48 protein-coding genes, 1 pseudogene and 1 riboswitch (1 of these 50 cut by a window edge) are annotated in these 56,705 nt (G+C 62.6%); of the genes and pseudogenes, 31 read left to right on the top strand and 18 right to left on the bottom strand.

Annotated features, from left to right (window positions below; translation table 11 throughout):
* Both J3P86_RS19565 and J3P86_RS19560 read right to left on the bottom strand, forming a co-directional pair.
* On the bottom strand, window positions 1-894 hold the 5' portion of the coding sequence (locus J3P86_RS19565; RefSeq protein ID WP_434629041.1) for a 2-hydroxyacid dehydrogenase. 96 nt of this gene lie to the left of the window's left edge; the window shows 894 of its 990 coding nt (coding positions 1-894); the start codon lies at window positions 892-894; the stop codon falls past the left edge of the window.
* A 66-nt stretch (window positions 895-960) separates the two neighbouring features.
* Window positions 961-3,711, bottom strand: coding sequence for a response regulator (locus J3P86_RS19560; protein ID WP_434697074.1), 2,751 nt, complete (start codon window positions 3,709-3,711; stop codon window positions 961-963).
* Between the two features lie 215 nt (window positions 3,712-3,926).
* On the opposite strand from J3P86_RS19560, the gene J3P86_RS19555 reads away from it, so the two are divergent.
* From J3P86_RS19555 to J3P86_RS19525, 7 genes are all read left to right on the top strand, one after another.
* Complete coding sequence (locus J3P86_RS19555) at window positions 3,927-4,649, top strand: response regulator transcription factor (RefSeq protein ID WP_434697075.1); 723 nt, start codon at window positions 3,927-3,929, stop codon at window positions 4,647-4,649.
* On the top strand, window positions 4,636-6,057 hold the full coding sequence (locus J3P86_RS19550; RefSeq protein ID WP_434698663.1) for a histidine kinase sensor domain-containing protein: 1,422 nt from the start codon (window positions 4,636-4,638) through the stop codon (window positions 6,055-6,057). The genes J3P86_RS19555 and J3P86_RS19550 overlap by 14 nt, the downstream gene beginning before the upstream one ends.
* A gap of 186 nt (window positions 6,058-6,243) precedes the next feature.
* Window positions 6,244-7,146, top strand: a complete 903-nt coding sequence (gene cysM / locus J3P86_RS19545; protein ID WP_305499413.1) for a cysteine synthase CysM — start codon at window positions 6,244-6,246, stop codon at window positions 7,144-7,146.
* Window positions 7,146-8,516, top strand: coding sequence for a 23S rRNA (uracil(1939)-C(5))-methyltransferase RlmD (gene rlmD / locus J3P86_RS19540; protein WP_434698662.1), 1,371 nt, complete (start codon window positions 7,146-7,148; stop codon window positions 8,514-8,516). Before cysM ends, rlmD begins: the two co-directional genes overlap by 1 nt.
* Before the next feature lie 101 nt (window positions 8,517-8,617).
* Complete coding sequence (relA, locus tag J3P86_RS19535; protein ID WP_434601575.1) at window positions 8,618-10,864, top strand: GTP diphosphokinase; 2,247 nt, start codon at window positions 8,618-8,620, stop codon at window positions 10,862-10,864.
* Between the two features lie 134 nt (window positions 10,865-10,998).
* Window positions 10,999-11,832, top strand: coding sequence for a nucleoside triphosphate pyrophosphohydrolase (gene mazG, locus J3P86_RS19530; RefSeq protein WP_434698661.1), 834 nt, complete (start codon window positions 10,999-11,001; stop codon window positions 11,830-11,832).
* 26 nt (window positions 11,833-11,858) lie between these two features.
* Window positions 11,859-12,398: a DUF2058 domain-containing protein gene (locus J3P86_RS19525; RefSeq protein ID WP_305499418.1), complete on the top strand. Its 540-nt coding sequence runs from the start codon at window positions 11,859-11,861 to the stop codon at window positions 12,396-12,398.
* A 137-nt stretch (window positions 12,399-12,535) separates the two neighbouring features.
* Here J3P86_RS19525 and J3P86_RS19520 read toward each other — a convergent pair whose 3' ends face one another.
* The 4 genes from J3P86_RS19520 to purM all read right to left on the bottom strand — a co-directional run bounded on the left by J3P86_RS19520 (window position 12,536) and on the right by purM (window position 15,639).
* A complete protein-coding gene (locus J3P86_RS19520; RefSeq protein ID WP_434698660.1) occupies window positions 12,536-12,730 on the bottom strand; it encodes a hypothetical protein in 195 nt (64 codons plus the stop codon).
* Between the two features lie 478 nt (window positions 12,731-13,208).
* Window positions 13,209-13,922, bottom strand: coding sequence for a DUF3108 domain-containing protein (locus J3P86_RS19515; RefSeq protein ID WP_305499421.1), 714 nt, complete (start codon window positions 13,920-13,922; stop codon window positions 13,209-13,211).
* Window positions 13,923-13,930: 8 nt separating this feature from the next.
* Window positions 13,931-14,581: a phosphoribosylglycinamide formyltransferase gene (purN, locus tag J3P86_RS19510; protein ID WP_434629055.1), complete on the bottom strand. Its 651-nt coding sequence runs from the start codon at window positions 14,579-14,581 to the stop codon at window positions 13,931-13,933.
* Window positions 14,581-15,639 carry a phosphoribosylformylglycinamidine cyclo-ligase gene (purM, locus tag J3P86_RS19505; RefSeq protein ID WP_434572426.1) on the bottom strand — a complete coding sequence of 353 codons (1,059 nt, stop codon included), beginning with the start codon at window positions 15,637-15,639 and terminating at the stop codon, window positions 14,581-14,583. The genes purN and purM overlap by 1 nt, the downstream gene beginning before the upstream one ends.
* 365 nt (window positions 15,640-16,004) lie before the next feature.
* Between purM and J3P86_RS19500 the strand changes: the two genes are divergently transcribed.
* The 5 genes from J3P86_RS19500 (at window position 16,005) to J3P86_RS19480 (ending at window position 20,584) form a co-directional block, all read left to right on the top strand.
* Window positions 16,005-17,063, top strand: a complete 1,059-nt coding sequence (locus J3P86_RS19500) for a DUF2066 domain-containing protein (RefSeq protein WP_434631186.1) — start codon at window positions 16,005-16,007, stop codon at window positions 17,061-17,063.
* A 32-nt stretch (window positions 17,064-17,095) separates the two neighbouring features.
* Window positions 17,096-18,169, top strand: a complete 1,074-nt coding sequence (locus J3P86_RS19495; RefSeq protein ID WP_305499429.1) for an AI-2E family transporter — start codon at window positions 17,096-17,098, stop codon at window positions 18,167-18,169.
* 169 nt (window positions 18,170-18,338) lie between these two features.
* On the top strand, window positions 18,339-19,043 hold the full coding sequence (gene hda, locus J3P86_RS19490; RefSeq protein WP_003178999.1) for a DnaA regulatory inactivator Hda: 705 nt from the start codon (window positions 18,339-18,341) through the stop codon (window positions 19,041-19,043).
* A gap of 214 nt (window positions 19,044-19,257) precedes the next feature.
* Entirely contained in the window at window positions 19,258-19,884 is a 627-nt protein-coding gene (locus J3P86_RS19485; protein ID WP_434572429.1) for a C40 family peptidase, read from the top strand.
* A 166-nt stretch (window positions 19,885-20,050) separates the two neighbouring features.
* Window positions 20,051-20,584 (top strand): C40 family peptidase, encoded by a 534-nt coding sequence (locus tag J3P86_RS19480; protein WP_434629060.1) that lies wholly within the window; start codon window positions 20,051-20,053, stop codon window positions 20,582-20,584.
* A gap of 165 nt (window positions 20,585-20,749) precedes the next feature.
* Here J3P86_RS19480 and J3P86_RS19475 read toward each other — a convergent pair whose 3' ends face one another.
* Window positions 20,750-22,060: a PQQ-dependent sugar dehydrogenase gene (locus J3P86_RS19475; RefSeq protein WP_434698658.1), complete on the bottom strand. Its 1,311-nt coding sequence runs from the start codon at window positions 22,058-22,060 to the stop codon at window positions 20,750-20,752.
* A gap of 209 nt (window positions 22,061-22,269) precedes the next feature.
* Complete coding sequence (locus tag J3P86_RS19470; RefSeq protein WP_434629064.1) at window positions 22,270-22,854, bottom strand: hypothetical protein; 585 nt, start codon at window positions 22,852-22,854, stop codon at window positions 22,270-22,272.
* A gap of 159 nt (window positions 22,855-23,013) precedes the next feature.
* Window positions 23,014-23,228, top strand: a riboswitch (cobalamin riboswitch).
* A gap of 82 nt (window positions 23,229-23,310) precedes the next feature.
* On the opposite strand from J3P86_RS19470, the gene cobO reads away from it, so the two are divergent.
* The 10 genes from cobO (at window position 23,311) to J3P86_RS19420 (ending at window position 32,310) form a co-directional block, all read left to right on the top strand.
* Entirely contained in the window at window positions 23,311-23,922 is a 612-nt protein-coding gene (cobO, locus tag J3P86_RS19465; RefSeq protein ID WP_305499435.1) for a cob(I)yrinic acid a,c-diamide adenosyltransferase, read from the top strand.
* An 11-nt stretch (window positions 23,923-23,933) separates the two neighbouring features.
* Window positions 23,934-25,313: a cobyrinate a,c-diamide synthase gene (locus tag J3P86_RS19460; RefSeq protein ID WP_434698657.1), complete on the top strand. Its 1,380-nt coding sequence runs from the start codon at window positions 23,934-23,936 to the stop codon at window positions 25,311-25,313.
* Complete coding sequence (bluB, locus tag J3P86_RS19455; RefSeq protein ID WP_434697085.1) at window positions 25,310-25,960, top strand: 5,6-dimethylbenzimidazole synthase; 651 nt, start codon at window positions 25,310-25,312, stop codon at window positions 25,958-25,960. The genes J3P86_RS19460 and bluB overlap by 4 nt, the downstream gene beginning before the upstream one ends.
* A complete protein-coding gene (cbiB, locus tag J3P86_RS19450) occupies window positions 25,957-26,865 on the top strand; it encodes an adenosylcobinamide-phosphate synthase CbiB (protein WP_434697086.1) in 909 nt (302 codons plus the stop codon). Before bluB ends, cbiB begins: the two co-directional genes overlap by 4 nt.
* Window positions 26,858-27,850, top strand: a complete 993-nt coding sequence (cobD, locus tag J3P86_RS19445; RefSeq protein WP_434698656.1) for a threonine-phosphate decarboxylase CobD — start codon at window positions 26,858-26,860, stop codon at window positions 27,848-27,850. The genes cbiB and cobD overlap by 8 nt, the downstream gene beginning before the upstream one ends.
* A complete protein-coding gene (locus J3P86_RS19440) occupies window positions 27,847-29,298 on the top strand; it encodes a cobyric acid synthase (RefSeq protein ID WP_434698655.1) in 1,452 nt (483 codons plus the stop codon). Before cobD ends, J3P86_RS19440 begins: the two co-directional genes overlap by 4 nt.
* 132 nt (window positions 29,299-29,430) lie before the next feature.
* Window positions 29,431-29,952: a bifunctional adenosylcobinamide kinase/adenosylcobinamide-phosphate guanylyltransferase gene (gene cobU / locus J3P86_RS19435; RefSeq protein ID WP_434629076.1), complete on the top strand. Its 522-nt coding sequence runs from the start codon at window positions 29,431-29,433 to the stop codon at window positions 29,950-29,952.
* The gene (gene cobT / locus J3P86_RS19430; protein WP_434629078.1) at window positions 29,949-31,004 is read left to right on the top strand and encodes a nicotinate-nucleotide--dimethylbenzimidazole phosphoribosyltransferase; all 1,056 of its coding nucleotides are present in this window, start codon (window positions 29,949-29,951) and stop codon (window positions 31,002-31,004) included. The genes cobU and cobT overlap by 4 nt, the downstream gene beginning before the upstream one ends.
* Window positions 31,001-31,576: an alpha-ribazole phosphatase family protein gene (gene cobC / locus J3P86_RS19425; RefSeq protein ID WP_434629080.1), complete on the top strand. Its 576-nt coding sequence runs from the start codon at window positions 31,001-31,003 to the stop codon at window positions 31,574-31,576. Before cobT ends, cobC begins: the two co-directional genes overlap by 4 nt.
* A 2-nt stretch (window positions 31,577-31,578) precedes the next feature.
* Window positions 31,579-32,310: an adenosylcobinamide-GDP ribazoletransferase gene (locus J3P86_RS19420; RefSeq protein WP_434698654.1), complete on the top strand. Its 732-nt coding sequence runs from the start codon at window positions 31,579-31,581 to the stop codon at window positions 32,308-32,310.
* Window positions 32,311-32,329: 19 nt separating this feature from the next.
* Here the strand turns inward: J3P86_RS19420 and J3P86_RS19415 are convergent.
* Window positions 32,330-33,025 (bottom strand): annotated as a pseudogene (locus tag J3P86_RS19415) (SDR family oxidoreductase); the annotation flags it as partial.
* 140 nt (window positions 33,026-33,165) lie between these two features.
* On the opposite strand from J3P86_RS19415, the gene J3P86_RS19410 reads away from it, so the two are divergent.
* Complete coding sequence (locus tag J3P86_RS19410) at window positions 33,166-34,005, top strand: NEL-type E3 ubiquitin ligase domain-containing protein (RefSeq protein ID WP_434631189.1); 840 nt, start codon at window positions 33,166-33,168, stop codon at window positions 34,003-34,005.
* A gap of 409 nt (window positions 34,006-34,414) precedes the next feature.
* On the opposite strand, the gene J3P86_RS19405 is transcribed toward J3P86_RS19410, so the two are convergent.
* A complete protein-coding gene (locus J3P86_RS19405) occupies window positions 34,415-36,640 on the bottom strand; it encodes an autotransporter outer membrane beta-barrel domain-containing protein (protein ID WP_434698653.1) in 2,226 nt (741 codons plus the stop codon).
* Window positions 36,641-37,405: 765 nt separating this feature from the next.
* On the opposite strand from J3P86_RS19405, the gene J3P86_RS19400 reads away from it, so the two are divergent.
* From J3P86_RS19400 to J3P86_RS19390, 3 genes are all read left to right on the top strand, one after another.
* A complete protein-coding gene (locus J3P86_RS19400) occupies window positions 37,406-37,810 on the top strand; it encodes a MarR family winged helix-turn-helix transcriptional regulator (protein ID WP_434601539.1) in 405 nt (134 codons plus the stop codon).
* Between the two features lie 61 nt (window positions 37,811-37,871).
* Window positions 37,872-39,071: an MFS transporter gene (locus J3P86_RS19395; RefSeq protein WP_434658117.1), complete on the top strand. Its 1,200-nt coding sequence runs from the start codon at window positions 37,872-37,874 to the stop codon at window positions 39,069-39,071.
* Window positions 39,072-39,253: 182 nt separating this feature from the next.
* On the top strand, window positions 39,254-39,805 hold the full coding sequence (locus tag J3P86_RS19390) for a glutathione peroxidase (protein WP_434572462.1): 552 nt from the start codon (window positions 39,254-39,256) through the stop codon (window positions 39,803-39,805).
* 90 nt (window positions 39,806-39,895) lie between these two features.
* Here J3P86_RS19390 and J3P86_RS19385 read toward each other — a convergent pair whose 3' ends face one another.
* From J3P86_RS19385 to J3P86_RS19375, 3 genes are all read right to left on the bottom strand, one after another.
* Window positions 39,896-41,170: an OmpP1/FadL family transporter gene (locus J3P86_RS19385; protein ID WP_305499461.1), complete on the bottom strand. Its 1,275-nt coding sequence runs from the start codon at window positions 41,168-41,170 to the stop codon at window positions 39,896-39,898.
* 144 nt (window positions 41,171-41,314) lie between these two features.
* On the bottom strand, window positions 41,315-41,797 hold the full coding sequence (locus J3P86_RS19380; RefSeq protein WP_434698652.1) for a hypothetical protein: 483 nt from the start codon (window positions 41,795-41,797) through the stop codon (window positions 41,315-41,317).
* Window positions 41,798-42,072: 275 nt separating this feature from the next.
* Window positions 42,073-42,297, bottom strand: coding sequence for a hypothetical protein (locus J3P86_RS19375; RefSeq protein WP_007898912.1), 225 nt, complete (start codon window positions 42,295-42,297; stop codon window positions 42,073-42,075).
* Window positions 42,298-43,230: 933 nt separating this feature from the next.
* Here J3P86_RS19375 and J3P86_RS19370 point away from each other — a divergent pair.
* The gene (locus J3P86_RS19370; RefSeq protein WP_434572466.1) at window positions 43,231-43,554 is read left to right on the top strand and encodes a sel1 repeat family protein; all 324 of its coding nucleotides are present in this window, start codon (window positions 43,231-43,233) and stop codon (window positions 43,552-43,554) included.
* Window positions 43,555-43,729: 175 nt separating this feature from the next.
* A complete protein-coding gene (gene rmuC / locus J3P86_RS19365) occupies window positions 43,730-45,118 on the top strand; it encodes a DNA recombination protein RmuC (RefSeq protein ID WP_434700663.1) in 1,389 nt (462 codons plus the stop codon).
* 177 nt (window positions 45,119-45,295) lie between these two features.
* Here the strand turns inward: rmuC and J3P86_RS19360 are convergent, their stop codons facing one another.
* Together J3P86_RS19360 and J3P86_RS19355 are read right to left on the bottom strand one after the other, a co-directional pair.
* On the bottom strand, window positions 45,296-48,766 hold the full coding sequence (locus J3P86_RS19360; RefSeq protein ID WP_434601537.1) for a hybrid sensor histidine kinase/response regulator: 3,471 nt from the start codon (window positions 48,764-48,766) through the stop codon (window positions 45,296-45,298).
* A 252-nt stretch (window positions 48,767-49,018) separates the two neighbouring features.
* On the bottom strand, window positions 49,019-49,558 hold the full coding sequence (locus J3P86_RS19355) for a TetR/AcrR family transcriptional regulator (RefSeq protein WP_305499468.1): 540 nt from the start codon (window positions 49,556-49,558) through the stop codon (window positions 49,019-49,021).
* A 102-nt stretch (window positions 49,559-49,660) separates the two neighbouring features.
* Here J3P86_RS19355 and J3P86_RS19350 point away from each other — a divergent pair, with 102 nt between their 5' ends.
* The 3 genes from J3P86_RS19350 to J3P86_RS19340 all read left to right on the top strand — a co-directional run bounded on the left by J3P86_RS19350 (window position 49,661) and on the right by J3P86_RS19340 (window position 54,063).
* The gene (locus tag J3P86_RS19350; protein ID WP_434629094.1) at window positions 49,661-50,854 is read left to right on the top strand and encodes an MFS transporter; all 1,194 of its coding nucleotides are present in this window, start codon (window positions 49,661-49,663) and stop codon (window positions 50,852-50,854) included.
* A 104-nt stretch (window positions 50,855-50,958) separates the two neighbouring features.
* Entirely contained in the window at window positions 50,959-52,107 is a 1,149-nt protein-coding gene (locus J3P86_RS19345) for a TDT family transporter (protein WP_434698650.1), read from the top strand.
* 81 nt (window positions 52,108-52,188) lie between these two features.
* Entirely contained in the window at window positions 52,189-54,063 is a 1,875-nt protein-coding gene (locus J3P86_RS19340) for an MFS transporter (RefSeq protein WP_434572475.1), read from the top strand.
* 103 nt (window positions 54,064-54,166) lie between these two features.
* Here the strand turns inward: J3P86_RS19340 and sugE are convergent, their stop codons facing one another.
* From sugE to rdgC, 3 genes are all read right to left on the bottom strand, one after another.
* The gene (sugE, locus tag J3P86_RS19335) at window positions 54,167-54,481 is read right to left on the bottom strand and encodes a quaternary ammonium compound efflux SMR transporter SugE (RefSeq protein WP_305499474.1); all 315 of its coding nucleotides are present in this window, start codon (window positions 54,479-54,481) and stop codon (window positions 54,167-54,169) included.
* 117 nt (window positions 54,482-54,598) lie between these two features.
* Window positions 54,599-55,564 (bottom strand): bile acid:sodium symporter family protein, encoded by a 966-nt coding sequence (locus tag J3P86_RS19330; RefSeq protein WP_434601534.1) that lies wholly within the window; start codon window positions 55,562-55,564, stop codon window positions 54,599-54,601.
* A 145-nt stretch (window positions 55,565-55,709) separates the two neighbouring features.
* On the bottom strand, window positions 55,710-56,630 hold the full coding sequence (gene rdgC, locus J3P86_RS19325) for a recombination-associated protein RdgC (protein ID WP_305499478.1): 921 nt from the start codon (window positions 56,628-56,630) through the stop codon (window positions 55,710-55,712).
* Window positions 56,631-56,705 lie beyond the last annotated feature (75 nt).

The following is a 56,705-nucleotide window of genomic DNA, read 5'->3' as shown; positions in this document are numbered from 1 at the left end:
GAACGCCTGGTGTGCGGTCACCACGACATTGGGAAAGGTCAGCAGCCGCGCGAGCACGTCGTCCTGCAACGGCAGGTCGGAGCGGTCCTCGAAGAACAATTCGGCCTCTTCCTCGTAGACATCCAGCCCCAGGTAACCCAGCTGGCCGCTTTTCAGCGCTTCGATCAGTGCCGGCGTATCCACCAGGCCGCCGCGTCCGGTGTTGATCAGCATGGCGCCGCGTTGCAGGGTTGCCAGGGAATGAGCATTGATCAGGTGTCGGCTCTGGTCGTTGAGCGGGCAGTGCAGGCTGATGATCTGCGCCTGCGCCAGCAGATCGGCCAGAGGCAGGTAGCGGGCCCCCAAGGCTTCGACCTGAGGGTTGGGGAACGGGTCGTAGGCCAGCAACTGGCAACCGAAACCGGCCATGATCCGGGCGAAGGTCGCGCCGATCTGTCCTGTGCCGACCACGCCCACGGTCTTGCCCACCAGGTCGAAGCCAGTCAACCCATTCAGGCTGAAATTGCCGTCCCGGGTGCGGTTGCAGGCGCGGTGCAGGCAGCGGTTCAAGGCCATGATCAATGCCACCGCATGTTCAGCCACCGCATGGGGCGAGTAGGCCGGCACCCGGGCGATGCTCAGCCCCAGACGCTTGGCGGCGGGCAGGTCGACATGGTTGAAGCCGGCCGAGCGCAGGGCAATCAGCCGGGTGCCGCCGGCCGCGAGTCGTTCCAGCACTGGCGCGCTCAGGTCGTCGTTGATGAAGGCGCACACCACCTCGCACCGTTCGGCCAGGGCCACGGTGTCGAGGCTCAGGCGTGCCGGCTGGAATTGCAATTCAAGGCCGGCGGGTACGGCGGCCTTGCTGAAACTGTCACGATCGTAGGTCTGGCTGCTGAATAGAATTGCACGCATGGCGGCCTCCTGGCGCTGGGATGAACCGAGCTTAACAACCATTGTGCCGGTGACCATTGCGCTGGGTCAGGCGCTGATGCGCGCCTCGCTGGCCAGCCTGTGGATGGCACGGTCCAGGTCTTCCAGAGCCGCGGCAGCCCGCGGGTCTTGCTGCTTGAGCAAGGTTTCGCTGCGCTGGCAGGCCGCGCGCAGTTGCGGTACGCCGCAATAGCGCGTGGCCCCGTGCAGGCGGTGGACCCGTTCGATCAGGGCGTTGTGGTCGTTGGCCTCGCTGGCCTGGCGGATCGCTTCGCGGTCGGCTTCAAGGGACGCGAGCAACATCGCCAGCATGTCCGCCGCCAGGTCGGCCTTGCCGGCGGCCAGGCGCAGGCCTTCCTCGTGGTCGAGCACCAGCAGCTCGCTGCTGCCTTGGGCATCAGCGCCCCGATCCGGGGTCTGGTTGCGCAGCGCCAGGCCGGTCCACTTGAGTACGACCTGGGCCAATTGCCGCTCGCTGATAGGCTTGGTCAGGTAGTCGTCCATGCCGCTTTGCAACAGGGCGCGCTTCTCGTTGGCCATGGCGTGGGCGGTGAGGGCGACGATCGGCAGTGGCGTGCAATGCCGCTCGCTTTCCCATTGGCGGATCGCTTCGGTGCTCTGGCGGCCATCCATGCCGGGCATTTGTACGTCCATCAGGACCAGGTCGAAGGTTTCCTTCTGCACGGCCTTGACCGCCGCGTAACCACTTTCCACCGCCAGCACCCGGGCGCCCATGTCTTCGAGCAGGGTCTGCACCAGCAGCAGGTTGGCCGGGTTGTCGTCCACGCACAACACTTTTGGCGCGCGGCTGGCCACCGGTTCATTGGGTTCGTTGCGGGTCGGGCGCGGGTTGACCAGGTCGGAAAGCGACCGGCGCAGCTTGCGGGTGCAGGCCGGCTTGGCCTGCAATTGACTGTGGGGGTTGGGCACCGAGAGATGAAACAGCGTCTGTTCGGTAGTGGGGCACAGCACCAGCACCTTGCAGCCCAAGTGCTCGAGGTCCCAGATGTGTTGGTTGAGACGCTCCGGCGGCATGTCGTTGCTGGTGATGCCGAGTACGGCCAGGTTAATCGCCTGATCCGTCTGGTGGGCGACGGTGACGCCGTTGGTCAGGTTTTCCAGGGTATTGAACGCCGTCACCTGCAAACCGCAGTCCTCCAACTGGTGCTGCAAGGCCTGGCGGGCCAGCTCGTGATTTTCCAGAACCGCCACGCGGCGCCCCAGCAGCGGCGGGCCGGGCAGGTCTTCGGCGTCGTCACGGGTCTTGGGCAGGCGCAGGCTGATCCAGAACTCCGAGCCTTCGCCCGGCGTGCTGTCGACGCCGATCTCACCGCCCATCTGTTCCACCAGTCGCTTGGAAATCACCAGGCCCAGACCGGTCCCGCCGGGCTGCCGGGACAAGGAGTTGTCGGCCTGGCTGAAGGCCTGGAACAGCGCCCGCACGTCCTGGCTGGACAGGCCGATGCCGGTGTCCTGGATGCTGATGCGCAACTGCACGCTGTCTTCGTGCTCATCTTCGAGCATGGCGCGGGCGACGATGGTGCCTTCACGGGTGAACTTGATGGCGTTGCTCACCAGGTTGGTGAGGATCTGCTTGAGCCGCAGCGGGTCACCCACCAGCGACAACGGCGTGTCGCGGTAGACCAGGCTCACCAGCTCCAGCTGTTTGGCGTGGGCGGCGGGGGCGAGGATGGTCAGGGTGTCCTGCAGCAGGTCCCGCAAGTTGAAGGGGATGCTGTCGAGCACCAGCTTGCCGGCCTCGATCTTCGAGAAGTCGAGAATCTCGTTGATGATGCCGAGCAGGCTGTCGGCGGATTTTTCAATGGTGCCCAGGTAGTCGAGCTGGCGCGGGGTCAGCTCGCTTTTCTGCAATAAATGGGTGAAACCGAGGATGCCGTTGAGCGGCGTGCGGATTTCATGGCTCATGTTCGCGAGGAATTCGGACTTGATCCGGCTCGCTTCGAGCGCTTCCTTGCGGGCCAGGTCCAGTTCGATGTTCTGGATCTCGATGGTTTCCAGGTTCTGGCGCACGTCTTCGGTGGCCTGGTCGATGCTGTGCTGCAATTCTTCCTGGGCATTCTGCAAGGTGCCGGCCATGCGATTGATACCCGACGCCAGCTCATCCAGCTCCTGGCTGCCCAACGGTGGCAGGCGGGTTTCCAGATGCCCGTCCTTGAGCTGCGCCACGGCCTGCTTGATCTGGCTCAGCGGTCGATTGATGGTGCGGCCCATGCGCAGGGCCAGCAGCGCGGTGCAACCCAGGCCGGCGGCGATCAGCAACAGGCTGGCGAACAGGCTGCGGTAACCGCGCAGCAACATGCCGCTGTGGGACAGCTCCAGCTCGACCCAGCCCAGCAGGCGATCGGCTTCTTCGGGAATCAGTTCGCCAGCCAGGTTGCGATGCTTGCCGAACACCGGCAGCAGATAGCGTGTGGCATCGTTGCCGGTGCGTTGCAGCAGTTGGCTGCTGTTGCCCTCCGGCGCCCGGTTGAGCATGGTCGGGCCGGCATGGGCGAGCGGTGTGCGGTCGGGTGCGAGGAAGGTCACCGCGCGAACGTCGGCTTGCTCGAGGGACTGGGTGGCGACGCGTTCCAGCAGCTCGATGTCCTGGCGGCTCATGGCCGGAGCGACCAGCGGGGCCAGTTGTTCGGCGATCATTTCACCGCGTTGCAGCAACTGGGCGTGCAGGTCCGATTGCTGCATCCAGGTGAAATAACCGCCCAGGACCAGCGCCATCAAGGTGGTCGGCAGTAGGGTGAGCAGCAGCACACGGCCTTTGATTCCCAGTTTCTTGAGCACACCTGTCTCCTGCATCCAGCGGTCCGATTGAGCTTTGCGCGCATCCGGCGCGCAACATCTGCGCAGTGTAGCGATTTGCAGGCGAGCCTTCTTCGTAAAATTCATGTCCTCGCGCATCCCGACCGACTGGCCATCTGCCGTGGCGATACACGGCGGTTGCCTGTCGGGAGCCGATCTTGAATAATCGTTCAACTGAGAATTGTTTGCAGATACTGATGAATCCCATCCCCGCTGTACCGCCGCGCATCCTTGCCATCGAAGACGACCCCGTGCTGGGTGCTTATGTCCATGAGCACCTGGCCCGCAACGGCTTCGAAGTGACCTGGTGCCAGAACGGCCAGGATGGCCTGGACATCGCCTGCCGGCAGGCTTTCGACGTGGTGCTGATGGACATCCTGCTGCCCGGGCTGGATGGCCTCGCGGTGCTGACCCGTTTGCGCCTGAGTCATTCGACCCCGGTGTTGCTGATGTCTGCCCTCGGCGCGGAAGCGGATCGCATCAGCGGCTTTCGCCTCGGCGCCGACGATTACCTGCCCAAACCGTTCAGCATGGCGGAGTTGCGTGTGCGCATCGAGGCCATCCTGCGCCGAGTGGCGCTGGATCGGCGCCCGGCTCAAATGATGACTCTGCCCCAGGCGCAGGACCTGGACTTTGATGAGCAGCGCAGTGATGTACAGGTCCAGGGCCAATGGGCAGGGCTGACGCGCAGCGAATACCGTTTGCTCGACGTCCTGCACCGCAGTGACAGTGAAGTCCTGAGCAAAGCCTTCCTCTATCAGCATGTTTTGCAGCGCGGCTATGCACCACATGATCGCAGCCTGGACATGCATGTCAGCCAGATCCGCCGCAAGCTCAAGTCTATCGGCTACACCGCGCGGGAGCTGCGCACGGTGTGGGGCAAGGGCTACGTGTTGAGTGCCGTCGATGAAGTGGTCTGATCTGCCTGGGCGGAACTCGTTGTTCTGGAAACTGGCATGCCTGCTGGTGGCGTTCTGTCTGCTGATGATTTGGCTGAGCTGGTCCTGGGGCCGTTATATGGAGGAGCGCAACCAGTTTCTCTCGGACCAGGCCCGCGGCACCCTCACGCGTTACGCCGCCGAGGCCGAGCACGCCTGGCGTTCCGGCCGACAGGCGGGGGTGGACCGCTGGTTGCAAGGCATGCAGCCGCGCGAGGCAAGCTGGGTGGGGGTGATCGGCCCCGACCTGCAATCGTTGAGCGGGCAGCCGTTGACCGAGAAAGAGGTCGAGCGGCTGACCTTCCTCCGTGGTCTGGATTGGCCGATCCACAAGAAGGGCCGACCGTGGCTGCGGGTGCCGTTCCCCGGCGACCCGTCCGTCGGCAGCCTGGTGATCGAACTGCCCGAGCGTTTCCTGCCGGGGCAGTACCAGTTGTTCTGGCGCGTGATGACCAACGGCGTGATCCCCGGACTGTTCACCCTGTTGCTCTGTGTCGGGCTGTATCGCCTGCTGGTGGTGCCGCTCAATCAACTGCGCGAACAGGCCAATGCCTGGCGGGCCGATCAGTTGGGCGTGCGCCTGTCCAGCCGCACCACCGAACGTGCCGATGAACTGGGCGAGCTGGGACGGGCGTTCGATCACATGTCCGAGCGGTTGCAATCGACCGTCGCGCTGCAACAACAGCTGCTCCGCGACCTGTCCCATGAGCTGCGCACACCGCTGAGTCGCCTGCAAGTCGCCAGCGACAGCGAGCAGGACCTGGACCAACTGCGCGAGCGCGTCGCCCGGGAAGTCGAAGGCATGCAGCGATTAATCGAGGACACCCTGCAACTGGCCTGGCTCGACACCGAACGCGCGCCATTGCCGGTCGAGGCGATCCAGGTCCAGGCCTTGTGGGAAATGCTCACGGAAAATGCCTGTTACGAAAGCGGCTGGCCCAGCGCTCAACTGCAATGCGCGGTCGATGCCGATTGCTGGGTCCAAGGCAACCTCAATACCTTGGCGCAAGCTTTGGAAAACATCCTGCGCAACGCCATCCGGCACTCGCCGCCCGGCGGCGTGGTGCGGCTGGACGGTCGACGTGAGGGCGGTTTCTGGCTGCTGTGGCTTGAAGACGAAGGCGGTGGGGTGGCCGAGCAGGATCTTGAGCGTATCTTCGATCCGTTCACCCGTCTCGATGGCTCTCGCCCGGGAGACGGCGGTTTCGGGCTGGGGCTGAGCATTGCCCGTAATGCGCTGGCGCGCCAGGGTGGGCGGCTGTGGGCGCAGAACGGCAGGAAGGGCTTGCGGTTGAACCTGCGTCTGGTCGCCACTCAAGCAGCCACCGCCCCCGTGGCGAGGGAGCTTGCTCCCGCTGGCGCGCGCAGCGGCCCCCTGCAACCTGCCTGACACACCACAAAACCCGAATTGGGGCGACTTCGTCACCCGGCGGGAGCAAGCTCCCTCGCCACGTGAGTGCGTTTGGGCTGGAGCTGCTTATTCCCATAAGCCATAACCACCACACTTTGCGTGATATGGCCTCGCCGGGTTTGCCGGTATGATAGGCGCCCCCGCAGCCCGGATTGCGAATACGCCATGACTTTGCAGTACCCAACCATCGCCGATTGCGTCGGCAACACCCCGCTGGTTCGCTTGCAGCGCCTGCCTGGCGCGACCAGCAATACGCTTTTGCTCAAGCTCGAAGGCAACAACCCGGCGGGTTCGGTCAAGGACCGGCCGGCGCTGTCGATGATCACCCGTGGCGAATTGCGCGGGCAGATCCGCCCGGGCGACACGCTGATCGAGGCGACCTCCGGGAACACCGGCATCGCCCTGGCGATGGCGGCGGCGATCAAGGGCTACAAGATGATCCTGATCATGCCCGACAACTCCAGCGCCGAGCGCAAGGCGGCGATGACGGCCTATGGCGCCGAGCTGATCCTGGTGACCCAGGAAGAGGGCATGGAAGGCGCCCGTGACCTGGCCGAGCGCATGCAGGCCGAAGGCCGGGGCAAGGTGCTCGATCAGTTCGCCAACGGCGACAATCCAGAAGCCCACTACACCACCACCGGCCCGGAGATCTGGCGCCAGACCGATGGCACGATCAGCCATTTCGTCAGCTCGATGGGCACCACCGGCACCATCATGGGTACTTCTCGCTACCTGAAAGAACAGAACCCGAACGTGCAGATCATCGGCCTGCAACCGATGGAAGGCTCGGCCATCCCCGGCATTCGCCGCTGGCCCGAGGAATATCTGCCGAAGATCTACCAGGCCGATCGCGTGGATCGCATCATCGACATGGCCCAGAGCGAAGCCGAAGACGTGACCCGTCGCCTGGCCCGTGAAGAAGGTATTTTCTGCGGCGTGTCGTCGGGCGGTGCCGTGGCGGGCATGCTGCGTTTGTCGAAGGAAGTGGAAAATGCAGTGATCGTCGCGATCATCTGCGACCGTGGCGACCGTTACCTGTCGACCGGCATCTTCGACGCGCCCAACTGATGGCCAAACAAGAAAGAGGCTTGCGCTTCCAGCCCAGCGGCGGAAGCCGGGCCCCGCAAGTGCCCACCGGCAAGAAGCAGCGCCTGACCATTGAACGCCTGGCCAACGATGGCCGGGGCATTGCGTTTGTCGACGGGCGGACCTGGTTTGTCATCGGCGCCCTGGCTGGTGAAGAGGTCGAGGCGCGGGTGCTCGGTACCCACGGCAAAGTGGTCGAGGCCCGCACCGAACGGGTGTTTTCCTCCAGCGAACTGCGTCGTGCAGCGCCCTGCGTGCATGCCGGTCGCTGCGGCGGTTGCAGCGTCCAGCATTTGCCCCATGGCGAACAGCTTGCCCTGAAACAGCGCATGCTCGCCGAGCAACTGTCGCGGGTGGCCGGTGTCGAGCCGGATGAGTGGGCCGCGCCGTTGAGCGGACCGGAGTTCGGCTACCGACGTCGCGCTCGGGTGGCGGTGCGTTGGGATCAGAAAGCAAAATATCTTGAAGTGGGTTTCCGTGCCGTCGGCACCCAGGACATCGTAGCCATCGACGCATGTCCGGTGCTGGTACAGCCCTTGCAGCCGATCATGAGTCGCCTGCCGGAAATGCTCCGTCGCTTGGGCAAACCCCAGGCGCTCGGCCATGTCGAGTTGTTCGCCGGCTCGTCCCTGGCGTTATTGCTGCGGCATATGGCGCCGTTGTCGGAAGCCGACCTGACGATCCTCAAGGATTTCTGCGCGTTCCATGAAGCCCAGTTGTGGCTGCATGGCGAAGGCGAGCCGCAACCGGTCGATCCGGGCCAGGCCCTGGGTTATCGCCTGGAAAGCTGGGACCTGGAACTGGCTTACCGGCCGGGGGATTTCATTCAGGTGAACGCCGCCGTCAACGAGGCGATGGTCGCCCAGGCGCTGCAATGGCTGGCGCCTCGACCCGATGAGCGCGTGCTTGACCTGTTCTGTGGCCTGGGCAACTTTGCCTTGCCGCTGGCCAGGCAGGTGCGCGAGGTCGTGGCGGTGGAGGGCGTGCAGACCATGGTCGAGCGCGCGGCGGCGAACGCCCTCAGCAACAATTTGCATAACACTGCTTTTTTTCAGGCCGATTTATCCCAGCCTTTGGCGGGTGCCGAGTGGATCGGCGAAGGCTTTTCTGCGGTACTCTTGGACCCACCCCGTGATGGTGCTTTCGAGGTGGTGCGCAAGCTGGCCTCGCTGGGTGCCAGGCGGCTGGTTTATGTGTCGTGCAACCCGGCAACTTTGGCCCGGGACACGGTCGAATTGATCAAGCAGGGCTACCGGTTAAAACGTGCCGGGATTCTCGATATGTTTCCTCAGACGGCGCATGTCGAGGCCATGGCGTTATTTGAAGCGAGCCAGGATGGCTTGTCCGACTGACCCGTTCGTGCCGACCCGCCACAGCCCTGGGCGGAAACACGGGCAACGAAGGTCAGCGATGTGGACGCATTGAATCTGCGTCATAGGGAAGGTAAGTAAAGATGGTACAGGTGAGAGCACACCAGCCGATCAACACCGACGGCAGTATCAATCTCGAGGCTTGGCTCGATCACGCGGTCAGTATCGATCCGGCACTGGATCGCGAAGCCTTGAAGCAAGCCTGCGAGTTCGCTCGCGAGGCAGAACAGCAACACAACGCGGCGAAGAACCTGTGGTCCGAAGGCACCTCGAGTTTCCAGACGGGCCTTGAGATCGCCGAAATCCTCGCCGACCTCAAGCTCGACCAGGACTCGCTGGTCGCCGCGGTGCTGTACCGCGGCGTGCGTGAAGGGCAGATCCAGCTGCCGATGGTCAACCAGCGTTTCGGCACCGTGGTCGCCAAGCTGATCGACGGCGTGTTGCGCATGGCGGCCATCAGCGCCAGCCTCAGCCCGCGCCAGTCCATGGTTCTGGGCACCCAGGGCCAGGTGGAAAACCTGCGCAAGATGCTTGTGGCCATGGTCGACGACGTGCGTGTCGCGCTGATCAAGCTGGCCGAGCGCACCTGCGCGATCCGCGCCGTGAAATCCGCCGACGATGAAAAACGCAACCGTGTCGCCCGTGAGGTGTTCGACATCTACGCGCCGCTGGCCCACCGTCTCGGTATCGGTCACATCAAGTGGGAGCTGGAGGACTTGTCCTTCCGCTACCTGGAGCCTGACCAATACAAGCAGATCGCCAAGCTGTTGCATGAACGACGGCTGGATCGCGAGCGCTTCATCACCGATGTCATGACTCAGTTGCGTGAGGAATTGCAGGCCACCGGCGTGGAAGCCGATATCAGTGGCCGGGCCAAGCACATCTATTCGATCTGGCGCAAAATGCAGCGCAAAGGCCTCGAATTCAGCCAGATCTACGACGTTCGCGCCGTGCGCGTGCTGGTTCCGGAAATGCGCGATTGCTACACCGCGCTGGGGATCGTCCATACCTTGTGGCGGCACATTCCCAAGGAATTCGACGACTACATCGCCAACCCGAAGGAAAACGGCTACCGCTCGCTGCACACCGCGGTCATCGGCCCGGAAGGCAAGGTGCTGGAGGTGCAGATCCGCACCCATGCCATGCACGAAGAAGCCGAGCTGGGGGTTTGTGCCCACTGGAAATACAAGGGCACCGACGTCAAGTCCGGGTCCAACCATTACGAAGAGAAAATCTCCTGGCTGCGCCAGGTGCTGGAATGGCACGAGGAACTGGGTGACATCGGCGGCCTGGCGGAACAGCTGCGGGTCGACATCGAGCCGGACCGGGTCTACATCTTCACTCCCGACGGCCACGCCATCGACTTGCCCAAGGGCTCGACGCCGCTGGACTTCGCCTACCGGGTGCACACCGAGATCGGTCACAACTGCCGTGGCGCCAAGATCAACGGGCGGATCGTGCCGCTCAACTACAGCCTGCAGACCGGCGAGCAGGTGGAGATCATCACTAGCAAGCACGGCACGCCGAGCCGCGACTGGCTGAACCCGAACCTGGGCTACATCACCACTTCGCGCGCGCGGGCGAAAATCGTCCATTGGTTCAAGTTGCAGGCCCGTGACCAGAACGTCGCCGCCGGCAAGACCCTGCTCGAGCGCGAGCTGAGTCGCCTGGGCCTGCCGCAGGTGGATTTCGACAAGCTGGCTGAAAAAGCCAATATGAAGACCGCCGAGGACATGTTCGCCGCCCTTGGCGCCGGCGACCTGCGCCTGGCGCAACTGGTCAACCTCGCCCAGCAACTGGTTGAGCCGGAACGCGGCAACGAGCAACTGGAACTGATCCCGCGCAAGGCCACCGGCTACAAGCCCGGCAAGCGCGGCGATATCCAGATCCAGGGCGTGGGCAACCTGATGACCCAGATGGCGGGCTGCTGCCAGCCGCTGCCGGGGGATGCGATCGTTGGCTACATCACCCAGGGCCGTGGCGTGAGCATTCACCGCCAGGATTGCGCCTCGGTGCTGCAACTGGCCGGTCGCGAACCGGAGCGGATCATCCAGGTCAGTTGGGGCCCGGTGCCGGTGCTCACCTACCCGGTGGACATCATCATCCGCGCCTACGACCGTTCCGGCCTGCTGCGTGACGTGTCCCAGGTGCTGCTCAACGAGCGGATCAACGTGCTGGCGGTCAACACCCGCTCGAACAAGGAGGACAACACCGCGCTGATGTCCCTGACCATCGAGATTCCGGGGCTGGATGCACTGGGGCGGTTGCTGGGGCGGATTTCCCAGTTGCCGAACATCATCGAGACCCGGCGTAATCGGACACCGGGCTAAAGGTCAGGCACAGACCAAAAATGTGAGAGCGAGCCTGCTCGCGAAGGCGGTGTGTCAGCTGGTATGTTTTGACTGATGTACCGCTTTCGCGAGCAGGCTCGCTCCCACAGGGATTTTTTGTGGTGGGATGATTGATGTACAGCCTCGAAGACCTGCTCCACCTGATGAACCGCTTGCGCGACCCGCAATACGGCTGCCCGTGGGACATCAGGCAAACCTACGCAACCATCGTCCCTCACACCCTGGAGGAAGCCTACGAAGTGGCCGACGCCATCGAGCGCGGCGACTTCGATCACCTTCAAGGTGAATTGGGCGATTTACTGTTCCAGGTGGTGTATTACAGCCAGCTGGCCCGGGAAGAAAACCGTTTCGAATTCGCCGGCGTGGTCGATAGCATCACCCGCAAGCTGATTCGCCGCCATCCCCATGTGTTTCCCACCGGTGACCTTTACGCAGCCGTGGATACCCCGCGCCTGAGCGAAGAGCAGGTCAAGCAGCGCTGGGAGAAAATCAAGGCAGAGGAGCGCGCCGAGAGGGCCTCGGTGCCCAAGCAGTTGTCACTGCTTGATGATGTACCGGTGGCATTGCCGGCCTTGTCGCGGTCGGCGAAGTTGCAGAAGCGCGCCGGTCAGGTCGGTTTCGACTGGCCGGGACCGCTGCCGGTGCTCGATAAGGTCCGTGAAGAGCTCGACGAAGTGCTCGAAGCCATGGCGGACAATGACGCCGCGGCCATCAGCGACGAAGTGGGTGACCTGCTGTTCAGTGTGGTGAACCTGGCTCGACACTTGAAAGTCGACCCCGAAACGGCCCTGCGTGGCGCCAATGCAAAGTTTGAAAGACGTTTCCGATTTATCGAACAGGCATTGCGCGAGACCCACCGTCCCATGGAAGATTGCACCCTCGAAGAGTTGGACGCCTTGTGGGGCGAAGCCAAACGTCAGGAAAAGAATTTGCCCAGCTGTGGCTGAGGCCGTTGCCTAAGTGAGTAAGCACCATGAGCCTTTCCCTTCGCGACCAGTTGCTCAAAGCAGGGCTGGTCAACCAAAAGCAGGCCAAGCAGGTCGGCAAAGAGAAACAGAAGCAGCAACGCCTGGCCCACAAAGGCCAGGTCGAACTGGACGACTCCCAGCAGCGTGCGGCCCAGGAAGCCATGGCCGAGAAGGTCAAGCGCGACCAGGAACTGAACCGCCAGCAGCAGGAAAAGGCCGAGCAGAAGGCCCGTGCCGCGCAGATCAAGCAATTGATCGAGGTGTCGCGCCTGCCGAAGCTGACCACCGACGACTACTACAACTTCGTCGACGACAAGAAGGTCAAGCGCATCTCGGTCAATGCGCTGATGCGTAACAAGCTGAGCAGCGGTTCCCTGGCGATCGTCCATCATGCCGGGAGCTATGAAGTGATCCCGCGCGAAGCGGCGCTGAAGATCCAGGAACGCGACCCCAAGCGCATCGTCCAGCTCAACACCCAGACCGAAGAAGTGGATGCCGATGATCCGTACGCGGCGTATCAGATTCCTGATGATTTGATGTGGTAAGCGGGAAAATGCTATTGAGTTGAACACAAACCCTGTGGGAGCGAGCTTGCTCGCGATAGCGGCCTATCAGTGACAGAGATGTTGGCTGATGCCCCGCTATCGCGAGCAAGCTCGCTCCCACAGGTGTTTTGCGTGGTTCAGGAATGCGAGGTCTCACGCAAACGCTGCCGCTCCTCACGTTCCAGCTCGGCCTTGTAGCTATGAGCGTCCGTCTCGGAATGGAACATGCCCACCAGCAGATCCTGTTGATGCACATCCCAGATCCGGATACCGGCGGCAATACCTTCGTGGGACATGTGGGCGTCGTCGCGTTCAGTTACTTTCACAGTCATCTTGCAAGCTCCAATCTCTGTTATCTGCAGCAAGGCGTGTGCAGGGTTTTGTTATAGATTTGGATAGCGAGCTAAGTAAATGGCCTGGGCGATTAAGAAGTTTTCATGAAGCGCACGGCCCTCGTGCAGGCCAGGCAGGGCGCGGCGTTTGGTCGCAGGTGGGGTTCATGAAGAAAATTTCATGTTGTAGCGGCAAGCCTTGAGTGAAAGCAAAACCCCTGTGGGAGAAAAGGCGGGACGAGAAGTCTCCCACGGTCCGTACTGGCTAGAGTCGGAATCGAGCTTTTAGTCCCGCCCACCCCTTCAAGTCTAAACATACAAGCGAGCTTGCTCGCGATAGCGGTCGCACATTCAATATCGATGCAAGCTGACCCACCGCTATCGCGAGCAAGCTCGCTCCCACAGGTATAAGTGGTGGGCTTGAAACTCGGGCAACAAAAAGCCCCGCATGTGCGAGGCTTTTTGGTGTCGGTATGGATCAGCTGCCTTTCACAGCCTTGCCGTTGACCGTACCGTCCTGGAGCATGATGTTGTACTCCTTGCCGTCGGTCTCGACTTGCTGCAGGCGTACCAGCAGGTAATCCCAGTCCTTGGCGAACCAGAGCACGGTGATGCGCTTGCTTTGTGTCGGGTCGCGCACGCGCTCGACCTTGATGGCGTCGATCTGGCCGGCCTTGGTGTCGACTTTTTCCGAACCAAGCACGCGGAAGTCATAGGTATCGATTTCACCGTCATCGACGACCTGATAACTCATGCTTTTCTTGCCGGCCGCCACGTCGTGCTGCAGGGCCAGTTGGTACGTGGATTTGTCGACCATGCCGCGGTTCAATGGCAGCTTGACCGCGTCACCGCGATCGGTGCCGGTGACCATCTTGGCATTCCAGTCGAAATCCAGGTCTGCTTTCTTGGCTTTACCCAGGCCGCCGCGCTCGAAGTGATAGGACTGCGGCAGCAGGGTGTCCTTGTCCAGGGTCAGGGTGCTTTCTTCGGTCAGGCTGGCGATCATCATCGATGCCTTGAAGCTCAGCTTCCAGGTGCCGTTGGCCTCCTTGGTCAGGCTGCGCTCGGCGGTGCCGCTCATGGGCAGCTGTTTCCAGTCGGCGGTATAGCTGGCGGAGAACGGTTGAAGGTCTGCAGCCTGTGCCAGGGGCAGGGCAAGCAGAGCGCAAGCGAAGAGCAGGGCGCGACGCATAAAATCTCCTAGTATCGAATCAAATGGCCGCTGGCGGCGAGCAACTGGCCGTCCAGTGAGGCTCCGCGATCGTCGAGTGTCAGCCGGCCTTCGGCAAACCAACGCACGGCCATCGGGTAGATCTGGTGTTCGCGGGCGTGGACCCGTTGCGCCAGGCTTTGCGGCGTGTCGTGCAACTCTACCGGTATTACTGCCTGTACGACCAGTGGTCCGCCATCGAGTTCCTCGGTGACAAAGTGAACCGAGCAGCCATGCTCCGTGTCACCGGCCTCCAGCGCACGCTGGTGAGTGTGTAACCCTTTATATTTGGGCAACAGCGACGGATGGATATTGAACAGGCGGCCCTGGTAGTGACGCACAAAACCGGCGCTGAGGATGCGCATGAAACCGGCCAGGACCACCAGTTGCGGATTGAAGGCGTCGATCTGTTCGATCAGCGCGGCATCGAAGGCCTCGCGACCGTCGAACGCCTGGTGATCGAGGACGCGGGTATCGATACCCGCCTCCTTGGCACGTTGCAGGCCGTAGGCATCGGCGCGGTTGGAAATCACCGCGCGGATCCGGACCGGGCTGTCGCCGGTCCGTGTACTGTCGATCAGGGCCTGCAGGTTACTGCCGGTGCCGGACAACAGCACCACGACGTCACAGGTTGCGGACATCAGTGTGCCTTGAGGTTTTTCAGCTCGACCTGTGCGGCGCCTTCGGCCGCGGTGGCGATCTGGCCGATGACCCAAGGCTGCTCGCCCGCGTCGCGCAGGACGTTCAGCGCGGTTTCGACGTGCTCCTGGGCCACGCAGATGACCATGCCCACGCCGCAGTTCAGCACGCGGTGCATTTCGGTTTCATCGACGTTGCCTTTTTCCTGCAGCCAGTCGAACACCGCCGGGCGGGTCCAGCTCGCCACGTCGACCACGGCCTGGGCGCCTTTTGGCAGCACGCGCGGGATGTTGTCCAGCAGACCGCCGCCAGTGATGTGGGCCATGGCCTTGACGGCGCCGGTGTCCTTGATCAGCTTGAGCAGGGGCTTGACGTAGATGCGGGTCGGGGCCATCAGCAGGTCGGCGAGTGGCTGGCCGTCGAGCTGGGTGTTCTCGATATCGGCGCCCGAGACTTCGATGATCTTGCGGATCAGCGAGTAGCCGTTGGAGTGCGGGCCGGAAGATGGCAGGGCGAGCAGGGCGTCGCCGGCGGCGACTTTCGAGCCGTCGATGATCTCGGCCTTTTCCACGACGCCGACGCAGAAACCGGCCAGGTCGTAGTCTTCGCCTTCGTACATGCCTGGCATTTCAGCGGTTTCGCCGCCGACCAGGGAGCAGCCGGACAATTCACAGCCGGCGCCGATGCCGGTCACGACCTGGGCGGCGGTGTCGACGTTGAGTTTGCCGGTGGCGTAGTAGTCGAGGAAGAACAGTGGTTCGGCGCCGCAGACCACCAGGTCATTCACACACATGGCCACCAGGTCGATGCCGATGCTGTCGTGCTTGTTCAGGTTCAAGGCCAGGCGCAACTTGGTGCCGACGCCGTCGGTACCCGAGACCAGGACCGGTTGCTTGTAGCCGGCCGGGATCTCGCAGAGGGCGCCGAAACCGCCCAGGCCGCCCATGACTTCCGGGCGCGCGGTGCGCTTGGCGACGCTCTTGATGCGTTCGACCAATGCTTCACCGGCGTCGATGTCTACACCGGCGTCCTTGTAGCTCAGGGAGGGTTGCTTGCTCATGATCCAGGCCTTTAAAGGGGGGATTTCTGGGTAACGACCGATCGCCGGGGCCATTGAATAACCGTTGTACGAATTATTCCGGGAGCCCAGCCATTGCCGGTCTGCGAAGGCGCGCGATTTTATCAGGCTTGTGGACCAGCGGCCATCCTCGCGCCGACGGCAGGGACATATCCGCCAAAAAAAACCGTTATTTCTTGTATTGGTACTGGGCGACGCGTCTGTATAAGGTGTAGCGGTAAGCGGCTATGGTTATGACAGTAGAAAACTTGCGCCGGGTGGTGAATGTTTTCCCCGGTGCCGTGGTCACAGCCATGCTCAATCTTCTCCACACGGCCGGTGCCAGCCGTTATGTCCGGGAATCTTCCATGCGTCTTTTCAAATTCTTGTCCATGGGCTGCCTGTCGCTGATCAGCCTGGCGAGCCATGCCGAAACCCTCAATAACCTTTATCAGGTGCGTGAGCCGGTCAGCAGCCAGGCGCCGGATGAGCGAAACCAGGCAACGTTGCGAGCGTTGGACACCCTGGTGCTGCGCCTGACCGGCGACGCCAAGGCCGCGCAGAATCCCGGCCTGGCGGCTATCCGCAAGGACCCGCAGCAGATCATTCTGCAGTACGGCTACGACGCCGGTCCTCCGGAAAGCCTGCAGGTGGACTTCGATCCCGCCAGCACCGACCGGGCATTGCGTTCGGCGGGGCTGCCGCTTTGGGGCGCGAATCGTCCATCGATTCTAGGCTGGTGGCTGAATGACTCGGCAGAAGGCTCCAGCCTGGTCGGTGATGGCCAGGCCAGCGCCACGCCTCTGCGCCGCGCGGCCCAGCACCGGGGCTTGCCGCTGCACCTGCCGTTGGCGGATTTGAGCGAGCAGATTGTCGCCACCGCGCCGACGTTGCAAGGCAACGACCCGGCGCCGTTGCGTGAGGCGTCGGACCGGTATGGCTCGGATGCCTTGCTGGCGGTCCATGCCAAGGAGGAGGGAGGCCAGTGGCAGGCCACCTGGCGCCTGTGGCTGGGCGACCAGCGCGAGCAGGGCAGCGCCCAGGGCGCCGATCCCGCTGCGCTGGCCGATGCCGTGATGTTGGCGGTGAGCCAGCGCCTGGCGCCGCGTTTCGTGGCCAAGCCGGGCGTGGCGACCGAGCAGTTGCTGGAAGTCCAAGGCATGAATCTGGAACGTTATGCAGCGCTGGGGCGTCTGCTCGAACCGTTCGCTGGCCAGGTGCAGCGGGTCGAGGGCGACAGAATTGTCTACAAGGTCAACGGCAGCGCCGAGCAATTGAAGGCACAACTGGCCCTGGCCAAACTGCAGGAATTGCCGCCGGGTGAAGCCGTCGCGCAAGCGCCTGCGGCGCAGCCGGCCGCCGACGGAACGGTTCCGGTCGCGACACCGACACCGTCGCCGGCGGCTAACTTGCGATTCCGCTGGTAGTTTTCTTTCTTTTATAGGGGCAGGAGTGGTTCATGGGCGATACGCGGCGTTGGTTCTGGTTGGGTGGGGTCGCCCTGCTGATTGCATTTATCTACTTGCTTCACCCGATCCTCACGCCGTTCCTGGTTGCGCTGTTACTGGCCTATCTGTTCGATCCGGTGGTGGATCGCCTGGAAAAGCTCGGGCTGTCCCGGACCTGGGGCGTGGTGGCGGTGTTCGCGTTGTTTACCTTGATCGTCAGCGCTCTGCTGCTGGTGCTGATACCCATGCTGGCCAAGCAACTGGTGCGCCTGTACGAGCTGGCACCGCAGATGCTCGATTGGCTGCAGCACACCGCAGTGCCTTGGGTGCAATCGAAGCTGGGCCTGTCGGACGGCTTCTGGAAGTTCGACAAGGTCAAGGCCGCCATCAGTGAGCACATGGGGCAGACCACCGATATCGTCGGCGTGGTATTGAGCCAGGCCACGGCTTCGAGCCTGGCGCTGATCGGCTGGCTGGCGAACCTGGTGCTGATTCCCGTGGTGGCCTTTTATCTGCTGCGCGATTGGGACCTGATGATGGCGAAGATCCGCAGCCTGCTGCCGCGTCATCGCGAAGAGCGCATCATGACGCTGACTGGCGAATGCCACGAAGTGCTGGGGGCGTTTGTCAGGGGGCAGTTGCTGGTCATGGTCGCGTTGGGTTTCATCTACGCGGCGGGGCTGATGCTGGTAGGGTTGGAGCTGGGCCTGTTGATCGGCCTGATCGCCGGGTTGGCGGCCATCGTGCCCTACATGGGGTTTGTCATCGGGATTGGCGCGGCGTTGATTGCCGGGCTGTTCCAGTTTGGCGGCGACCTGTATCCCATGGTCGGCATCGTCGCGGTATTCATGGTCGGGCAGGCGCTGGAGGGCATGGTGCTGACGCCGTTGCTGGTGGGAGATCGTATCGGCTTGCACCCGGTGGCGGTGATCTTCGCGATCCTGGCGGGTGGCGAGTTGTTCGGCTTCACCGGGATCCTGCTGGCGCTGCCGGTGGCGGCGGTGATCATGGTGCTGGTGCGTCATATGCACGATCTGTACAAGGATTCCGACATATATAGCGGCGCAGAGGACCCCGACCTCTAGGGGAAATGGCAGGCGCGGCGTCAGGGAAACTGACGCTCCGTGCCCTTGCTGCTGCAAACCTTTGATTTTGCTCGTGGTCCGGCGCATTGTGCGGTCCGCGCCACGGGTATAAACTTTGCAAACTTTACACAGAGGCCACTAATGGTTCCCTTGGAACCGTTCAGTCAGCATGAAACCGATTCAGCTGCCCCTTGGTGTGCGTCTGCGTGACGACGCCACCTTCATCAATTACTACCCAGGCGCCAATGCCGCTGCACTCGGCTATGTCGAGCGGCTTTGCGAAGCCGACGCCGGCTGGACCGAGAGCCTGATCTATCTGTGGGGCAAGGACGGGGTAGGGCGCACGCATCTGTTACAGGCGGCGTGCTTGCGCTTCGAGCAGTTGGGTGAGCCTGCCGTGTACCTGCCACTGGCCGAGCTGCTGGATCGCGGCGTGGAAATCCTCGACAACCTGGAGCAGTACGAACTGGTCTGCCTGGATGATCTCCAGGCAGTGGCCGGCAAGGCCGATTGGGAAGAGGCGTTGTTCCATTTGTTCAACCGGTTGCGCGACAGTGGCCGGCGCCTGTTGATTGCCGCATCGACCTCGCCACGGGAGCTGCCGGTGAAGCTGGCCGACTTGAAATCCCGCCTGACCCTGGCGTTGATCTTCCAGATGCGCCCGCTTTCCGACGAGGACAAGCTTCGCGCGTTGCAATTGCGTGCATCTCGACGCGGCCTGCACCTGACCGACGAGGTCGGGCATTTCATCCTCACCCGTGGCACCCGCAGCATGAGCGCGCTGTTCGAACTGCTCGAACGTCTCGACCAGGCCTCACTCCAGGCCCAGCGCAAGCTGACCATTCCTTTTTTGAAAGAAACTTTAGGCTGGTAAAACGGTCGCGAGATGATGGCTTAAAGCCTCTTCTTAACCCGACGAAGCCCGCGGTTTTACTGGGCTGGAGGCCTGCAAGCCGCTCAATACGGGCTTAAGCGCTTAGATGTAAACGAGAAATCAAGAAGTCACATTTGCATCGATTGAATTTGCAAATGAGGTTGATAGAAGGCATAGTCTCGCCATCTTTACTACCTCAGCCACGGTCGTGCCCATGCTAAATCGCTTCGCACCCCTCGTGCCTCTCGCACTCGTTACCCTGTTGTTCGGTTGCGCTGCCCACTCCCCAGTGACCCAGCAAGCGCCCCAACCACAGGTGAATAACACCGTTACCGCCCAGTCTTCCGCCGTTGCGTTCCAGGAAGAAATGGCCTCCGACAAAGAGCTGGCAGACTTCGCCGGCAGCAAGCCTTATCAGCTTCCAGTGCTGGCGGACAGCATCCTGGAGCGCGGCATGTCGTTGATCGGCACACGTTATCGTTTTGGCGGGACCTCCGAAGCCGGCTTCGACTGCAGCGGCTTCATCGGCTACCTGTTTCGCGAAGAAGCGGGCATGACCCTGCCGCGTTCCACGCGTGAAATGATCAACGTGAAGGCCCCGCTGGTCGCTCGCAACCAGCTCGAACCCGGTGACCTGCTGTTCTTCAGCACCAACGGTCGTCGCGGTCGCGTCAGCCACGCCGGTATCTACCTGGGCGACAACCAGTTCATCCACTCCAGCAGCCGCCGCAGCGGTGGGGTGCGAATCGACAGCCTGGGCGACAGCTACTGGAGCAAGACCTTCATCGAAGCCAAGCGTGCCCTCGCCATGGCACCGACTGTAGTGACGGCTCGCAAGTAAACGCACAGTTTGTAGGGCAAACTTAAAGTCTTACTTGAAGTTTGGCCCATAGCCGCTAGAATCCATGATCATTGATTGATGGCAATCCGCCTGCGTACTACGCGGGCGGACTTGTTTCCATCTCCACGGCAGAAATAGCCGCATCCAGATCAGGATTGTTGTGCCTATGTCGACGTCGGCCCGCCTCGCTCTCATGTTTCTTGCCGCACTGCTCAGCGCGTGCGCCAGTCGCACCCCGCCGCCCGCGCCAGTGCGGGCTCCGGTGGTGTTCGCACCTTCCCAGACTTTTTCTCCCGCCGCCGAAGACGTGCTGTTCCGGGCGTTGGGCCTGGTGGGCACGCCTTATCGCTGGGGCGGCAACACGCCGGATTCAGGTTTCGATTGCAGTGGCTTGATCGGCTATGTGTACCGTGACGCCGCCGGTATCTCGCTGCCACGCTCCACGCGCGAAATGATCAGCATGCGCGCGCCGGAAGTCGGCAAGGATGCGTTGCAGAGCGGCGATCTGGTGTTCTTCGCCACCAATGGCGGCTCCCAGGTCAGCCATGCCGGAATCTATGTCGGGGAGGGGCGTTTCGTCCATGCGCCGGCCACGGGCGGGACGGTCAAGCTCGACAGTCTGTCCAAGGCCTATTGGCAGAAAGCCTACCTGGGCGCCAAGCGAGTGCTACAGCCGGAGCACCTGGCGCGTAATCCCTGATTTCTGCTGGACAGGCTCTTGTGGCGAGGGGATTTATCCCCGCTGGGTTGCGAAGCAGCCCTAAAGCTTAAATGGATGAATGCGAGCAGGATACCGGGGTACAGATAAAGGGCCGCTGCGCAGCCCAACGGGGATAAATCCCCTCGCCACAAGAGAGTGTGGAACCTATTTACCTGACACCCGCCAGATCTTGTTCCCGACATCATCCGCCACCAACAACCCGCCCTGCTTGTCGATCACCACGCCCACCGGCCGGCCCTGGGCTTTTTCGTCTGCATTGAGGAAACCGGTCAACACCTCCACTGGTTGCCCGACCGGTTTGCCGCCGCTGAACGGAACAAAAATCACTTTGTAGCCACTGTGGGGCTTGCGGTTCCAGGAACCGTGTTGCCCGATGAAAGCCCCTTCGGTGAACGGCGCGGGCAATTGGCTGCCCTCGGCGAAGCTCAGGCCCAGGGAGGCGGTGTGCGGGCCCACCGCATAGTCGGGGGCGATGGCCTTGGCCACCAGCTCGGGGTTTTGCGGCTCGACCCGGACATCGATGTTTTGCCCGTAATAACTGTAAGGCCAGCCATAGAAGCCGCCGTCCTTGACCGACGTGATGTAGTCCGGCACCAGGTCGCTGCCGATCTCGTCCCGTTCGTTGACCGCCGTCCACAACGCACCGCTGCGTGGCTCCCACGCCAGGCCATTGGGATTGCGCAGGCCCGCGGCGAAGATGCGATGGGTGCCTGTGGCCCGGTCGACTTCCCAGATCGCCGCCCGGCCTTCTTCCGCTTCCATGCCGTTCTCGCCAACGTTGCTGTTCGAACCGGTGGTCACGTACAGCTTGCTGCCGTCCCGGCTGGCGATGACGTTTTTGGTCCAGTGGTGGTTCAAAGTGCCACCCGGCAAGTCGACCACCTTGGTTGGCTGTGCCTTGATCTGTGTGTCGCCTTCCTTGTACGGGAAGCGGATCAACCGGTCGGTGTCGGCCACGTACAGGTCATTGCCGACGAGGGTCATGCCGAACGGCGAATTGAGGTTCTCCAGGAAAATCGTCCGGGTCTCGGCGACGCCATCGTGATTGGCGTCTCGCAGCAGGGTGATGCGGTTGGGGCTGGGCACGCCGGCGCCGGCCCGGCCCATGACTTTTTTCATGACCCAGCCACGAATGCCCTGGGTATCGTCGGGCTTGGGCGGGGCGTTGGTTTCGGCCACCAGTACATCGCCATTGGGCAGTACGTAAAGCCAGCGCGGATGATCCAGCCCTTCGGCAAACGCGACTACCTGCAGGCCTTGGGCCGGGGTTGGCTTGGCGCCGTCCGGCCAGCCGACCGCTTCGGCGATATTCACCGTGGGAATCAGGGTCTTGTTCGGTTCGGGCAGTTTCGGCGACGGGCCGGTGCCGTCGGAAACCTGCAATGTGGAAGACTCGCCACACGCGACAAGCCCCGTAGCCAGGGCAATGATTAACAGATGAGGTGGCTTGAGCATGCGGGCTTCCCTATGAGTGCATGTGGTTACTCATAGAGGAGCGTAGACGTGGGATGGTTCAACGGTGGGTAACAACAGTCAGGCAGACAGATTCCTTTGTGGGAGCGAGCCTGCTCGCGAAAGTGCTATATCGGGCAACATCGATGTCGACTGTTGCACCGTCTTCGCGAGCAGGCTCGCTCCCACATGTTTTCCCACTGATCCATGAATCAGCCGTGCGCCTGTTTCAGCAGCAGCGCAATACCCGGATGGTACTGGCCCGCCTCGTTGCGCAATTTGCGATAGGCGTAGGGGAAGTACCAGGCCACGGCGCAGGTGTTCTCCTTCTGCAGGTCGTCGATCATGTCCTGCAACTCTTCTGGCGTGGCGCTTTGCTGGGCTTTTTGCGGGGCAACGAACAGGCAGCCCAGTTTCAGGTCGCTGGCGTAGCTGATGCGCTTGGCGTCGCTGGCGGCTTCGAGCAAGGGTTGGGTCAGGTTCAGGTTGTTGACCTTCGGCCAGCGCTGGGTGGCCTGGATAAAGGCGCGCTCATCGGCGCTGGCAATGAACAGGTCGGCGCTGACGTTGCGTTCGCCTTCTTCGTTCTGCTTGCGCGTCGCTGCGTTCTGCAGCGTGACCATCTCAGCCATCCAGGCAGCGGCAGACAGCAACCCGAGGTTGGCTTTTTGATCATGCCAGTAGGGGGTGTCGTTATCGCCGCGCACGGCGTTGTAGCGATCGATACAGTCGAACCAGCGTTCCAGCACCGGGCGTAGAAACTCCAGCTTCGGATTGCTGATGATCATGCCTTGCATGCGTTTGCCCTCTTGTTCTTGTGATATCGGGTCGTAGTGTCTATTTGATATCACTTGCCGCAGCTTCACACAAGATCGCTGTCAGTTTATTGATCAGGGCCAGTCAACGAGTGGATACAGGTGGCGGCTTTAATTGACGCTCCATCCCCAACCCTCTAACCTTCGCGGCTTGTTTCAGGTGCTCTGTGGCGCGGTCGCGGCCGACAGAGTGAAACAGGGAAGCCGGTGAGCGAACGCGAACCCGGCGCTGCCCCCGCAACGGTAAATGAGTCAACGCTGTGCCTAGGCCACTGTGTCGCAAGACATGGGAAGGCGCGCAGCCAGGCATTACGCCGCTCATGAGCCCGGAGACCGGCCTGATTCATCCAACGGCATCACGGTGGGCGATGCCAGGCTCGCTGCCGTCCTTTTTTCTGCCCGCCCGCCGTTATCCAGTCCCAACGGAGAGCTCCCCTCATGACCGATACGCCCGATCGCGACGAACGCCACCTGGCGCGCATGCTGCGCAAGAAAGCCGTGATTGACGAGCGCATCGCCAATTCACCGAACGAGTGTGGCCTGCTGCTGGTGCTGACCGGCAACGGCAAGGGCAAGAGCAGTTCGGCGTTCGGCATGCTCGCCCGTGCCATGGGCCACGGCATGCAGTGCGGCGTGGTGCAGTTCATCAAGGGGCGCAACAGCACCGGCGAGGAGCTGTTTTTCCGACGCTTCCCGGAGCAGGTGCGCTTTCACGTCATGGGCGAAGGCTTCACCTGGGAAACCCAGGATCGTCAGCGCGACATCGCCGCCGCCGAAGCGGCCTGGGCGGTATCGCGGCAACTGCTCGGCGATCCATCGATTGGCCTGGTGGTGCTTGATGAGCTGAACATCGCTCTCAAGCATGGTTATCTCGATCTCGATCAGGTGTTGAGCGATCTGCAGGCCCGTCCGCCGATGCAACACGTGGTGGTCACCGGCCGGGGTGCCAAGCCGGAAATGATCGAGCTGGCCGATACCGTGACCGAAATGGGCATGATCAAGCATGCCTTCCAGGCCGGCATCAAGGCGCAGAAAGGCGTCGAACTGTGAATGATGCTTCGATGACCAGCCGCCACTGTCCGGCGGTGTTGATTGCCGCGCCGGCTTCCGGCCAGGGCAAGACCACCGTCACTGCGGCGCTGGCACGGTTGCATCGCAACCAGGGGCGCAAGGTGCGTGTGTTCAAATGCGGACCTGATTTCCTTGATCCGATGATCCTTGAGCGCGCCAGTGGCGCACCGGTCTATCAACTGGATATGTGGATGGTCGGCGAGCAGGAAAGTCGCCGACTGTTGTGGGAAGCCGCCGCCGAAGCGGACCTGATCCTGATCGAAGGCGTGATGGGGCTGTTCGACGGCACCCCGTCCAGCGCTGACCTGGCGCGCCACTTCGGCGTGCCGGTGCTGGCCGTGATCGACGGCACGGCGATGGCCCAGACCTTCGGTGCCCTGGCCCTGGGCCTGGCCCGTTATCAGCCGGACTTGCCGTTCGCTGGCGTACTGGCCAACCGGGTCGGCACCCTGCGCCACGCGCAATTGCTCGAAGGCAGCCTGACCGAAGGCCTGCGCTGGTACGGCGCGCTCTCGCGAGAAACCGGCATCGAGCTGCCGAGCCGCCACCTGGGGCTGGTCCAGGCCAGCGAACTGAATGACCTGGACGTTCGCCTCGACGCAGCGGCCGAAGCATTGGCCGGCAGTTGTGAAGTGTCGCTGCCGCCCCAGGTCGAGTTCGCCGCGCCCGAACTGACAACCGTCGAGCCGTGGCTCGACGGTGTGCGCATCGCCGTCGCCCGCGACGAAGCGTTTGCCTTCACCTATGGCGCGAGCCTCGACCTGCTGCGGGCCATGGGCGCGCAACTGGCCTTCTTTTCCCCTATTCATGACACCGAACTGCCCGAGGCGGACAGCCTGTATCTGCCTGGCGGTTACCCGGAGCTGCACCACGTTGCACTGGCGCGGAACGTGCCGATGCTGACGGCGATCCGTGCCCACCACGCAGCCGGCAAACCGCTGCTCGCCGAATGCGGTGGCATGCTCTACCTGCTCGATTCATTGACCGACGTCGAGGGCAATCGCGCCGAGCTGCTCGGCCTGTTGAGCGGTGAAGCGCAGATGCAAAAGCGCCTTGCGGCCTTGGCGTTGCAATCAGTCGAGCTGCCGGAAGGCACGCTGCGCGGGCATACCTATCATCACTCCTTGACCAGCACTGAACTCGAGCCGATCGCCCGTGGGCACAGCCCGAACGGTGGGCGAGGGGCTGAGGCGGTTTTCCGCCTGGGGCGGATGACGGCTTCCTATGTGCATTTTTACTTTCCGTCCAATCCCGGGGCGATTGCCGCGTTGCTTGCGCCCGACCCTGCGGCCGTCTTCGCGAGCAGGCTCGCTCCCACATTTGATCACCTGAACCCTGTGGGAGCGAGCCTGCTCGCGAAGCCGTCATGACTGACAACGCTTTCTCTTCAGCCGAACGCGAAGCCGTCTACCGCGCCATCGCCGAACGCCGCGACATGCGCCATTTCAGCGGCGGCACCGTCGAGCCGGCGTTGCTGCGCCGTCTGCTGGAAGCCGCGCACCAGGCGCCCAGCGTCGGGCTGATGCAACCGTGGCGCTTCATCCGTATCAGCGACCGCGCCTTGCGTGGGCAGATCCAGCGACTGGTGGAAGAGGAACGCATCCGTACCGCCGAAGCCCTGGGCGAGCGCAGCGATGAATTCATGCAGCTCAAGGTCGAAGGTATCAATGACTGCGCCGAGGTACTGGTGGCGGCGTTGATGGACGACCGCGAGCGGCACATATTCGGTCGCCGGACCTTGCCGGAAATGGACCTGGCCTCGCTGTCCTGCGCCATCCAGAACCTGTGGCTGGCGGCCCGCGTCGAAGGGCTGGGGATGGGTTGGGTGTCGCTGTTCGAGCCCCAGGCCCTGGCTGACCTGCTGGGCCTGCCCGCCGGGGCCAAGCCGTTGGCGGTCCTGTGCCTGGGGCCGGTCGAAGGCTTCTACCCAGCGCCGATGCTGGCCCTGGAAGGCTGGGCGCAACCGCGTCCGCTCACTGAACTGCTTTACGAAAACCACTGGGGAGTGCGCCCATGAGCGTAGCGTTGCTCAGTGCCGCCGCGGTGGCGCTGGATGCGCTGCTGGGTGAGCCCCGGCGTTGGCATCCGCTGGTGGCGTTCGGCGGCTTTGCCGATCGCATCGAACAACGTTTCAACTCCGGCGGGCGTGGCTGGCGCAGCCATGGAGTGACGGCGTGGGTGATCGCCGTGGTGCCGCTGACCTTGCTCGCCACGGCCCTGTCCTGGGCACCGATGATTGGCTGGCTGGTGGAGATTCTGGCGCTGTATTGCGCCCTCGGCCTGCGCAGTCTTGGCGAGCATGTCGAGCCGGTGGCCCGGGCGCTGCGCAGCGGTGAGCTGGACGAGGCGCGCCGACGCGTCGGTTACCTGGTCAGCCGCGAAACCGCCGAGCTGGATGAAGCCGCCGTTGCCCGCGCCGCCACCGAGTCGGTCCTGGAAAACGGCAGCGACGCGGTGTTCGCCGCGCTGTTCTGGTTCGCCGTGGCCGGTGCGCCCGGCGTGGTGTTGTACCGGTTGAGCAATACCCTCGACGCTATGTGGGGCTATCGCAACGAGCGCTTCGAGCGTTTCGGCTGGGCGGCGGCGAAAATCGACGACCTGCTCAACTACATCCCCGCACGCCTGGTGGCGTTGACCTACGCTGCGCTCGGCAAGACCCGCCTGGCACTCAAATGCTGGCGCAGCCAGGGCCCGACCTGGGACAGCCCGAATGCCGGGCCGGTGATGGCCGCCGGTGCCGGCGCGCTGGGTGTGGAACTGGGGGGCGCGGCGGTGTATCACGGCGAACTGCATCAACGCCCGCCATTGGGCGAGGGCGTGCCGGCGAGTGCCGATTCGATTGACCGAGGCTGGCAATTGGTGCAACGCGGCGTATGGTTATGGCTGCTGATTCTCTGCCTCGGAGCCGAGTTTTATGCTTGAGCATGGTGGACGACTGCACAACGCCGCCCGGCAATACGGGATTGCCGAGGCCGACTGGCTTGACCTGTCCAGTGGCCTCGCGCCCTGGCCGTTCGAGATCCCGGCGATTCCATTGCGCGCCTGGGCGCGCCTGCCCGAGACCGACGATGGTCTGGAACAGGCCGCTTGCGACTATTACGAAGCGACGCATGTGTTGCCGGTGGCCGGTTCGCAAATGGCCATCCAACTGCTGCCGCGCCTGCGCCGAGCGGGCAAGGTCGGGGTCTTGTCGCCTTGTTACGCCGAGCACGCCGAAGCCTGGCGCCGCAGCGGGTACATCGTGCGCGAAGTGCTGGAAGCGGAAGTGGATTTCTTCCTCGACAGCCTCGACGTGCTGGTGGTGGTCAACCCGAACAATCCCACCGGCCTGAGCCTGGATCCCGAACGCCTGCTGGATTGGCATGCGCGGCTGGCCCAGCGGGGTGGCTGGCTGGTGGTGGACGAAGCGTTCATGGATATCACGCCGCACCTGAGCCTTGCCGCCTACGCCCATCAGGTCGGATTGATCGTGCTGCGCTCGTTCGGCAAGTTTTTCGGCCTGGCCGGGGTTCGCCTCGGCTTCGTCCTGGCCGAGCGACGCTTGCTCAGGCTGCTCGCCGAACAGGTCGGGCCGTGGGCCGTCAGCGGGCCGACGCGGATATTGGGCCAGGCGTGCCTGTTGGATACCGAGGCCCACGCCCGCCAGCGCCAGCGTTGCGAAGAAACCAGCGAGCGCCTGGCGCTGCTGCTCGAGCATTACGGTTTCAGGCCTGATGGCGGTTGCGGGTTGTTCCAGTGGCTGGTTACCGAGCACGCCCGGGCCCTTTATGAATTCATGGCCCAGCGCGGCATTCTCCTGCGGCTGTTCATCAACACCAGCAGTCTGCGCTTCGGGCTGCCGGCCAATGACGCAGAATTCCTGCGTCTCGAACAGGCTTTCGAGGCCTACGCCAAGGACATTCAATGACCACCTTGATGGTGCAGGGCACCACCTCCGATGCCGGCAAAAGCACGCTGGTCACGGCGCTGTGCCGCTGGGTCAGGCGCCAGGGCGTGAGCGTGGTGCCATTCAAGCCGCAAAACATGGCGCTCAATAGCGCGGTGACCGCCGATGGCGGCGAAATCGGCCGGGCCCAGGCGGTCCAGGCCCAGGCTTGTGGCCTCGAACCGCATACCGACATGAACCCGGTGCTGCTCAAGCCCAACAGCGACACCGGTGCCCAAGTCATCATCCATGGCCGCGCCGTGACCAGCATGAACGCCGTGGCGTATCACGATTACAAAGCCATCGCGATGCAAGCGGTGCTGGCTTCCCATGAGCGTTTGCGCGCGGCGTATCCGGTGGTCATGGTCGAGGGCGCGGGGTCGCCGGCGGAGATCAACCTGCGTGCCGGCGACATCGCCAACATGGGTTTTGCCGAGGCCGTCGATTGCCCGGTGCTGCTGATCGCCGACATCAATCGCGGCGGCGTATTCGCCCACCTGGTCGGCACCCTTGAGTTGCTTTCGCCCAGCGAACAGGCGCGGGTAAAAGGTTTCATCATCAACCGTTTTCGTGGCGACCTGGCGTTGCTGCAACCTGGCCTGGATTGGCTCGAAGCGCGCACCGGCAAACCGGTGATTGGCGTATTGCCCTATGTGCTGGACCTGCATCTGGAAGCCGAGGACGGTCTCGATCGGCGTCAGGCCGACAAGGCCGAACAGGTACTCAAGGTTGTGGTGCCGGTGCTGCCGCGCATCAGCAACCATACCGATTTCGATCCGCTGCGCCTGCACTCGCAGGTCGACCTGCAGTTCATCGGCCCCGGCCAGACCATCCCGCCGGCCGACCTGATCATCCTGCCCGGTTCGAAAAGCGTGCGCAGCGACCTGGCCTACCTGCGCGCCAACGGCTGGGAGACAGCAATCAATCGGCACCTGCGCTACGGCGGCAAGTTGCTGGGCATCTGCGGTGGTTTGCAGATGCTTGGCCGCCAGGTCCACGATCCGCTCGGGCTGGAAGGCGCGGCCGGTTCGAGTGCCGGGCTGGGCCTGCTGGACTTCGAGACGACGCTGGAGCATGAGAAGCAGTTGCGCAACGTACGCGGGCGGTTGGCCCTGGAGGATGCCGAGGTCAGCGGCTACGAGATTCATGCGGGTGTGACCACTGGCCCGGCCCTGGAAAACCCTGCGGTGACGTTGGACGGCGGCCGTTGCGACGGCGCCCGAAGCCTCGACGGACAGATTTTCGGCACCTATCTGCATGGGCTGTTTGAAACGCCAGCGGCGAGCAGCGCGTTGCTGCGCTGGGCGGGCGTGCAGGACGTCCAGGCGGTGGATTACCACGGGTTGCGCGAGCGGGATATCGAGCGGTTGGCGGACCTGGTGGAGCGGCATCTGGATACCGGGGTGTTGCGTGAACTCTGTGGGATTTGAGGTGGCTGAAAGGGCCCCTTCGCGAGCAGGCTCGCTCCCACATGGGCCTTGCGGTGTACATAATCCCTGTGGGAGCGAGCCTGCTCGCGAAGGGGCCAGCACCGACACCGCCTATTTGAAAGAGAACGACCCATGCTGCAACTGATCCTCGGCGGCGCCCGCTCCGGCAAGAGTCGCCTGGCTGAAAAACTCGCGGCAGGCACCGGCTTGCCGGTGACCTACATCGCCACCAGCCAACCCCTGGACGGCGAGATGAACCAGCGTGTCGCTCAGCATCGCGCCCGGCGCCCGGCCGATTGGGCGTTGGTGGAGGAACCGCTGGCGCTGGCGCAGGTGTTGCGCGAAACCGCCGCGAGCGAGCGCTGCCTGCTGGTGGATTGCCTGACCCTTTGGCTGACCAACCTGTTGGTGCTCGACGATGCCGACCGACTGGCTGCCGAGCGCGAAGCCCTGCTGGACTGCATCGGCGCGCTGCCCGGTGAAATCATTTTTGTCAGCAACGAGACCGGCCTGGGTGTCGTGCCGCTGGGCGAGCTGACTCGCCGTTACGTCGATGAAGCCGGCTGGCTGCATCAAGCCCTGGCCGAACGTTGCCAGCGCGTTGTGCTGACCGTTGCCGGCCTGCCCCTGACTCTCAAAGGTATTGCGTTATGAATCACCGCTGGTGGCTGGACCCGTGCAAGCCCGTTGATAGCCAAGTGCTGGAGCAAGCGATGGCGCGGCAACAACAACTAACCAAACCGGCCGGCTCCCTCGGGCGCCTGGAGTCGGTGGCGGTGCAACTGGCGGGCCTGCAAGGGCAGGTCAAGCCAAGTCTTGAACAATTGTGGATCGCGATTTTTGCCGGCGATCACGGTGTGGTGGCCGAAGGCGTCTCGGCCTATCCCCAGGAAGTGACCGGACAGATGCTGCTCAACTTTGTCAGCGGCGGCGCGGCCATCAGCGTGCTCGCGCGGCGGTTGGGCGCTTCCCTGGAGGTCGTCGACCTGGGCACCGTGACGCCTTCGCTGGACTTGCCCGGCGTGCGGCATTTGCGGGTCGGCCCGGGCACCGCCAATTTCCTCCTGGGCCCGGCCATGACCCTGGTCCAGGGCGAACAGGCCCTGCAAGCCGGACGCGACAGTGCCATGCGCGCCGCTGCCAGCGGCACGCAACTGTTCATCGGTGGCGAGATGGGCATCGGCAATACCACGGCGGCCAGCGCGCTGGCCTGTGCCTTGCTCGATTGCCCGGTGGCGCATCTGGTCGGGCCGGGCACCGGGCTGGATGCGGCGGGTATCAGCCGCAAGGTCCAGGTCATCGAACGCGCCCTGGCCGTGCACGGTGGGTCGAACGGCGACCCGCTGCAAACGCTGTGCAACCTTGGCGGGTTTGAAATCGCCGCGTTGATCGGCGCCTATCTGGCCTGTGCCCAACAAGGCATCGCCGTGCTGGTGGATGGCTTTATCTGCAGCGTCGCGGCCCTGGTGGCGGTGCGGCTCAATCCGGCGTGCCGGCCCTGGTTGTTGTTCGCCCACCGTGGCGCCGAACCGGGACACCGCCACGTGCTGGAAACCCTCGCTGCCGAACCGCTGCTGGACCTCGGCTTGCGCCTGGGCGAGGGCAGCGGGGCGGCGCTGGCGGTGCCGTTGTTGCGCCTGGCCTGTGACCTCCATGGGCAGATGGCGACCTTCGCCGAAGCGGCCGTGGCGGATCGCCCGGCGTGACCTTGCGCCTGGACCTGTTGCGCCATGGCGAGACCGAACTGGGCGGCGGGCTGCGCGGCAGTCTCGACGACGCCCTGACGCCACGAGGCTGGGAACAGATGCACGCGGCGGTCGCAGCGGGCGGGCCGTGGGATCGGCTGGTGAGTTCGCCCTTGCAGCGTTGCGCGCGTTTCGCCGAACAGCTGGGTGCGCGACTCGGCGTGCCGGTGGACTTGGACAAGGACCTGCAGGAATTGCATTTCGGCGCCTGGGAAGGCCGTAGCGCGGCGGCATTGATGGAGACTGACGCCGAGGCGCTGGGGCGGTTCTGGGCCGATCCCTACGGCTTCACGCCGCCGGAAGGTGAGCCGGTACTCGAGTTTTCGGCGCGAGTGCTGGCGGCGCTTGAACGCTTGCATCAAGCCTACGCCGGGCAGCGCATCCTGCTGGTCAGCCATGGCGGCGTGATGCGGCTGCTGCTGGCCCGCGCCCGCGGCCTGCCGCGCGAGCAATTGCTCAATGTCGAAGTCGCCCACGGCGCGCTGTTTTCTCTCTTGGTGGCGTCCGGTCCAGTCCTCGAAGAGGCGGTCTGAAGATGTTGCCTTTCTGGATCGCCCTGCAGTTTCTCAGCAGCCTGCCGGTGCGCTTGCCGGGCATGCCCGAACCTGCGCAACTGGGTCGTTCGCTGCTGTTCTATCCGCTGGTAGGGGTGATGTTCGGCGGCTTGCTCTGCGGGCTCGATGCCTGGTTGTCAGGCGCACCGTTGCTGCTGCATGCGGCGCTGCTGCTGGCGGCCTGGGTGTTGCTCAGTGGCGGCCTGCACCTCGATGGCCTGGCGGACAGCGCCGATGCCTGGCTCGGTGGTTTCGGTGATCGCGAGCGTACGCTGCTGATCATGAAGGACCCGCGCAGCGGACCGATCGCGGTGGTCACCCTGGTGCTGGTGCTGTTGCTCAAATTCAGCGCGTTGCTGGCGCTGATCGAACAGCAGCAGACCTTGGCGCTGCTCATCGTGCCGGTACTTGGGCGTGGTGCGTTGCTGGCGCTGTTCCTCACCACGCCCTATGTACGTGCCGGTGGCTTGGGCCAGGCGCTCGCCGACCACCTGCCACGCCGCGTCGGTTGGCAGGTGCTGTGCGCCGTTGCGCTGGCCTCCGGGCTGGTGGCGGGCTGGGCCGGCCTGGTGGCGTTGCTGGTCGCGGCGCTGGGCTTTATCGGCTTGCGCCGGATAATGCTGCGCCGCTTGGGCGGGTGCACCGGAGACACGGCGGGGGCCTTGCTGGAACTGCTGGAGATGGCGGTTCTGGTGGCCTGGGCATTGAGCTGATTACAGGACGGCGCCGAGATCAATCGACAAACAGGTCGGGTGTCAGCGGGCCGCCTTGCGGGTCGTAGCGGTACTGTCCGAACTCGGTCTGGCCTTGTTCCGCCAGCAGCTCTTCATCAATCAGCAGGCGGCCGGTGACGTGGCGATTGCTGCTGGAGAGAATGGCATGGGCGGCGTCGGCCATGATCGCGGGGGTTCGGGCGCGCTTGAAGGCCTGGCGTCCGCCGAGTTCGAACTCGATGGCGGCGGTGGCGATGATGGTCTTCGGCCATAGCGAGTTGACGCTGATGCCGTATTTCTCGAACTCATCGCTCATGCCGAGGGTGAGCATGCTCATGCCGTACTTGGTGACGGTGTAGGGTGCGTGCTGGGCGAACCAGCGGGACGACAGGCTCAGCGGTGGCGAGAGGTTGAGGATGTGGCCGCCGCTGCTGCGCTTGAGGTAGGGCAGGGCCGCCTGGCTGCAGACCATCACTGCACGCGTGTTGATCTGATACATCAGGTCGAAGCGTTTGGGCACAAGATGCTCGACGCCCATGAGCCGAATCGCTCCCGCGTTGTTGACCAGGGCATCGATACCGCCGAAGTGTTCGGCGGCCCTGTCCATGGCCGCGCCTACCGCCGTCTCGTCGCGCACGTCCAGTTGCAGGGGCAAGGCCCTGCCGCCGGCGGCTTCCCCGCTGGATAGACGCACACTTGCTATCGAGCCTGGAAGAACTCGACCTGTCCGAAAATCTCCTCACCCACATTCCGGAAGATGTATTCAGCAACGGAGGCAATCACCAGGCATCCACCGAAGTAGTGCTGGCCGGCAACCCGCTCGATCCCGAGCTTTCCCAGCGATTGCTCGACTCGATGGCCGCGGTGCAGCCGGGTATCCCTCGCTTTACCTTCGAACTGGATGACTTGCAGCTTGATCATTTCGCTCAACCGGGACCGGTCCCTACGCCCAGTGTCGACCCATGGCTCGAAGGACTCGATGAACTCGAAGCGGCACGTCGCCGGCAACTATGGCAAGACATCGGGCGGGCAGGCGCTTCGAACCTCATGACCATGATCAATCAACTGCGGCAAACCAACGATTTTTTCCACGCTGCCCGCCGACCTGAACTGATCGGCTCGGTCTGGACGGTCCTTGAACAAGCTGGCAACGACGCGGTGTTGCGGCGCCGATTGAATGATATGGCCGAGGAGGGCGCGCGGATGCGCGCGCAGGGGGAAACCTGTGTGGATGGCTTGCGTGTCGAATTCGCCCGGATCGAAACCGAGGCCATGGTTCATCAGGCGCTGCCGGCCGGCATGCCGGAGGAGCAACGAGGGGCCTGGTTCTACCAGCGGCTACGGGCCAAGTATCGGGCCGATGCGGTCGAGGTCATTGCCAATCGGCAGGCCGGGGGACGTGATGTTGCCGAGGTACGCATGGCTTACCTGATCGGCACGCGCGAGCCCCTCGGCCTTCTTGTCGCGCCTGGAAGCATGGCATTTGCCGGCGCTGCCCGGATCAGGCACGGCGAGCTGTCCAGGGTGGTACAGATTGTTCTGGAGGAGGAGCGCTTGGGAGGCCTGCTCAACTACGGCCAGCTCCAGCCATTCTGGACCCAGTACCTGCGCGAACGTTACGCCGCTCGTTTCGCTCGCCTCGAAACCGAGTATCGGCAACCCGGCAACAACCGGTCGGCGCTGATCTCAACGTAATAATCATCCGCTCGCATAGGCAGTACCCATGTTCGGGTAGCGATGATATTGCCTTCGTCATCGTCAAGGAAAACATCCACCCGCTCCTCACCCGTTAGCGGAGGAGATTCGTACCAGGGCTTGAACTCTAGCCTCAAGGGGTTGCTCGGGTCACTCCAGGCCGTACGGTGCAGCAGGTTCGGCTCCCCCCCGGGAATATCAGGCAGTGGTTTGGGCTGTGTCCAGGGCGCGGTCATCGTGCACGGGAGCTGGTTGAACTGGGCTGATGACATCTTTCATGTTCTCCGTTGCTGGCAATCAGAATCCCCAGTCCCGAGAGCGGGGCATCACACGCTTGATGAACACTCGAATGCCGCAGGGGGCAAACGCCAGGGTCGCCCCCCGACGTTTGGCGCCCGTTCAGCCCGCGCTACCAGAGATAGCGCACGCCGATGTTGGCTCCCCACGGCTGATCGATCTTGTCGCCGTTGCTGTAGTCAAAATCGGCGTGGATTGCGACTTTGTCGGTCAAGGTCATTGCAACACCGACGCCCAACTCGCCACGGGAGCCCGAGAGGTCGTTATTGAAGACGTTGTTGTTGACCTCGACTTCGTTGTTCTTGGCGAACTCATGGACATAGGCTGCACGCAGGTAGGGTTGCACCGTCTTGCCTTCAGCAAGCCTGAAAGTGCGCCCGGCGGTAGCGCCCGCCTTGCCCAGGATTGAACGGGTGCGACTGCCTTCGGCAGCCAGGTCGTTGTTCAGATCGTAATCCTTGCCTTGGATAACGACGCCGGAAAGCTGGGTGAACGGCTCGATGAAGTAATCATCCGCCAGTTTGATATGACGACCGACTTCCAGGGAGGCACCAACGCCATGGTTGTTGTAGTCGCCCTTGGCCTTTTTGCCATCGCTCAGTTGTACATCGGACTTGTTCTGGAAACGGTTGAACTTGATGACGGCATCCAGGTAGTAGCCGCTCTGCTGATCCAGCCAAGTAGTGTAGGCACCCAGGTAATAGCTGTTGACCGTGCCGCTGGTACCCCGGCTCAAATCCAGGTCGGACTGGCTGTAGCCCCCCAACAGCCCGACGAGCCACTGCCCATCGCCGAACGGCAAGGGCGCATCGGCACCGAACGACACCCCTTGCTGGACTTGCTGATAAGCCAGGCCGGAACTGGCACTGACGTCGAATTTGTTGCCGTAGGAGCGCATCCAGCCGCCGGCCTTGTCGGGGTTCATACGCACCTCGCCCATGCGACTGCGCAATGTACTCAACTCGCCGTACCATACGGTTGGAGCGGTATTGAACAGCGCCAGCACCGAGCGCGTACCAGGACTGAACACTCGGGACGTGGTGTCCAGGTACCAATCATTGTCACCATGCTTGACCAGGTCGTAGGAATAGGTCCCGAGATCCACTGCACCATCGAGCAGAGAAAATTGCGCATCGCCGTCTGCGATATGCACCACCGGGATACTGCCTGGCGCGAGTGGATCCTGGCCACTGCTGCCCATGAGAATGGTATGGCGGCCGGTCGCGGTGCCGGTGACTTCGAGCGTATCGACTTGGCCGGTGGCGAAATCGACGTCCATGATGAAATTGCCAGTCCCGGACAGATTGCCTACCGAGAGCTTATAGAACTCGGTAGGGCTACCCAGCTGAACGTTGCCGCCATCCAGGGTCAAGCTATCCACCACGCCGTCCTCGACCATCGCCCAGGTCGCACCGCTGTTGACCGCGAGCGCATCGACGTTGATCAGCCGGCCGGTCAGGCTCGCGCCCTGCTCCAGGGTCACGTTGGCCGTGCTGGTGTCGTCGGCACGGATGTCGCCGACCAGCTTGGTGTTGCTGTTGCCCACCCGCAGGTTGCCCTCGGCGCCACGGCGCACATCCATCAGGATACCGTTGCTGGCGGTCAGGGTAGAGCCGTTGAGTACGGCGATATCGGCCTGCACCGGTCCTACACCCAATGTGTCGACCAGAATCGCCGAGCCGTTGAGCCCTTCCACGTGGGTATTGTTCAACTCCAATGTACCGGGTACGTCCAGCCTGGCATCGCCGGCAAAAAGAATTCCCTCGCTGCTGCCACTGATGCGGCTGTCTACGGCCGTTACGCTGCCGTTGAAGATGCGCAGGCCATCACCGCTGCTTCCGGTTCCGGTTCCGCTGCCTGACAGTGTCGAGCGCAGCACCGTCAAGGTGGTCAAGGCATTGACGCTGGCGCCGGCGATCGCGCCGCTGATGAGGCTATCGGAGACGGTTACGCTGGCCCCCTTGGTCGCGGCCGTATCGCTGGAGAGCGCCAATCCGGTGCGGTCGCTGGAGGAGATATTGCTTTGGGCGATGCTCGCTGTGCCCGCCACAACGTGGACGCCACTTTCGTCCGTGGCCTGTACCGCTGCGCCAGTGAGATTCAGGGTCGATTCATTGACCAGGATATCCCGGGTCTGGGCGCCGTTGACGTTCAGCGTCGAGGCACCATTCAACACATAATTGTCCGCAGGCGTGCTGTTGTCGATGGTCAGGACTTCCCCGGGAACGAGCACCCGCGCTGCCAGGGCAACGTCGGAAAACAACCAGAGCGGTGCGCAGGAGAGCAGTTTCAAAGTACGGGACAAAGGATGCAGCTTGAACGAGCGAGCAGTGGACATAGGGCACCATCGGCGAGGAGTTACAGAAGGCGGCGCAGGCTATAGGGCAGGATGCGACCCGTATGTAGGATTTTTCCGAAATGTGCCGAGAGAACATCAAAGCCATGACAGACAGTCGCCTCGACAAGGCAGCTGTCTGTCGCGCAGCGATGATTGTCAGGTCAAGGATTAGCCGGGACGTTGCAGCTGCCTTCCCCCTGCGCTAGCCCTACCTTGGTGTTGGTTGGAGTGGACTTGGCAGGTTTACCTTCAATGAGATAGGCCACTTCGCCTTTACCTATCTGGTTGGCTGGGTCCCAGATTGGCAGGATATGAACGCCATACGGCTCGATGAGCCAAACGATGCCTTGCTCGGCCTGCTCTTGGGTTATGTTGGAAAAAGTAGCTGTCTTGAAGGCGAGAGGCAGCGGTGTCGGATAGAGCCTGCTGGCGAACGACTTGAAGCAGTGCTGGCTTGGTACATGATTGAATCTCCCATTCATCATCATTGATGGCGTGGACGCGGTGCTGTCCTGCTGTCGCTTGCACGGCGCCCCCCAGGCCTGGGTCAGGACTGGGGATACCTCCTTATATCGGGATTCAATCCCGGCAGAACCTGTCAGGATTGACAGGTGCGGACTTTAAGCAGGTCACTGGGAAAAGGCTGTCAGGCCGAGGCCACGCAGCTTGTAGGACATATCGCTGGGACTTGCTTGCCGTGTGTTGGAGCAGTGACATTCCTTGAATTAACTTGCGTTAACTTAATCGCGGGTATATACACGCACCATGCTTGCCTCTCAATGTTTGTGCATCAACCTGCGTCGTGCCGCCCGTGGCGTCAGCAGGTATTACGACGGCGCCCTCGACGGCTTCGGGATCAACGTTGCCCAGTATTCTCTGCTGAACAACCTGGCGCGCCTGGACCAGCCGAGCATTTCTTCCCTGGCCGAGGCCATGGGCCTGGACCGCAGCACGCTGGGGCGCAACTTGCGGGTGCTGGAAGGCGAGGGCCTGGTGAAGCTCGCCGAGGGCGAGGATCTGCGCAACCGTATCGTCGAGCTCACCGAGGCCGGACGTGCCCGACTGGCGGCGGCGCAGCCGGCCTGGGAAACGGCGCAACAGAAACTGATCGACAAGCTGGGCGCGGAAAAGCGTGCGACCCTGTTGGCCTTGCTGGATGAACTGGCGTGATGCCGGTTCGTCCGCTGATAAGTGGGTATATACCCGCGACCGGAGAACAATAATGACATCGATGTGGCGTACCTGTGGTTGGGTCCTGGTGGGCAGTGCGCTGATCCTGGCGTTATCGCTGGGTGTGCGACATGGCTTTGGCCTGTTTTTGGCGCCGATGAGCGCGGATTTCGGCTGGGGCCGCGAGGTGTTTGCCTTCGCGATCGCCTTGCAGAACCTGATCTGGGGCCTGGCGCAGCCGTTTACCGGCGCGCTGGCCGATCGCTTCGGCGCGGCGAAAGTGGTGCTGATCGGTGGCGTTTTATACGCGCTCGGGCTGGTCTTGATGGGCATGGCCGACTCGCCCTGGTCGCTGTCGTTGAGCGCCGGTCTGTTGATCGGCATCGGCCTGTCCGGTACCTCGTTCTCGGTGATCCTCGGCGTGGTCGGGCGGGCCGTGCCAGCGGAAAAACGCAGCATGGGCATGGGCATCGCCAGCGCCGCCGGCTCCTTCGGCCAGTTCGCCATGCTGCCGGGCACGCTGGGCCTGATCGGCTGGCTCGGCTGGTCCGCCGCGCTGCTGGCGCTGGGTCTGTTGGTGGCGTTGATCGTGCCTTTGGTGAGCATGCTCAAGGACGCACCGGCGCCCCTGTCCGGGCATGAGCAGACGCTATCCGAAGCGTTGCGCGAGGCTTGCAGTCATTCGGGGTTCTGGCTGCTGGCCGTGGGCTTTTTTGTCTGTGGTTTCCAGGTGGTGTTCATCGGTGTACACCTGCCGGCCTACCTGGTCGATCAGCACTTGCCGGCCAGTGTCGGCACAACGGTGCTGGCGCTGGTCGGGTTGTTCAATATCTTCGGCACCTACACGGCCGGCTGGCTGGGTGGACGGATGTCCAAGCCGCGGCTGCTGACCGCGTTGTATCTGGCGCGGGCGGTGGTGATCGGCCTGTTCCTTTGGCTGCCGGTGACCACGACCACGGCCTATGTCTTCGGCATGGCGATGGGCTTCCTCTGGCTGTCGACGGTGCCGTTGACCAACGGTACGGTTGCGACCCTGTTTGGTGTGCGAAACCTCTCGATGCTTGGTGGGATGGTGTTCCTGTTTCACCAGTTGGGATCGTTCCTGGGAGGCTGGCTGGGCGGGGTGGTGTACGACCGCACCGGCAGCTATGACCTGATCTGGCAAGTGTCGATCCTGCTCAGCCTGTTGGCGGCGGCATTGAACTGGCCGGTGCGCGAACGCCCGGTGGCGCGCCTGCAAGCGCAGGCCGGTGCCGCATGAGCCGCGTCGGTCCGTGGTTGGTCGCGGCCGGCGCCGCGCTGTTGCTGGCCTTCGCCTGGTGGGGCTGGCACCAGGGCGGGTTGGCGTTGATGCAATTGGGCATGGGTAACTGCTGAACAATGGACGGCGTCGGGCGGGCGGAGTAACGTCCTGGTCTGACAGGCTTTCAAGGAAAATCCGACATGCTGATGCGCTGGCTTGCTGTTCCCACCCTGTTGCTGGCTGCGGCCGGGCAAGTTTGGGCGGCTGATTGTCCGCCGCTGCTGGAGGGCTCGCTGCCCAAGCTGCGGGCCAAGGAAACCATCGACCTGTGCCAGCGCTTCGCCGGCAAGCCCCTGGTGGTGGTCAACACCGCCAGCTTCTGTGGTTTTGCACCGCAGTTCAAAGGCCTCGAAGCGCTGAACCAGCACTATAAGGGGCAAGGGCTGGAAGTGCTGGGCGTACCCTCTGACGATTTCAAGCAGGAGTCCAAGGATGGCGCGGAGACGGCCAAGGTCTGCTACGTCAACTACGGCGTGACCTTCACCATGACCGAGCCGCAGCCAGTGCGCGGCGCGGACGCGATCCCCTTGTTCAGGCACCTGGCCGAACAGTCCAGCGCGCCGAAATGGAATTTCTACAAGTACGTTGTAGATCGCCAGGGCAGGGTGGTCGGCAGTTTTTCCAGCCGGATCAAACCCGACGATCCTGACTTCATCAAGGCAGTGGAAACGGCCATCGCTTCGAAACCCTGACCGCCAGCCACGAAAAAGCCCCGCCTCTTTGCAGAGCGCGGGGCTTTTTTTCGCTTCAGCTGGCGAAGTGTTCAGCTTCGCCGTGAATCATCAGAAGCGGTAGGTTGCACCGACACCAAAACCGTTGGCGCTGTTTTCGTATTCAGCGTTGTAGGCCTGACCCAAGGCGTTGCTGCGGTTGACGTTGACTTTTTCTTCCTTGAGGTAGGAATAGGCCACGTCGATGGTCAGGTCGTCGGTCGGGCTCCAACCGGCACCCAGGCTGAAGATGGTCCGGTCGCCGGTAGGGATGCGTGGCGAGCGGTCTTCGTTGTTGGCAGGCGACTGGTCGAACGTCAGGCCGGTGCGCAGCACCCACTGTTTGTTCAACTGGTAGGACGTACCGATGGCGTAGGCCCAGGTGTCGTGCCAGTTCTGTTCTTCGGTGATGGTGCCGAAGAGGGCTGGGTTCAGGGCTCCGCCGCCGGTCAGGTCGTTATCGACGGTGATGTCCTTCAGGCGGCTCCAGCGGGTCCAGGTGCTGCCTGCATAGACGGTCCAGGCGTCATTGATTTCCTGGGTAACCGAGAAGTCCACCGATTCAGGCGTGGTGATGTCCAGCGAAGCGTCATAACGTGCGCGGCTCAACAGAAAGCCCGGCGTACCGGCGCCCGGGCTCACTTCGGTGTGGCCTTCGAGCTTGTACTTGACCTTGGAGTGGTAGGTCAGGCCGACACGGGTGCTGTCGGTAGCCTGGACCATCAAGCCGATGTTGTAGCCGTAGCCGATGTCATCGCCCTTGATCTTGACGTTGCCGTCGTTAGGCGAGAACGGTGTGGTCAGTGCCGATTCCAGTGAGCCGGAAATACGGTTGATGGTCGGGCCGAAACCAATCGAAACCTTGTCGTTGAAGGCGTAGCTGATGGTTGGCTGGAAGGTCACGACCTTCACTTCGCTCTTGCTGCCGAAGTTGCGGCCCTGGAAGCTGTTTTCATAATCGGTGATCAGGCCGAACGGGGCGTAGACACCCAGGCCGAATGCCCATTTGTCATCGATAGGCTTGACGTAGTAGCCCATCGGAACGCCGGTGAACGGAACCATGTCGCCGTCGTTGGTGCCGGAGCGGGTACCGCTGGCATCGTTGATATCGGTGGACGCGTCGATCACGGCGAAGCCGCCGGTCACTTGCTCGCGCTTGAGGCGCGACATACCGGCAGGGTTGCCAAACACGGTGCTTGCATCATCGGCAGAAGAAGAACGACCCGCGAAGCCAGTGCCCATGCCACTGATGCTTTGTTCGTTCAGGGCAAAACCACTGGCAAAGAGTTGGGTGGATGCCAAGGTAACGGCAAGGCCAAGGGTGGTTTTGAGCATCATTTTTTTCATTGTTAGAACTCCAGGTGATCACCGACGCGAAAATTACCAACATTTTCCTTCAAGCGCTATAGCTTGTATGGCTTGATTTAGAGGGGTTTTGTAGGACAATCTGACCAAATTCACTGAAGTTGTAGGAACTTTCTGATTTTCCATTCAGCAAGCGACCTGATTCAGTGGGGTAACACAGTTTTGCCAGGCATAGGTGAAATCTCGCAGGCGTCCCTGGGGGTGAAAAGTCTGCCGCCAGATCCGCGCCATGCCCAACAGGTCGCCGGCCTCGGGCAGCGGTGTGGCCTGCTCCTCCACCAGCAGCCAGGCGATGGCCGTGGCGTAGCGCAGGTTGACGGTCAGTTCCAGATGGGGACCGCTCAGGAACGCATGCTGGCTCGCCAGGCCGCGTACCAGGCTGGCCCGCTCCGGGTCCAGCGCCAGATAGTCGTCCCACAAGGCTTGGTGGCGAGGTTCGGTGATGCGGTACAAGCCGTGCCCGCGCCGGTCGTGCAGCGCCGCGCCGAGGCCGGACTGGCTGGCGGCAATGCCCAGCAGCAAGGTCTCCGCCGTCGTGCTGTGACTCCCCAGGTAGAGGAGCGTCGGACGGATCACGTATCGACACAGTTCGCTGGCAGCGATACCCATAAAACCCTCGAGACGGGAAAAGGGGCGAAGCCTGAAGATGTGGCCTTGGCAGCAGTGGATCGGTTCAGGCTCCGCCGGAAGCGGATCAGGCCGCTTGACTTGAAGTGTAGTGTCATATCCCTGCTGTAAAGGACTGTTTTTAAACCATCTTCATCGAACGGTTATGGTCGTTATAGCGCTTTGTACTTAAGCCGTTGCGCTTTATCGAGAAATGCCAGGCAATAAAAAACCCCGCTTTTCGGGGCGGGGTCTTCGGTTTCAGCTTTTCGGGCGTCTCAGGCAACCAGTGCCTGGCGGGTACGCTCGATCACGGCCTGCAGCGGTTCTGCGCTGGAGTACTGGTCGGGATACAGGCGTTCGCTGTGACGGGCGATGCCGTGTTCGTTGACCAGCGTGAAGCTGAAGCAGCCTTTGCGAGCGGCCATGATCAGGCAGTTCATTGGGGCAAAAGCGTTGGTCAGGGTGCGGATGGCATCCTGGGTATGGATTTGAGTAGACATATTATGGGTGTTCCTGCAAATGACACGGTTAAGAACCGTGCCGCGTTAAAACGTTCCAGTAACGTCGACCACCATTGGTCGAACGAAGAACCCGACTGGAACAAAGCAGCCAGTTTGAGCGCTATAAAAAGGCGCGCTTGGGCTGGCAGGTAGGTACTTAGGAGGGCAGGCAGCACATCAAGGGCAAAGGTTCTGGGCCCGGGGTGAAGATCCTGATCAATTTTGCAGGTTGGTTCGGTCAGAGTAACGAGCCTGGCAGGCACCCTTTGCATTCGATCAAAGGCAGTGCTGACGCAAGATTTACCTGGAAACCATCGAGGGGGTCGGTCTCTTTTTATCGGTGGGGCTGCCCTTGAGGGTGGCTGACCGTGGAGATGTGTTCGACCCGGAATTGACTTTCAGCTTGGTACTAACGCAGCGGATACTAACGGATCGGAATACCGAAGGGAAGGCCATCGATCAATAAATATTCAAACCCGACCAGTGGGACGCCGCGCTCTGCCTTGCGTGGCTGGCGAGCCCGGGCGATCAGCCAAGGCACTCTCCCAGGTTATCCCCCAGGTCCCACCTCTGCGAATGCCTCAAAAAGCGCGGCGATATAACCGTTCGCGTGTTACTTGTGCACACTTGCTACGAGGCTTGTCACCGAACTGTCATGTAGGAACATTCTGAGGTGGGTGCCTGTATCCAAAATTTAAGTCAATGAAAAACATCGCTTTTTTTAGCTGGTGAAAAAATCGTCAGTTTGAGCGCAGGCCCCGTTCCACAGGGCTTGCGGCGAGTTCAGGGTAGGTTGTCCACTGAGTTATCCACAGCTTCTGTGGATTGTCCCAAGCGCTTGCTCTAGGACGGGCGTGCCGGTTTTTTTCGACTTTACCCGTACGAAAAAAGGAGTAGAGTGGCGCGCCTTCTGACCTGTCACCGTAGTGCGTTATGAAGTTCCGCTCAGTATCAAATCCTGTTACCTCCACACCCCAGGGTGTTACCCCACCCAAGCGTATTTCGATGCGCGTGGCCGAATGGTTACTCGACAGCCCGCGCCTGGGGGACAGCCCCAGCGTCAAGCACCTGGCCGGCCGCCTGCTCAAGCAACCGGCCCGTGAAGGCGTGGTGGCGGCCCAGAGCCGTCTCGGCCAGCTGATGTGCCGCGAATGCGGTAACGCGCGAGACCGGCGTATTGGCCAGGACCTGCTGCGCCAGGCTGCCCGGGCAGGTGATCACCGCGCTCGCCAGGCGTTGGGTGAAATCGAAGACTGAGCTGGGCAACGCCGGGTTGCTTGGTTAACCTTCGGGCTTTATTTCATCCGCGGAAATTGTCATGGCTATGGATTTGACCAGCCTGTTGCTTGGTCTGGCGGGCGCTGCGCTGCCGTTGCTGGCCCTGGCCTGGCATCTGCAACGACAGGCCAGCGCGGCGCAGACCGAACTCGCCCTGCTGGAAGAACGCCTGGCGACCGCGCACATGGCCCACGACGGGTTGAACGCCCAGCTGGATGCTTGCCGCGACGAAATCAGTGACCTGAGCCAGGCCAATGCCGCCAAACAGGCCGAGCTCGCGGCGGCCAGTCGCGAAGTCGAATTGCTGCAGATCGAGCGCGACAATGCTCGGGACGCGGCCCACGCCTGGAATCTCGAACGGGCCAACAAGGAAGCGGAACTGCGGCGGCTCGATGCCCAGGCGGCTTCGTTGCGCGCCGAGCTGCGCGAGCAGCAGGAAAGCCATCAGCAGCGCCTCAATGACCTGCAAGGTTCGCGCGACGAGCTCCGGGCGCAGTTCGCCGAGCTGGCCGGGAAAATCTTCGACGAACGTGAACAGCGCTTCGCCGAAACCAGCCAGCAGCGTCTGGGACAACTGCTCGATCCGCTGAAGGAGCGCATCCAGTCGTTCGAGAAACGCGTCGAGGAAAGCTATCAGGCCGAGGCTCGTGAGCGGTTCTCCCTGGGCAAGGAGCTTGAGCGCTTGCAGCAATTGAACCTGCGCCTGAGTGATGAAGCCACCAACCTTACCCGTGCCCTCAAGGGGCAGAAAACCCAAGGCAACTGGGGCGAGCTGATCCTCGAGCGGGTGCTCGAACACGCAGGCCTGGAAAAGGGCCGCGAATACCAGACCCAGGTCAGCCTCAAGGGCCCGGACGGTGAGCGTTTCCAGCCGGACGTGTTGATTTACCTGCCCGGCGACAAACAGGTAGTAGTCGATTCGAAGGTCAGCCTCACGGCTTACCAGCAATACGTCGCCGCCGAAGATGACGCCATCGGCCAGCTCGCCCTCAAGCAGCATGTCGTGTCGTTGCGAGCCCACGTCAAGGGCTTGGCCGGCAAGGACTACAAGCGCCTCGACGGTTTGCACAGCCTGGATTTCGTGTTGCTGTTCGTGCCGATCGAGGCCGCGTTTTCCGCCGCGCTGCAAGCCGAGCCGACCCTGTTCCAGGAAGCCTTTGACCGCAACATCGTGATCGTCAGCCCGACGACGCTGCTGGCGACATTGCGGGTCATCGACAGCTTGTGGAAGCAGGAGCGTCAGAGCCAGAACGCCCGGGAAATTGCTGAGCGCGCCGGATGGCTGTACGACAAGTTCGTGCTGTTCATCCAGGACCTCGATGAAATCGGCAATCGCCTGCAGCAACTGGACAAAGCCTACAGCGCCGCGCGCAACAAGCTGACGGAAGGGCGCGGCAACCTGATCAGCCGCAGCGAGCAACTGAAATTGCTCGGCGCCCGGGCGAGCAAAAGCCTGCCGACGGAGCTGCTGGAACGGGCAATGGCGGATGTGGATGGGTTGCCTGAGGTGGCGGAAGAAGGCCCCGCGAAGGTACAGGACTGATTCCAGTTCCAGTGCACACTGCGAAACTGTGGCGAGGGGATTTATCCCCGTTCGGCTGCGCAGCAGTCGCAAATCGGCTAACAAGGTTTCGTCTGGTAGGCTGCGGTCTGGCCATGGGGTTGCTGCGCAACCCAGCGGGGATAAATCCCCTCGCCACAGGAGACCGTGCCCCCTTGATTACAACGGCAAATGCCGACTCAACAACGCCCGCAACGCCGCCGGCTTCACCGGTTTGGCCAGGTAATCCAGCCCCGCCGCATGCACTTGCGCCACCGTCTCCGGCCGGCCGTCGGCGCTGATCACCACCCCCGGCACCGGCTCGCCCAGGCGCGTGCGCAGCCAGGCCATCAGCTCGGTGCCCGTCTCGCCGTCGTCCAGATGAAAATCCACCAGGGCCAGTTGCGGACGCCCGCCCTGGGCGAGCCAGCGCTCGCACTCTTCGCGGTTGCGCGCGGTCCAGACCTGGCACCCCCAGCGCGTCAGCAAACTGCTCATGCCGATCAGGATACTGTCTTCGTTATCCACACACAGCACCTGGGCCCCGCTCGGCAATTGGCCGTTGGGTTCGGGCGCGGCACTGGGAGCAGCGGCCTGGGTGCTGGCCAACGGCACGCTGACACTGAACACGCTGCCGCGCCCTAGCCAGGAACGCACGCGCAACCTGTGATCAAGCACGCGGCACAGGCCATCGGCGATCGCCAGGCCCAGGCCGAGGCCTTTTTCGGCGCGGGTCTGATGGCTGTCGAGGCGTTTGAACTCTTCGAAAATGACCTGCTGTTTGTCTTCGGCAATGCCGGGGCCGCGATCCCAGACCTCCAGGCACAGCTCGCCCTGGCGGCGGCGCACACCCAGCAGCACGGGACCTTTGGCGTAGCGGAAGGCATTGGTGAGGAAGTTCTGCAAGATCCGCCGGAGTAGCTTGATGTCGCTGTCGACCCGCAGGCGCGAGCCACGAACGCGAAACTTGAGCCCTTGCTCCTGGGCCAGCACGGTGAATTCGGCGCCCAAGGTATCGAACAGGTCGTTGAGCACGAAGGGCTTGCGATCGGGGTTGATCTTGCCGTTCTCCAGGCGGGAGATGTCGAGCAGGTCGGTGATCAGGTCCTCCGCCGAACGCAGCGAGCTGTCCAGGTGCTGCACCAGTTGCCGGGCTTCGCCGGGCAGGCTGTCATGCTGGTGGGACAGCGCGGCGGAAAACAGCCGCGCGGCATTCAGGGGTTGCATCAGGTCATGGCTGACGGCGGCAAGGAAGCGGGTCTTGGACTGATAGGCGGCTTCTGCGGTGCTCTTGGCCTCGGTCAGCGCCAGGTTCAGCTGCGACAGTTCCCGGGTGCGCTCGGCCACCCGTTGCTCCAGCCCTTCGTTGGCCTCGGTCAAGGCTTGGGCGGCTTCGCGGAACGCGGTGATGTCAGTGAAACTCATGACAAAGCCGCCGCCGGGCATCGGGTTGCCGATCAGCTCGATCACCCGGCCGTTGGGGAACAGCCGTTCCGAGGTATGCGCGCGGCCCTGGCGCATCCAGTGCAGGCGCCGGGCGACATGGACCTCGGCCTCGCCGGGCCCGCAGAGGCCGCGTTCGGCGTTGTAGCGGATGATGTCGGCAATTGGCCGGCCGACGCTGATCAGGCCGTCGGGGTAATTGAACAGCTCAAGATAGCGACGGTTCCAGGCCACCAGCCTGAGGGACTGGTCGACCACGCTGATGCCCTGGGTGATGTTTTCGATGGCGCCTTGCAGCAGCGCGCGATTGAACTGCAGCACCTCGGACGCTTCGTCGGCGATCCGCACGACGTCCTCCAGTTGCATCTCCCGCCCTTCAATTGCCGCCTTCACCACCGCCCGCGTCGAAGAGGCGCCCAGCACACCGGCCAGCAGGCGCTCGGTGTGGGCGATCCACTCGCTGTCGGCGTTCTGGCTCGGGTTGAAACCTTTGCCCTGGCGGTAGGCGAAACGGATGAAGCTCTGCCGCGCGCGCTCTTCGCCGACGAACCGGGCGGCCAGTTGCAGCAGATCGTCGATCTGTACCGCGAGCATCGAACGAGGGTTGGGGCGGGCGCTGATTTCCTGGCCGATGAAGCGCCCGGCCTGCCAGTGCTCCGACACGCGGGTGCGGGACAACACCGAGACCCAGGCGAACAGGATGAAATTGCCGGCCAGGGACAAAACCACCCCTTGCGTCAGCGGAGTAATCGGCAGGTCCAGCGGGTTGCCGTGCAGCCAGGCCAGGCCGGGAAAACTGCTCAGTGACCAGCCCAGGCTGTGGGCGGCGATCGGCAGCACCAGCGTATAAAACCAGAGGAAAATTCCCGTGGCGAGACCGGCGAACACGCCGCGTCGGTTCGCCTGTTTCCAGTACAGCGCGCCGAGCATCGCGGGCGCCAGTTGAGTCACGGCGGCGAAAGCGATCTGGCCGATGGTCGCCAGGCTCGCCGTCGACCCCAGCAGCCGGTAACTGACGTAAGCCAGCAGCAGGATCACGACGATGCTCACCCGGCGTACCGACAGCATCCACTGGCGGAACACCTCGAAGGGCCGCTCGGCGTTGTTGCGGCGCAACAGCCAGGGCAGCAGCATGTCGTTGGAGACCATGGTCGACAGGGCGACACTCGCCACGATCACCATGCCGGTGGCGGCCGACGCGCCGCCGATGAACGCCAGCACCGCCAGGGCCGGGTGGGCCTGGGCCAGCGGCAGGCTGATGACGAACGAATCCGGCAGTACCGAACTGGGCAACATCATCTGCCCGGCCAGGGCGATCGGCACCACGAACAGCGCGGCCAGCGCCAGGTACGCGGGAAACACCCACTTGGCCAGGCGCAGGTCCTGGGGGTCGATGTTCTCGACCACGGTCACATGGAATTGCCGGGGCAGGCAGATGATCGCCATCATCGCCACGCCGGTTTGCACGACCATGGACGGCCAGTTGATGGTTTCCTTCCAGTATTGCTCCAGGCGGGGCGCCAGCATCGCCTGGTTGAACAGGTCATCAAAACCGTCATAGAGGCCAAACGTGACAAACGCGCCGACGGCCAGGAAGGCGAACAGCTTGACCAGCGACTCGAAGGCAATCGCCAGGACCATGCCGCGATGGTGCTCGGTGGCGTCCAGGTTGCGGGTACCGAAGACGATGGTGAACAGCGCCAGGATCAGCGAGACGATCAGGGCGGTGTCCTGGGCCCGGGTGCCCATGGCGTCGGCGCCGGCGCCGATCAGCAGATTCACCCCGAGCACGATGCCCTTGAGCTGCAAGGCGATGTAGGGCAGTACGCCGACCAGGCAGATCAGGGCCACCACAATCGCCAGGGACTGCGACTTGCCGTAGCGGGCGGCGATGAAGTCGGCGATGGAGGTGATGTTCTCCTGCTTGCTGATCATCACCATTTTCTGCAGGACCCACGGCGCGAACACCAGCAGCAGGATCGGCCCGAGGTAGATCGGCAGGAACGACCAGAGCTGTTCGGCGGCCTGGCCCACGGCGCCAAAGAAGGTCCAGCTGGTGCAATAGACTGCCAGCGACAGGCTGTAGACCCAGGCCCGCACGCGCGGCGGCAACGGCGTGCTGCGTCGGTCGCCGTAGAAGGCGATGGCAAACATGATGGCCATATAGGCCAGGGCGACAACGGCAATCAGCCCGCTGGACAGCGACATGGAAACTCCCGGACAAATATCCCCGGGCTCGGGCCCGGCACGACAGTCTCGCATGCCCGCTCGGGTTCGTCAGTGTCGACCAAGGTCGGGGCGCGGCGGGGTGTCGCGGGTGGGGTGGAGTGCTCGGGTTATCGGGTGTTCTTTTGGGCCTCTTCGCGAGCAGGCTCGCCCCCACAGTGGATCTGCGGTGCACACAGATCGCGTGCCCGCTGGAGATCCCATGTGGGAGCGAGCCTGCTCGCGAAAGCGGCCTTACTGACCCAACGCTATGTCAACCAACCGATACAACTCCTCAACCTCCAGCGGCGCAGTGGCAAACAGGATACGAAACACCGTCGGCGCCACGATCACATTCACCAGCCGCTCGATGCCCGGATTCGGCTCATCGGGATAGCGGTCCAGGATGATCTGCAACTGACCGCTGATAATGCCCACGCAATAACCCGGCGTGGCGCAGGCCTGGATATCGCGCATCATGTTGCGGCCGGGCTCGGAACTCATTTCGTCCAGATACTGCTCCGCCCAGGCACGCAAGTCGCCGCGCAGGCTGCCGGTATTGGCCGGCTCGCCGTCCGGACGCATGCGTGCGATGGCGACATCCGCCAGCAGCGCTTGCAGATCGCCCCAGCGCCGATAAATGGTGGACGGCGTCACCCCGGCGCGCGCGGCGATTTGCGGCACGGTCAGGCTGGCGCGATCCTGCTCCTGCAATAACGCGCGAACGGCCGAATGAATCGACTCCTGGACCCGGGCGCTTCTGCCGCCGGGGCGTAAACCTTCTTTAATAGCCATGAATCGGACCTTAACACAAAGAATTTGCTTTAAGCGCATGCCAGTAGCACACTCCGCAAAAGCAAAAAATTAGCTTTTGTGAATGCCTTGTGGAGCGTGCCCATGTCTCGTCCAGCTTCGACCCGCGCCAGCCTGATATTTCTGGCGCTCACCTTGCTCGGCTTCCTGGCGGCGTCCAGCGCGCCGACGCCGTTGTATCACCTCTATCAGGAACATATGCAGTTTTCCCCGGCGATCCTGACACTGATCTTCGGCGTGTACGCGTTCAGTCTGCTGGCGGCTTTGCTGGTCGTCGGTTCGCTGTCGGATTACCTCGGTCGCAAGCCAGTGATCTTTGCGGCATTGCTGCTCAACATGCTGGCGATGCTGCTGTTTATCAACGCCGACAGCGTCGCCTGGTTGATCGGTGCGCGTTTGATTCAAGGTTTTGCCACCGGAATGGCCACCAGTGTATTGGGGGCGGCGTTGCTGGACTTCGATCGTCAGCAGGGGCCGCTGATCACCAGCGTGGCGCCATTGCTCGGCATGGCGTGTGGCGCGATGGGCTGCGGCCTGCTGGCTGAGTTCGCGCCGATGCCGCTGCAATTGACGTATTGGCTGCTGCTGGCATTGTTTCTCCTCCAGGCGATTTACCTGTGGCGCCTGGCGGAAAGCGTCAGCCCGCAGCCCGGGGCCTGGCGATCGTTGCGCCCGACTTTGCACGTACCTGTCCAGGCCCGGCGCGCCTTGTGGCTGATATTGCCTCTGGACCTGGCGGCTTGGGCGGTCGGGGGATTCTATTTGTCCCTCGCGCCGTCACTGGTGCGGGCCGCGACCGGTTCGACATCGAACCTGATTGGCGGCGCGCTGGTGGCTGTGCTCACCCTCAGTGGTGCCTTGTCGATCTACACGCTGCGTAACCGGGCGGCAAGAACGATGCTGCGGCTTGGCGCCAGCCTATTGGTGCTCGGCCTGGGCCTGGTATTGACCGCCGTACACACGGCCAGTCTGCCGTGGTTTTTCATTGGCACCTTGATCACTGGCAGCGGTTTTGGCGCGGGATTCCTCGGCGCCCTGCGCAGCATCATGCCGCTGGCCTTGCCCCACGAACGGGCCGGCCTGATGTCGGCGTTCTACGTGCTCAGTTACCTGGCCTTCAGCCTGCCTTCGTTGCTGGCGGGAAACCTCACGCGTATTTTCGGACTGATTCCGACCACCGATGGCTACGGCGTCGTGCTGATTGTGATGGCAGTCGGTGCGCTGGCGGGCTTGCTGCGCCAGCCTGCAAAACCGCTGGCGGAGGGGGTGGGGTCGTGAGCGCTTATCTGTAAAACAGAATAGATATAGAGAAATTACCCGTTATATAGATATTCTTTTCAGTTCTAGCATGGCTTTACCTCATCCGATAACGAGGATTGACCATGACTTGCTGCGCTGCGAAAAACCGTTTACGCCCGCTGAGCCACTTGGCCGGACCCTTGGAGGCCGTCCGACAATTCACCCCGAACTGGTTCGCCGCCACCATGGGGACTGGCGTGCTGGCATTGGCCCTGGCGCAAGTGCCAGGCGGCAATGCCGGATTGCACGCATTTGCTGAAGGGCTGTGGTTGTTCAACATTTTCCTGTTTGCACTATTCACCGGGCTGTACGGCGCTCGCTGGATGCTTTTTTTCAACGAGGCCCGGCGAGTTTTCGGCCATTCGACGGTCTCGATGTTTTTCGGCACCATTCCCATGGGCCTGGCGACGATCATCAACGGCTTTCTGGTGTTCGGGTTGCCGCGCTGGGGGGATGGCGTGGTGGCGGTGGCAGAAGTGTTGTGGTGGATCGACGTGGTGATGTCGCTGGCCTGCGGCGTGCTTATTCCGTTCCTGATGTTCACCCGCCAGGAGCACCGCATCGACCAGATGACCGCCGTGTGGCTGTTGCCCGTAGTGGCCGCCGAGGTGGCCGCTGCCAGTGGCGGGCTACTGGCGCCACACCTTGGCGACGCCCATGCGCAATTGGTCATGTTGGTCACCAGCTACGTGCTGTGGGCATTTTCGCTACCGGTGGCGTTCAGCATTCTGACCATCCTGCTGCTGCGCATGGCCCTGCACAAACTGCCGCATGAAAACATGGCCGCCTCGAGCTGGCTGGCCCTCGGCCCCATCGGCACGGGCGCCTTGGGCATGTTGCTGCTGGGTGGCGAGGCACCGCTGATTTTCGCCGCCAATGGCTTGCCGGGCGTGGGCGAGGTTGCCTCGGGGCTGGGGCTGGTGGCCGGCATCACCCTGTGGGGCTTGGGTTTGTGGTGGATGTTGATGGCGCTGTTGATCACCGGGCGCTATCTGCGCGAAGGCATCCCGTTCAATCTCGGCTGGTGGGGTTTTACCTTTCCCTTGGGCGTGTACGCACTGACCACGCTGAAACTGGCGAGCGTGCTGGGGCTGGTATTTTTCAACCTGCTGGGTTGCGCATTGGTGGTGGTGCTGGCGGTGATGTGGCTGATCGTCGCTCGGCGCACGGTGCTGGGCGCCTGGCACGGTGAGTTGTTCGTGTCGCCTTGTATTGCGGGGCTGGGGAAATAATCGTCAAAGACAGGTAATGTGTGGCCTGGATCGAAAAAGCGTCATTCCAATAAGCGTCCAAGCCACTCAGGAACATGGAAGATGAGTCACCCCTCGCAGTTCACCTTGCTTCGCACGCGGCGTTTCCTGCCGTTCTTCATCACACAGTCCCTCGGCGCGTTCAACGACAATATCTTCAAGCAGTCGCTGATCCTCGCCATCCTCTATAAATTGACCATCGAGGGTGATCGCTCGATCTGGGTCAATCTGTGCGCGCTGCTGTTCATCCTGCCGTTCTTCCTGTTCTCGGCGCTGGCGGGCCAGTTCGGCGAAAAATTCGCCAAGGATGCGTTGATTCGCCTGATCAAGCTTGGCGAAATCGCGATCATGGCGGTCGGCGCGGTGGGTTTCCTGTTCGATCATCTGTGGCTGATGCTGGTGGCGCTGTTCGCCATGGGCACGCACTCGGCGCTGTTCGGGCCGGTGAAATATTCGATCCTGCCGCAAGCCCTGCGCGAGGATGAGCTGGTCGGCGGCAACGGCCTGGTGGAGATGGGGACGTTCCTGGCGATCCTCGCCGGCACCATCGGCGCCGGGATCATGATGTCCTCGGCCAATTACGCGCCCGTGGTCTCGGTGGCGATTGTCGGCATTGCCGTGGCCGGTTACCTGGCCAGCCGCGGCATTCCACGGGCGGCGGCCGCTTCGCCGCAGATGCGTTTGAACTGGAACATCTTCAGCCAGTCCTGGGCGACCCTGAAGCTGGGCCTCGGGCAGACCCCGGCGGTGTCCCGCTCGATTGTCGGCAATTCCTGGTTCTGGTTTGTCGGCGCGATCTATCTCACCCAGATCCCGGCCTATGCCAAGGAATGGATGCACGGCGACGAAACCGTCGTGACGCTGATCCTGACGGTGTTTTCGGTGGGGATCGCCCTGGGCTCGATGCTCTGCGAAAGGCTCTCGGGGCGCAAAGTGGAGATCGGCCTGGTGCCGTTCGGTTCGTTCGGGCTGACGGTGTTCGGCTTGCTGTTGTGGTGGCATTCCGGTGGAATCCCCGCCAGCGTCGACGGCCACGGCTGGCTGCAAATTCTGGGTTTCGGCCACGCCTGGCTGGTGCTGATCGATATCCTCGGGCTGGGTATCTTTGGCGGTTTCTACATCGTGCCGCTGTATGCATTGATCCAGTCGCGCACCGTTGAAAACGAGCGGGCGCGAGTGATCGCCGCCAACAACATCCTCAACGCCTTGTTCATGGTGGTCTCGGCGATCGTTTCCATCGTCCTGCTGAGCCTGGCCAAGCTGTCGATCCCGCAGCTGTTCCTGGTGGTGTCGCTGCTGAACATCGGCGTCAACGCCTACATTTTCAAGATCGTCCCCGAGTTCAGCATGCGTTTCATGATCTGGCTGCTCAGCCATTCCATGTACCGCGTGGAGCATCGCAACCTGCAAGCGATCCCGGATGAGGGAGCAGCGTTGCTGGTGTGCAATCACGTATCGTTTGTCGATGCCTTGCTGATTGGTGGCGCGGTGCGTCGGCCGATTCGTTTTGTCATGTACTACAAAATCTACAACCTGCCGATCCTGAACTTTATCTTCCGCACCGCCGGGACCATTCCGATTGCCGGGCGCCAGGAGGATATCCACATCTATGAAAAAGCCTTCAGCCGCATCGCCCAATACCTGAAGGACGGTGAGCTGGTGTGCATCTTCCCTGAAGGAAAGTTGACCGCCGACGGTGAGATCAACGAGTTCAAGAGCGGGCTGACGCGCATCCTTCAAGAAACCCCGGTGCCGGTGATTCCCTTGGCATTGCAGGGCTTGTGGGGCAGCTTTTTCAGCCGTGATCCGAGCAAGGGGCTGTTTCGGCGGTTCTGGTCGCGGGTGACGCTGGTGGCGGGGACGGCGGTGGCGGTCGAGGCGGCGGAGCCGGCGAAGTTGCAGGCGTTGGTCGGAGAGTTGCGCGGGGCGGTCAGATAACAGGTGATCTTGTGGGCCTCTTCGCGAGCAGGCTCGCTCCCACCCTTGACCGAGTGAATGCGGTCGAATGTGGGAGCGAGCCTGCTCGCGAAGGTGTAGTGGCTTAAGCGCTGACCTTTAGCCCGACCAGCCCGGCTATGATCAGCGCAACGCTGGCCAGGCGAATCAGTGCCATCGACTCGCCAAACAGGATGATCCCGGCGATCACCGTGCCGACGGCACCGACCCCGGTCCAGATGGCATAGGCGGTGCCCAGCGGCAACTCCTTCATCGCCAGGCCGAGCAGGCCGAGGCTGATCGCCATGGCGGCGATTGTCAGTGCGGTAGGGAGCGGGCGGCTGAAGCCGTCGGTGTACTTCAGGCCGACAGCCCAGCCGACTTCGAACAGGCCGGCGAAAAACAGAATGATCCAGGACATCACACACCTCATCGATGGATGGGGTCGTCCCCGGATAAAAACTTCATGGCGTTGCGGGGTCGTCCCCGCATTGGGCGCAAGAGTGCCCAATGCTGACTATTCGGTCAAGTCCGCCGGTCAGTCCGCGGTTTGTCGGGCGAGTTCTTCGCGGTCCTGCTTTTCGCTCATGCGCCGGAACCAGGTCGAGAGCAGGGCGCCGGAAATGTTGTGCCAGACGCTGAACAGCGCGCTGGGCACTGCCGCCAGCGGCGAAAAGTGTGCGCTGGCCAATGCCGCACCGAGGCCGGAGTTCTGCATGCCGACTTCCAGCGACAACGTCTTGCGTTGGGCCAACGGCAGCCCGAAAAGCCGACCGGTGAAATACCCCAGCAAGTAGCCGAAGCTGTTATGCAGGATCACGATCGCCATGATCAGCAGGCCGGACTCAGCGATCTTCGCTTGGCTGGCTGCCACCACCGCCGCAACGATGATCACGATACTGACCACCGATACCAGCGGCAGCACCTCTACGGCATGACGGACCCGCGCACCCAACAAACGTTGGGCAACGATACCCAGTGCGATGGGCAGCAACACAATTTGCAGTATCGACCAGAACAATGCCGAGAACGACACCGGCAGCCAGGCCGAAGCCAGCAGCCAGATAAGCGTCGGGGTCAGCAGCGGGGCAAGCAGGGTGGTGATGGCGGATATCGCTACGGCCAAGGCCAGGTCGCCGCGGGCGAGCCAGGTCATCACGTTGGAGGACGTGCCGCTCGGGCAGCAACCCACCAGAATCACGCCGACGGCGATTTCCGGCGGCAGGCTGAAAACCTGGCAAAGCAGCCATGCTGTCCCCGGCATGATCACGAACTGGGCAATCACGCCCAGGGCCACCCGTCCAGGGCGACGAGCCACTTCGGCAAAGTCTTCCAGCTTCAGTGCCAGGCCCATGCCGAACATCACCAGCCCCAGCAGCGGCACAATGGCGCTTTTGAGGCCGATGAACCAGGTCGGCAGAAAGAACGCCACGACGGCGAACAGCAACACCCAGTAAGCGAACGTATTGCCGACGAAGCGGCTCAATGCAGCCAGTGCACGCATGATCTGATCCTTGTTGTTATCAAGAACACCGGATACCCGTGTGGGAGCGAGCCTGCTCGCGAAAGCGGGGTGTCAGTCAACATCGCTGTGGCTGTCATACCGCTTTCGCGAGCAGGCTCGCTCCCACAAGGGCTATCCGCTACTTTTAGATCCCTTGCGGAATCTCTTCACCACCCAGCGCTTCAACCAGCGCCGGCAGGAACTCGCCGAACGTCAGCATCATCAGGGTGAAGCTGGCGTCCAGTTGGCCGAGGGCTTCGTCGCCGCCGTCCTGTTCCGCCTGGTCTTGCAGCAGGTCTTCGAACTTCAGGCGCTTGACCACCATTTTGTCGTCGAGCACGAAAGACAGCTTGTCTTGCCAGGCCAGCGACAGTTGCGTCACCACCTTGCCGGTGTTCAGGTGCAGCTGGATTTCGTCGCTGGTCAGGTCCTGGCGCTTGCAACGGACGATGCCGCCATCTTCATGGGTATCGCGCAGTTCGCATTCGTCCAGCACGAAGAAATCGTCTGCGGCTTTCTGGGTCTTGACCCAGTCGGTCATGATCGCGGTCGGGGCCGTCTTCACTGTCAGCGGGCGTACCGGCAGCGTGCCGATGACTTCGCGCAGGGTCGAAAGCAGGTCTTCGGCGCGTTTCGGGCTGGCCGAGTTGACCAGGATCAGGCCCTGTTTCGGCGCGATCGCGGCGAACGTGGACGAACGGCGAATGAAGGCGCGAGGCAGGAAGGCCTGGATGATTTCATCCTTGATCTGGTCGCGTTCCTTTTTATAGACCTTGCGCATCTGCTCGGCTTCGATCTCTTCGACCTTTTCCTTGACCGCGTCACGGACGACGCTGCCCGGCAGGATGCGTTCTTCCTTGCGTGCGGCAATCAGCAAAAAGTCCTGGCTGACATGCACCAGGGGCGCGTCTTCACCTTTGCCAAACGGCGCGACGAAACCGTAAGTGGTCAACTCCTGGCTTGCACAGGGGCGTGCCAGTTTGCTCGCCAGTGCAGTTTCCAACGCCTCGGCATCAACAGGCAGATCTTGGGTCAGGCGATAGATAAGCAGGTTCTTGAACCACATGGGGTGAGTCTCTCCTTTATACAAAGGGGGGCATTATTCTCTTCGCGGCGCCATAGGCCAACCCTTCGCTAAGCC

Origin of the sequence: Pseudomonas sp. D1-1, assembly GCF_051132225.1 — a bacterium.
GTDB lineage: Bacteria > Pseudomonadota > Gammaproteobacteria > Pseudomonadales > Pseudomonadaceae > Aquipseudomonas.
Note: the sequence above shows the minus strand (reverse complement) of the source record. Positions and strands in the feature narration are given on the sequence as shown.

Bases quoted from the DNA above. Each gene is read 5' to 3' on its own strand.
- J3P86_RS19555 (WP_434697075.1), top strand. From the start codon at position 3,927: ATGAATCCCATCCCCGCTGTACCGCCGCGCATCCTTGCCATCGAAGAC.
- J3P86_RS19550 (WP_434698663.1), top strand. From the start codon at position 4,636: ATGAAGTGGTCTGATCTGCCTGGGCGGAACTCGTTGTTCTGGAAACTG.
- cysM (WP_305499413.1), top strand. From the start codon at position 6,244: ATGACTTTGCAGTACCCAACCATCGCCGATTGCGTCGGCAACACCCCG.
- rlmD (WP_434698662.1), top strand. From the start codon at position 7,146: ATGGCCAAACAAGAAAGAGGCTTGCGCTTCCAGCCCAGCGGCGGAAGC.
- relA (WP_434601575.1), top strand. From the start codon at position 8,618: ATGGTACAGGTGAGAGCACACCAGCCGATCAACACCGACGGCAGTATC.
- mazG (WP_434698661.1), top strand. From the start codon at position 10,999: ATGTACAGCCTCGAAGACCTGCTCCACCTGATGAACCGCTTGCGCGAC.
- J3P86_RS19525 (WP_305499418.1), top strand. From the start codon at position 11,859: ATGAGCCTTTCCCTTCGCGACCAGTTGCTCAAAGCAGGGCTGGTCAAC.
- J3P86_RS19520 (WP_434698660.1), bottom strand. From the start codon at position 12,730: ATGACTGTGAAAGTAACTGAACGCGACGACGCCCACATGTCCCACGAA.
- J3P86_RS19515 (WP_305499421.1), bottom strand. From the start codon at position 13,922: ATGCGTCGCGCCCTGCTCTTCGCTTGCGCTCTGCTTGCCCTGCCCCTG.
- purN (WP_434629055.1), bottom strand. From the start codon at position 14,581: ATGTCCGCAACCTGTGACGTCGTGGTGCTGTTGTCCGGCACCGGCAGT.
- purM (WP_434572426.1), bottom strand. From the start codon at position 15,639: ATGAGCAAGCAACCCTCCCTGAGCTACAAGGACGCCGGTGTAGACATC.
- J3P86_RS19500 (WP_434631186.1), top strand. From the start codon at position 16,005: ATGCGTCTTTTCAAATTCTTGTCCATGGGCTGCCTGTCGCTGATCAGC.
- J3P86_RS19495 (WP_305499429.1), top strand. From the start codon at position 17,096: ATGGGCGATACGCGGCGTTGGTTCTGGTTGGGTGGGGTCGCCCTGCTG.
- hda (WP_003178999.1), top strand. From the start codon at position 18,339: ATGAAACCGATTCAGCTGCCCCTTGGTGTGCGTCTGCGTGACGACGCC.
- J3P86_RS19485 (WP_434572429.1), top strand. From the start codon at position 19,258: ATGCTAAATCGCTTCGCACCCCTCGTGCCTCTCGCACTCGTTACCCTG.
- J3P86_RS19480 (WP_434629060.1), top strand. From the start codon at position 20,051: ATGTCGACGTCGGCCCGCCTCGCTCTCATGTTTCTTGCCGCACTGCTC.
- J3P86_RS19475 (WP_434698658.1), bottom strand. From the start codon at position 22,060: ATGCTCAAGCCACCTCATCTGTTAATCATTGCCCTGGCTACGGGGCTT.
- J3P86_RS19470 (WP_434629064.1), bottom strand. From the start codon at position 22,854: ATGCAAGGCATGATCATCAGCAATCCGAAGCTGGAGTTTCTACGCCCG.
- cobO (WP_305499435.1), top strand. From the start codon at position 23,311: ATGACCGATACGCCCGATCGCGACGAACGCCACCTGGCGCGCATGCTG.
- J3P86_RS19460 (WP_434698657.1), top strand. From the start codon at position 23,934: ATGACCAGCCGCCACTGTCCGGCGGTGTTGATTGCCGCGCCGGCTTCC.
- bluB (WP_434697085.1), top strand. From the start codon at position 25,310: ATGACTGACAACGCTTTCTCTTCAGCCGAACGCGAAGCCGTCTACCGC.
- cbiB (WP_434697086.1), top strand. From the start codon at position 25,957: ATGAGCGTAGCGTTGCTCAGTGCCGCCGCGGTGGCGCTGGATGCGCTG.
- cobD (WP_434698656.1), top strand. From the start codon at position 26,858: ATGCTTGAGCATGGTGGACGACTGCACAACGCCGCCCGGCAATACGGG.
- J3P86_RS19440 (WP_434698655.1), top strand. From the start codon at position 27,847: ATGACCACCTTGATGGTGCAGGGCACCACCTCCGATGCCGGCAAAAGC.
- cobU (WP_434629076.1), top strand. From the start codon at position 29,431: ATGCTGCAACTGATCCTCGGCGGCGCCCGCTCCGGCAAGAGTCGCCTG.
- cobT (WP_434629078.1), top strand. From the start codon at position 29,949: ATGAATCACCGCTGGTGGCTGGACCCGTGCAAGCCCGTTGATAGCCAA.
- J3P86_RS19420 (WP_434698654.1), top strand. From the start codon at position 31,579: ATGTTGCCTTTCTGGATCGCCCTGCAGTTTCTCAGCAGCCTGCCGGTG.
- J3P86_RS19410 (WP_434631189.1), top strand. From the start codon at position 33,166: ATGGCCGCGGTGCAGCCGGGTATCCCTCGCTTTACCTTCGAACTGGAT.
- J3P86_RS19405 (WP_434698653.1), bottom strand. From the start codon at position 36,640: ATGTCCACTGCTCGCTCGTTCAAGCTGCATCCTTTGTCCCGTACTTTG.
- J3P86_RS19400 (WP_434601539.1), top strand. From the start codon at position 37,406: ATGCTTGCCTCTCAATGTTTGTGCATCAACCTGCGTCGTGCCGCCCGT.
- J3P86_RS19395 (WP_434658117.1), top strand. From the start codon at position 37,872: ATGTGGCGTACCTGTGGTTGGGTCCTGGTGGGCAGTGCGCTGATCCTG.
- J3P86_RS19390 (WP_434572462.1), top strand. From the start codon at position 39,254: ATGCTGATGCGCTGGCTTGCTGTTCCCACCCTGTTGCTGGCTGCGGCC.
- J3P86_RS19385 (WP_305499461.1), bottom strand. From the start codon at position 41,170: ATGAAAAAAATGATGCTCAAAACCACCCTTGGCCTTGCCGTTACCTTG.
- J3P86_RS19380 (WP_434698652.1), bottom strand. From the start codon at position 41,797: ATGGGTATCGCTGCCAGCGAACTGTGTCGATACGTGATCCGTCCGACG.
- J3P86_RS19375 (WP_007898912.1), bottom strand. From the start codon at position 42,297: ATGTCTACTCAAATCCATACCCAGGATGCCATCCGCACCCTGACCAAC.
- J3P86_RS19370 (WP_434572466.1), top strand. From the start codon at position 43,231: ATGAAGTTCCGCTCAGTATCAAATCCTGTTACCTCCACACCCCAGGGT.
- J3P86_RS19360 (WP_434601537.1), bottom strand. From the start codon at position 48,766: ATGTCGCTGTCCAGCGGGCTGATTGCCGTTGTCGCCCTGGCCTATATG.
- J3P86_RS19355 (WP_305499468.1), bottom strand. From the start codon at position 49,558: ATGGCTATTAAAGAAGGTTTACGCCCCGGCGGCAGAAGCGCCCGGGTC.
- J3P86_RS19350 (WP_434629094.1), top strand. From the start codon at position 49,661: ATGTCTCGTCCAGCTTCGACCCGCGCCAGCCTGATATTTCTGGCGCTC.
- J3P86_RS19345 (WP_434698650.1), top strand. From the start codon at position 50,959: ATGACTTGCTGCGCTGCGAAAAACCGTTTACGCCCGCTGAGCCACTTG.
- J3P86_RS19340 (WP_434572475.1), top strand. From the start codon at position 52,189: ATGAGTCACCCCTCGCAGTTCACCTTGCTTCGCACGCGGCGTTTCCTG.
- sugE (WP_305499474.1), bottom strand. From the start codon at position 54,481: ATGTCCTGGATCATTCTGTTTTTCGCCGGCCTGTTCGAAGTCGGCTGG.
- J3P86_RS19330 (WP_434601534.1), bottom strand. From the start codon at position 55,564: ATGCGTGCACTGGCTGCATTGAGCCGCTTCGTCGGCAATACGTTCGCT.
- rdgC (WP_305499478.1), bottom strand. From the start codon at position 56,630: ATGTGGTTCAAGAACCTGCTTATCTATCGCCTGACCCAAGATCTGCCT.